The organism is Mycobacterium sp. SMC-17, assembly GCF_045310915.1.
In the GTDB taxonomy this organism is placed as follows: Bacteria; Actinomycetota; Actinomycetes; order Mycobacteriales; family Mycobacteriaceae; genus Mycobacterium.
The window spans coordinates 1-48,455 of sequence record NZ_JBJIAK010000047.1; the positions used below are offsets into that span (position 1 = coordinate 1).

The 48,455-nt window shown below is 67.3% G+C and carries 49 protein-coding genes and 1 pseudogene; 26 read left to right on the forward strand and 24 right to left on the reverse strand.

All coding sequences use genetic code 11. The annotated features are described in order from the left end of the window. Nucleotides 1-119 precede the first annotated feature (119 nt). The 4 genes from ACJH7A_RS23875 to sdhC are packed head-to-tail and all read right to left on the reverse strand — an operon-like array spanning nucleotide 120 to nucleotide 3,586. Nucleotides 120-905 carry a succinate dehydrogenase iron-sulfur subunit gene (locus tag ACJH7A_RS23875; RefSeq protein ID WP_020102797.1) on the reverse strand — a complete coding sequence of 262 codons (786 nt, stop codon included), beginning with the start codon at nucleotides 903-905 and terminating at the stop codon, nucleotides 120-122. A 1-nt stretch (nucleotide 906) separates the two neighbouring features. Further along, nucleotides 907-2,661: a succinate dehydrogenase flavoprotein subunit gene (gene sdhA / locus ACJH7A_RS23880; RefSeq protein ID WP_212806680.1), complete on the reverse strand. Its 1,755-nt coding sequence runs from the start codon at nucleotides 2,659-2,661 to the stop codon at nucleotides 907-909. A gap of 11 nt (nucleotides 2,662-2,672) precedes the next feature. After that, nucleotides 2,673-3,092, reverse strand: a complete 420-nt coding sequence (locus tag ACJH7A_RS23885) for a succinate dehydrogenase hydrophobic membrane anchor subunit (RefSeq protein WP_061002042.1) — start codon at nucleotides 3,090-3,092, stop codon at nucleotides 2,673-2,675. Nucleotides 3,093-3,151: 59 nt separating this feature from the next. After that, the gene (sdhC, locus tag ACJH7A_RS23890) at nucleotides 3,152-3,586 is read right to left on the reverse strand and encodes a succinate dehydrogenase, cytochrome b556 subunit (protein WP_212806679.1); all 435 of its coding nucleotides are present in this window, start codon (nucleotides 3,584-3,586) and stop codon (nucleotides 3,152-3,154) included. A gap of 225 nt (nucleotides 3,587-3,811) precedes the next feature. Between sdhC and ACJH7A_RS23895 the strand changes: the two genes are divergently transcribed. From ACJH7A_RS23895 to ACJH7A_RS23910, 4 genes are all read left to right on the forward strand, one after another. Next, nucleotides 3,812-4,207: a cytidine deaminase gene (locus ACJH7A_RS23895; RefSeq protein WP_212806677.1), complete on the forward strand. Its 396-nt coding sequence runs from the start codon at nucleotides 3,812-3,814 to the stop codon at nucleotides 4,205-4,207. A gap of 85 nt (nucleotides 4,208-4,292) precedes the next feature. Then, nucleotides 4,293-5,582: a thymidine phosphorylase gene (locus tag ACJH7A_RS23900; protein WP_212806675.1), complete on the forward strand. Its 1,290-nt coding sequence runs from the start codon at nucleotides 4,293-4,295 to the stop codon at nucleotides 5,580-5,582. Nucleotides 5,583-5,633: 51 nt separating this feature from the next. Continuing rightward, the gene (locus tag ACJH7A_RS23905; protein WP_212806673.1) at nucleotides 5,634-6,455 is read left to right on the forward strand and encodes a dienelactone hydrolase family protein; all 822 of its coding nucleotides are present in this window, start codon (nucleotides 5,634-5,636) and stop codon (nucleotides 6,453-6,455) included. 28 nt (nucleotides 6,456-6,483) lie between these two features. Continuing rightward, nucleotides 6,484-7,569, forward strand: a complete 1,086-nt coding sequence (locus ACJH7A_RS23910; protein WP_020102806.1) for an adenosine deaminase — start codon at nucleotides 6,484-6,486, stop codon at nucleotides 7,567-7,569. Here ACJH7A_RS23910 and ACJH7A_RS23915 read toward each other — a convergent pair. From ACJH7A_RS23915 to ACJH7A_RS23945, 7 genes are all read right to left on the reverse strand, one after another. Beyond that, entirely contained in the window at nucleotides 7,548-10,505 is a 2,958-nt protein-coding gene (locus ACJH7A_RS23915; RefSeq protein ID WP_406802823.1) for an RND family transporter, read from the reverse strand. The two genes, ACJH7A_RS23910 and ACJH7A_RS23915, sit on opposite strands and share 22 nt — an antisense overlap. After that, a complete protein-coding gene (locus ACJH7A_RS23920; RefSeq protein ID WP_064858270.1) occupies nucleotides 10,502-10,951 on the reverse strand; it encodes an MmpS family transport accessory protein in 450 nt (149 codons plus the stop codon). Before ACJH7A_RS23920 ends, ACJH7A_RS23915 begins: the two co-directional genes overlap by 4 nt. A gap of 196 nt (nucleotides 10,952-11,147) precedes the next feature. Continuing rightward, nucleotides 11,148-11,987 carry an alpha/beta fold hydrolase gene (locus tag ACJH7A_RS23925; RefSeq protein WP_212806669.1) on the reverse strand — a complete coding sequence of 280 codons (840 nt, stop codon included), beginning with the start codon at nucleotides 11,985-11,987 and terminating at the stop codon, nucleotides 11,148-11,150. Between the two features lie 53 nt (nucleotides 11,988-12,040). Beyond that, nucleotides 12,041-13,324, reverse strand: a complete 1,284-nt coding sequence (locus ACJH7A_RS23930) for a primosomal protein (RefSeq protein WP_406802824.1) — start codon at nucleotides 13,322-13,324, stop codon at nucleotides 12,041-12,043. Nucleotides 13,325-13,334: 10 nt separating this feature from the next. Next, on the reverse strand, nucleotides 13,335-13,514 hold the full coding sequence (locus ACJH7A_RS23935) for a hypothetical protein (protein WP_406802825.1): 180 nt from the start codon (nucleotides 13,512-13,514) through the stop codon (nucleotides 13,335-13,337). Beyond that, nucleotides 13,511-14,617 carry a C40 family peptidase gene (locus tag ACJH7A_RS23940; protein WP_406802826.1) on the reverse strand — a complete coding sequence of 369 codons (1,107 nt, stop codon included), beginning with the start codon at nucleotides 14,615-14,617 and terminating at the stop codon, nucleotides 13,511-13,513. Before ACJH7A_RS23940 ends, ACJH7A_RS23935 begins: the two co-directional genes overlap by 4 nt. Further along, nucleotides 14,614-14,919 carry a type VII secretion target gene (locus tag ACJH7A_RS23945; protein WP_318986379.1) on the reverse strand — a complete coding sequence of 102 codons (306 nt, stop codon included), beginning with the start codon at nucleotides 14,917-14,919 and terminating at the stop codon, nucleotides 14,614-14,616. Before ACJH7A_RS23945 ends, ACJH7A_RS23940 begins: the two co-directional genes overlap by 4 nt. 50 nt (nucleotides 14,920-14,969) lie before the next feature. On the opposite strand from ACJH7A_RS23945, the gene upp reads away from it, so the two are divergent. Further along, on the forward strand, nucleotides 14,970-15,593 hold the full coding sequence (upp, locus tag ACJH7A_RS23950) for a uracil phosphoribosyltransferase (protein ID WP_318986380.1): 624 nt from the start codon (nucleotides 14,970-14,972) through the stop codon (nucleotides 15,591-15,593). Here upp and ACJH7A_RS23955 read toward each other — a convergent pair. Next, entirely contained in the window at nucleotides 15,590-16,126 is a 537-nt protein-coding gene (locus ACJH7A_RS23955) for a hypothetical protein (RefSeq protein ID WP_318986381.1), read from the reverse strand. The two genes, upp and ACJH7A_RS23955, sit on opposite strands and share 4 nt — an antisense overlap. A gap of 83 nt (nucleotides 16,127-16,209) precedes the next feature. Next, the gene (locus ACJH7A_RS23960) at nucleotides 16,210-17,769 is read right to left on the reverse strand and encodes a phospho-sugar mutase (protein ID WP_406783852.1); all 1,560 of its coding nucleotides are present in this window, start codon (nucleotides 17,767-17,769) and stop codon (nucleotides 16,210-16,212) included. Between ACJH7A_RS23960 and ACJH7A_RS23965 the strand changes: the two genes are divergently transcribed. Both ACJH7A_RS23965 and ACJH7A_RS23970 read left to right on the forward strand, forming a co-directional pair. After that, the gene (locus ACJH7A_RS23965; protein ID WP_406783838.1) at nucleotides 17,749-17,913 is read left to right on the forward strand and encodes a colicin E3/pyocin S6 family cytotoxin; all 165 of its coding nucleotides are present in this window, start codon (nucleotides 17,749-17,751) and stop codon (nucleotides 17,911-17,913) included. The genes ACJH7A_RS23960 and ACJH7A_RS23965 overlap by 21 nt on opposite strands. Nucleotides 17,914-17,960: 47 nt before the next feature. Beyond that, complete coding sequence (locus ACJH7A_RS23970; RefSeq protein ID WP_318986382.1) at nucleotides 17,961-18,161, forward strand: hypothetical protein; 201 nt, start codon at nucleotides 17,961-17,963, stop codon at nucleotides 18,159-18,161. A 66-nt stretch (nucleotides 18,162-18,227) separates the two neighbouring features. On the opposite strand, the gene ACJH7A_RS23975 is transcribed toward ACJH7A_RS23970, so the two are convergent. Continuing rightward, on the reverse strand, nucleotides 18,228-19,088 hold the full coding sequence (locus tag ACJH7A_RS23975; RefSeq protein WP_318986383.1) for a purine-nucleoside phosphorylase: 861 nt from the start codon (nucleotides 19,086-19,088) through the stop codon (nucleotides 18,228-18,230). 1 nt (nucleotide 19,089) lies between these two features. On the opposite strand from ACJH7A_RS23975, the gene ACJH7A_RS23980 reads away from it, so the two are divergent. The 3 genes from ACJH7A_RS23980 to ACJH7A_RS23990 all read left to right on the forward strand — a co-directional run bounded on the left by ACJH7A_RS23980 (nucleotide 19,090) and on the right by ACJH7A_RS23990 (nucleotide 22,570). After that, complete coding sequence (locus ACJH7A_RS23980; RefSeq protein WP_318986447.1) at nucleotides 19,090-20,301, forward strand: M20 family metallopeptidase; 1,212 nt, start codon at nucleotides 19,090-19,092, stop codon at nucleotides 20,299-20,301. After that, the gene (locus tag ACJH7A_RS23985) at nucleotides 20,298-21,467 is read left to right on the forward strand and encodes a M20 family metallopeptidase (RefSeq protein ID WP_318986384.1); all 1,170 of its coding nucleotides are present in this window, start codon (nucleotides 20,298-20,300) and stop codon (nucleotides 21,465-21,467) included. Before ACJH7A_RS23980 ends, ACJH7A_RS23985 begins: the two co-directional genes overlap by 4 nt. Before the next feature lie 215 nt (nucleotides 21,468-21,682). Continuing rightward, a complete protein-coding gene (locus tag ACJH7A_RS23990; RefSeq protein ID WP_318986385.1) occupies nucleotides 21,683-22,570 on the forward strand; it encodes a hypothetical protein in 888 nt (295 codons plus the stop codon). A gap of 94 nt (nucleotides 22,571-22,664) precedes the next feature. On the opposite strand, the gene ACJH7A_RS23995 is transcribed toward ACJH7A_RS23990, so the two are convergent. Beyond that, nucleotides 22,665-23,132 carry a gamma-glutamylcyclotransferase gene (locus tag ACJH7A_RS23995; RefSeq protein WP_267318214.1) on the reverse strand — a complete coding sequence of 156 codons (468 nt, stop codon included), beginning with the start codon at nucleotides 23,130-23,132 and terminating at the stop codon, nucleotides 22,665-22,667. Between the two features lie 60 nt (nucleotides 23,133-23,192). Between ACJH7A_RS23995 and ACJH7A_RS24000 the strand changes: the two genes are divergently transcribed. The 4 genes from ACJH7A_RS24000 (at nucleotide 23,193) to ACJH7A_RS24015 (ending at nucleotide 28,083) form a co-directional block, all read left to right on the forward strand. After that, nucleotides 23,193-24,608 carry an NAD(P)H-quinone dehydrogenase gene (locus ACJH7A_RS24000; RefSeq protein ID WP_318986386.1) on the forward strand — a complete coding sequence of 472 codons (1,416 nt, stop codon included), beginning with the start codon at nucleotides 23,193-23,195 and terminating at the stop codon, nucleotides 24,606-24,608. A 73-nt stretch (nucleotides 24,609-24,681) separates the two neighbouring features. After that, nucleotides 24,682-26,427 (forward strand): glycerol-3-phosphate dehydrogenase/oxidase, encoded by a 1,746-nt coding sequence (locus tag ACJH7A_RS24005; RefSeq protein ID WP_318986387.1) that lies wholly within the window; start codon nucleotides 24,682-24,684, stop codon nucleotides 26,425-26,427. 2 nt (nucleotides 26,428-26,429) lie between these two features. After that, nucleotides 26,430-27,290 (forward strand): pseudouridine synthase, encoded by an 861-nt coding sequence (locus tag ACJH7A_RS24010; RefSeq protein ID WP_371824580.1) that lies wholly within the window; start codon nucleotides 26,430-26,432, stop codon nucleotides 27,288-27,290. A gap of 22 nt (nucleotides 27,291-27,312) precedes the next feature. After that, a complete protein-coding gene (locus tag ACJH7A_RS24015) occupies nucleotides 27,313-28,083 on the forward strand; it encodes an SDR family NAD(P)-dependent oxidoreductase (RefSeq protein ID WP_212814688.1) in 771 nt (256 codons plus the stop codon). Nucleotides 28,084-28,089: 6 nt separating this feature from the next. Here the strand turns inward: ACJH7A_RS24015 and ACJH7A_RS24020 are convergent. The 3 genes and pseudogenes from ACJH7A_RS24020 to ACJH7A_RS24030 all read right to left on the reverse strand — a co-directional run. Then, nucleotides 28,090-29,268 (reverse strand): annotated as a pseudogene (locus ACJH7A_RS24020) (geranylgeranyl reductase family protein); the annotation flags it as partial. 68 nt (nucleotides 29,269-29,336) lie between these two features. Then, complete coding sequence (locus ACJH7A_RS24025) at nucleotides 29,337-29,762, reverse strand: cupin domain-containing protein (RefSeq protein ID WP_406802827.1); 426 nt, start codon at nucleotides 29,760-29,762, stop codon at nucleotides 29,337-29,339. A 5-nt stretch (nucleotides 29,763-29,767) separates the two neighbouring features. Further along, nucleotides 29,768-30,694, reverse strand: a complete 927-nt coding sequence (locus tag ACJH7A_RS24030) for an NADP-dependent oxidoreductase (protein ID WP_406802828.1) — start codon at nucleotides 30,692-30,694, stop codon at nucleotides 29,768-29,770. 103 nt (nucleotides 30,695-30,797) lie between these two features. Between ACJH7A_RS24030 and ACJH7A_RS24035 the strand changes: the two genes are divergently transcribed. From ACJH7A_RS24035 to ACJH7A_RS24045, 3 genes are all read left to right on the forward strand, one after another. After that, nucleotides 30,798-31,697 carry a LysR family transcriptional regulator gene (locus ACJH7A_RS24035; protein ID WP_212806652.1) on the forward strand — a complete coding sequence of 300 codons (900 nt, stop codon included), beginning with the start codon at nucleotides 30,798-30,800 and terminating at the stop codon, nucleotides 31,695-31,697. A gap of 30 nt (nucleotides 31,698-31,727) precedes the next feature. Next, nucleotides 31,728-31,994 (forward strand): UBP-type zinc finger domain-containing protein, encoded by a 267-nt coding sequence (locus tag ACJH7A_RS24040; RefSeq protein ID WP_020102826.1) that lies wholly within the window; start codon nucleotides 31,728-31,730, stop codon nucleotides 31,992-31,994. Nucleotides 31,995-32,102: 108 nt separating this feature from the next. Further along, nucleotides 32,103-32,741 carry an HD domain-containing protein gene (locus ACJH7A_RS24045; protein WP_212806651.1) on the forward strand — a complete coding sequence of 213 codons (639 nt, stop codon included), beginning with the start codon at nucleotides 32,103-32,105 and terminating at the stop codon, nucleotides 32,739-32,741. A 69-nt stretch (nucleotides 32,742-32,810) separates the two neighbouring features. Here ACJH7A_RS24045 and ACJH7A_RS24050 read toward each other — a convergent pair whose 3' ends face one another. Next, entirely contained in the window at nucleotides 32,811-33,359 is a 549-nt protein-coding gene (locus ACJH7A_RS24050) for a YceI family protein (RefSeq protein WP_212806650.1), read from the reverse strand. 127 nt (nucleotides 33,360-33,486) lie between these two features. Here ACJH7A_RS24050 and ACJH7A_RS24055 point away from each other — a divergent pair, with 127 nt between their 5' ends. From ACJH7A_RS24055 to ACJH7A_RS24065, 3 genes are all read left to right on the forward strand, one after another. Then, complete coding sequence (locus tag ACJH7A_RS24055) at nucleotides 33,487-34,632, forward strand: GTP-binding protein (protein ID WP_406802829.1); 1,146 nt, start codon at nucleotides 33,487-33,489, stop codon at nucleotides 34,630-34,632. Between the two features lie 182 nt (nucleotides 34,633-34,814). Beyond that, entirely contained in the window at nucleotides 34,815-35,099 is a 285-nt protein-coding gene (locus tag ACJH7A_RS24060; RefSeq protein WP_029120166.1) for a DUF1490 family protein, read from the forward strand. Next, nucleotides 35,089-37,305 carry a cation-translocating P-type ATPase gene (locus ACJH7A_RS24065; protein ID WP_212806648.1) on the forward strand — a complete coding sequence of 739 codons (2,217 nt, stop codon included), beginning with the start codon at nucleotides 35,089-35,091 and terminating at the stop codon, nucleotides 37,303-37,305. The genes ACJH7A_RS24060 and ACJH7A_RS24065 overlap by 11 nt, the downstream gene beginning before the upstream one ends. On the opposite strand, the gene ACJH7A_RS24070 is transcribed toward ACJH7A_RS24065, so the two are convergent. Beyond that, nucleotides 37,263-37,880: a TetR family transcriptional regulator gene (locus ACJH7A_RS24070; RefSeq protein ID WP_346417022.1), complete on the reverse strand. Its 618-nt coding sequence runs from the start codon at nucleotides 37,878-37,880 to the stop codon at nucleotides 37,263-37,265. The genes ACJH7A_RS24065 and ACJH7A_RS24070 overlap by 43 nt on opposite strands. A gap of 144 nt (nucleotides 37,881-38,024) precedes the next feature. Here ACJH7A_RS24070 and ACJH7A_RS24075 point away from each other — a divergent pair, with 144 nt between their 5' ends. Genes ACJH7A_RS24075 through ACJH7A_RS24085 form a run of 3 tightly spaced genes read left to right on the forward strand, consistent with a single transcriptional unit; the run spans nucleotide 38,025 to nucleotide 41,799 of the window. Continuing rightward, complete coding sequence (locus ACJH7A_RS24075) at nucleotides 38,025-38,471, forward strand: MmpS family transport accessory protein (RefSeq protein WP_318986395.1); 447 nt, start codon at nucleotides 38,025-38,027, stop codon at nucleotides 38,469-38,471. Then, on the forward strand, nucleotides 38,468-41,377 hold the full coding sequence (locus ACJH7A_RS24080) for an RND family transporter (protein WP_406802830.1): 2,910 nt from the start codon (nucleotides 38,468-38,470) through the stop codon (nucleotides 41,375-41,377). Before ACJH7A_RS24075 ends, ACJH7A_RS24080 begins: the two co-directional genes overlap by 4 nt. Then, nucleotides 41,374-41,799, forward strand: coding sequence for a hypothetical protein (locus tag ACJH7A_RS24085; RefSeq protein ID WP_406802831.1), 426 nt, complete (start codon nucleotides 41,374-41,376; stop codon nucleotides 41,797-41,799). The genes ACJH7A_RS24080 and ACJH7A_RS24085 overlap by 4 nt, the downstream gene beginning before the upstream one ends. Here ACJH7A_RS24085 and ACJH7A_RS24090 read toward each other — a convergent pair whose 3' ends face one another. Both ACJH7A_RS24090 and ACJH7A_RS24095 read right to left on the reverse strand, forming a co-directional pair. Continuing rightward, complete coding sequence (locus ACJH7A_RS24090) at nucleotides 41,800-42,573, reverse strand: enoyl-CoA hydratase/isomerase family protein (protein WP_406802832.1); 774 nt, start codon at nucleotides 42,571-42,573, stop codon at nucleotides 41,800-41,802. Between the two features lie 10 nt (nucleotides 42,574-42,583). Further along, nucleotides 42,584-43,264, reverse strand: a complete 681-nt coding sequence (locus ACJH7A_RS24095; RefSeq protein ID WP_318986399.1) for a TetR family transcriptional regulator — start codon at nucleotides 43,262-43,264, stop codon at nucleotides 42,584-42,586. A 145-nt stretch (nucleotides 43,265-43,409) separates the two neighbouring features. Here ACJH7A_RS24095 and ACJH7A_RS24100 point away from each other — a divergent pair, with 145 nt between their 5' ends. Both ACJH7A_RS24100 and ACJH7A_RS24105 read left to right on the forward strand, forming a co-directional pair. Then, on the forward strand, nucleotides 43,410-44,462 hold the full coding sequence (locus tag ACJH7A_RS24100; RefSeq protein ID WP_318986400.1) for a ferredoxin reductase: 1,053 nt from the start codon (nucleotides 43,410-43,412) through the stop codon (nucleotides 44,460-44,462). A 38-nt stretch (nucleotides 44,463-44,500) separates the two neighbouring features. Further along, the gene (locus ACJH7A_RS24105; RefSeq protein ID WP_318986401.1) at nucleotides 44,501-45,646 is read left to right on the forward strand and encodes an acyl-CoA desaturase; all 1,146 of its coding nucleotides are present in this window, start codon (nucleotides 44,501-44,503) and stop codon (nucleotides 45,644-45,646) included. Here ACJH7A_RS24105 and nei2 read toward each other — a convergent pair. Beyond that, a complete protein-coding gene (gene nei2 / locus ACJH7A_RS24110) occupies nucleotides 45,548-46,348 on the reverse strand; it encodes an endonuclease VIII Nei2 (protein ID WP_318986402.1) in 801 nt (266 codons plus the stop codon). The two genes, ACJH7A_RS24105 and nei2, sit on opposite strands and share 99 nt — an antisense overlap. Continuing rightward, a complete protein-coding gene (locus tag ACJH7A_RS24115; protein ID WP_318986403.1) occupies nucleotides 46,348-47,319 on the reverse strand; it encodes a nitronate monooxygenase in 972 nt (323 codons plus the stop codon). Before ACJH7A_RS24115 ends, nei2 begins: the two co-directional genes overlap by 1 nt. Nucleotides 47,320-47,418: 99 nt before the next feature. On the opposite strand from ACJH7A_RS24115, the gene ACJH7A_RS24120 reads away from it, so the two are divergent. Next, nucleotides 47,419-48,357, forward strand: coding sequence for a MerR family transcriptional regulator (locus tag ACJH7A_RS24120; RefSeq protein ID WP_406775023.1), 939 nt, complete (start codon nucleotides 47,419-47,421; stop codon nucleotides 48,355-48,357). The last annotated feature ends 98 nt before the right edge of the window (nucleotides 48,358-48,455 follow it).

The window sequence follows — 48,455 nt, forward strand, 5'->3', positions numbered from 1 at the left end:
GACACCCCAGCCCAACGCCTAGCCGCGCTCTTGAACCAAGCCGCCTAGCCACGTTGCACTAATCGATTGACTTTGAGGGCGAATTCTCGCGATCTTCTTCACGTTCGACGCAAAACGCCCTAGCGGGCAAACATCAAGGCGCGCTTGACTTCCTGGATCGCCTTGGTCACCTGGATGCCACGGGGGCAGGCCTCGGTGCAGTTGAAGGTGGTGCGGCAGCGCCACACGCCGTCGACCTCGTTGAGGATGTCCAGACGCTCGGCGGCGGCCTCGTCACGCGAGTCGAAGATGAACCGGTGCGCGTTGACGATCGCGGCGGGGCCGAAGTACGAGCCCTCGCTCCAGTACACCGGGCACGACGTGGTGCAGCAGGCGCACAGGATGCACTTGGTGGTGTCGTCGAAGCGGGCGCGGTCGGTCTGCGACTGGATGCGCTCACGGGTCGGGGGGTTGCCCGACGTGATGAGGAACGGCTTCACGGCGCGGTAGGCGTCGAAGAACGGCTCCATGTCCACCACGAGGTCCTTCTCCACGGGCAGGCCGCGGATGGGCTCGATGGTGATGGTCAGGTCCTTGCCGGGCTTCTTCGGCAGCAGGTCGCGCATGAGGACCTTGCAGGCCAGCCGGTTCACACCGTTGATGCGCATGGCGTCCGAGCCACACACGCCGTGCGCGCAGGACCGGCGGAACGTCAGCGTGCCGTCGAGGTAGCCCTTCACGTACAGCAGCAGGTTCAGCAACCGGTCGCTGGGCAGGCAGGGCACGCGGAAGCTCTGGAAGCCGGCGGCGTCCGGGTTCTCCGGGTTGAACCGGGCGATCTTCAGCGTGACCATGACGGCGCCTTCGGGCACCGGGGGCAGCGGCGGGTCGCCGGCTTCGGGCTTGTCCAATACGGGTGCACTCATGTCAGTACTTCCGTTCCATCGGCTCGTACCGGGTCTGGACGACAGGCTTGTAGTCCAGCCGGATGTCGGACAGGAGGTCGGCGCCCTGCTTGTAGGCCATGGTGTGGCGCATGTAGTTGGTGTCGTCGCGGTCCGGGTAGTCCTCGCGGGCGTGGCCGCCACGCGATTCCTTGCGGTTCAGCGCACCGACGACGGTGACCTCGGCCAGTTCGAGCAGGAAGCCCAGCTCGATGGCCTCGAGCAGGTCGCTGTTGTAGCGCTTGCCCTTGTCGTGCACCGTGATTCGGCTGTATCGCTCCTTCAGCGCGTGGATGTCCGTCAGTGCCTGCTTGAGGGTCTCCTCGGTGCGGAACACGGCGGCGTTGTTGTCCATCGACTGCTGCAGCGCGGTGCGGATGTCGGCGACGCGCTCGTTGCCGTGGTCGGACAGGATGTCGCCGACCCAGCCCACGACCATGTCGGCCGGGTTGTCCGGCAGTTCGACGTAGTTGTGGTTCTGCGCGTACTCGGCGGCCGCGATGCCGGCGCGACGGCCGAACACGTTGATGTCGAGCAGCGAGTTGGTGCCGAGGCGGTTGGCGCCGTGCACCGAGACACAGGCGCACTCACCGGCGGCGTACAGGCCCGGCACGATGTTGACGTTGTCGCGCAGCACCTGGCCGTTGATCGTGGTCGGGATGCCGCCCATGACGTAGTGGCAGGTCGGGTACACCGGCACCAGTTCGGTGACGGGGTCGACGCCCAGGTAGGTGCGGGCGAATTCGGTGATGTCCGGAAGCTTGGCCTCCAGCACCTCTTCGCCGAGGTGACGCACGTCGATGTAGACGTAGTCCTTGTTGGGTCCGGCGCCGCGGCCCTCGAGGACCTCCAGCACCATCGAGCGGGCCACGATGTCACGCGGCGCGAGGTCGACGATGGTGGGGGCGTAGCGCTCCATGAAGCGCTCGCCTTCGGCGTTGAGCAGGCGCCCACCCTCACCACGCACGGCTTCCGAGATCAGGATGCCGAGGCCGGCCAGGCCTGTCGGGTGGAACTGGTGGAACTCCATGTCCTCCAAGGGAAGTCCCTTGCGGAAGATGATGCCCAGGCCGTCGCCGGTGAGGGTGTGGGCGTTGGAGGTGGTCTTGTACATCCGGCCCGAGCCGCCGGTGGCGAAGACGATCGCCTTGGCGTGGAAGATGTGGATGTCGCCGGTGGCCAGCTCGTAGGCGATGACGCCGGTGGCGACGGGGCCGCCGGGCGTCTCGGTGAGGACCACGTCGAGCGCGTAGAACTCGTTGAAGAACTGAACGTCGTGCTTGACGCAGTTTTGGTACAGCGTCTGCAGGATCATGTGGCCGGTGCGGTCGGCGGCGTAGCAGGCGCGGCGGACCGGGGCCTTGCCGTGGTCACGGGTGTGACCGCCGAAGCGACGCTGGTCGATGCGGCCCTCGGGCGTCCGGTTGAACGGCATGCCCATCTTCTCGAGGTCCAGCACGGCGTCGATGGCTTCCTTGCACATGACCTCGACGGCGTCCTGGTCAGCGAGGTAGTCGCCACCCTTGACGGTGTCGAAGGTGTGCCACTCCCAGTTGTCGTCCTCGACGTTGGCGAGTGCGGCACACATGCCGCCCTGCGCGGCACCGGTGTGCGAACGCGTCGGGTACAGCTTGGTCAGCACGGCGGTGCGCACGCGCGGGCCGGCTTCCACGGCCGCGCGCATACCCGCGCCACCGGCACCGACGATGACGACGTCGTAGCGATGTTCCTGAATCATCCTGCGAGCCCCTATTTGATGTTCGCGTCGAAGGTGACGAGCACGTAGCTGCCCAGCACCAGGGTGAATCCGGTGGCCAGCAGCAGAATCGAGTTCAGCCAGAACTTGGTGGTGTTCTTGCGGGCGTAGTCACCGATGATGGTGCGCATGCCGTTGGCGCCGTGCACCAGCGCCAGCCACAGCAGGGCCATGTCCCAGATCTGCCAGAACGGCGAGGCCCAGCGCTGCGCGACGTAGTTGAAGTCGATGCGGTAGACGCCGTTCTGCCAGATCAGCCCGATGAACAGGTGACCGAGGGCGAGCAGCACCAGCGCGGCGCCGGAGAAGCGCATGAACAGCCAGGCGTACTTCTCGAAGTACGGGATGCCACGGGCGCGCCGGGGAGCGCGCGGGTGATCGAGGGCGGCGGGGCGGTCGTGCTCGCGCTCCATGACCGGGGCCGGGCGGCCCCCGCGGCGCGCCTCGGCGGCGCCGGAATCAGTGTGCGTGGTCACTTGAGCCACCCGTAGTGCTCAACCATGTGCATGCCCTCTACCCCAACTGCGGCGATGACGACCGCGATCCAGATGGCCAGGATGGTCCACAGCATGACCCGCTGGTACTTGGGTCCCTGCTGCCAGAAGTCGATCAGAATGACTCGCACGCCGTTGAGGGCGTGGTAGAGCACCGCCGCGACCAGGCCCATCTCCATGAACCCGATGATCGGCGTCTTGTAGGTGTTGATCACCTCGTTGTAGGCCTCGGGGCTGACCCGGACCAGAGCCGTGTCCAGAACGTGGACCAGCAAGAAGAAGAAGATGGTGGCACCGGTGATGCGGTGTAGCACCCAGGACCACATGCCCGGGTCGCCGCGATACAGGCTCCGTCGTTTCTGTGCTGAACGCGGCGCGGGTATGGCGGATTCCGCGGCTGCCGCTGTACTCATTTCGACCTCCAACGCCGTCGGTGGACGCGTGACCCGGCAGCAACTTTTTCGCGTGCCGAGCCCAAACCTCGGGGCGACTCTAATCCCAATTTGCGCACAGTCAGAACTAGCGTGTGGGGGGAATGGGCAACCCGCGCCGGAAATTAGGTTTGCCTACATTAACTTACTTGGTGGTCGGGTCGGTCCTCGAGTCAATATCGGGGTGCCGGGAACGGGGTGTCGGCGATGCCGGAAATTGACTGGAAACTGTTGCGCGACAAGGCAATAGCTGTTTCTCGGGGTGCCTATGCGCCCTACTCGAACTTCCCGGTGGGGGCGGCAGCGCTGGTCGACGACGGCCGAATCGTGGTGGGCTGCAATGTGGAAAATGTCTCATATGGCCTCGGCCTCTGCGCGGAGTGTGCTGTGGTCTGCGCCCTACATTCCAGCGGTGGCGGACGGCTGCTCGCGCTGGCGTGTGTGGACGGTTCGGGGGCCGTGTTGATGCCGTGTGGACGCTGCCGGCAGGTGCTGCTCGAGCACGGTGGGCCGGCCATGTTGATCGATCACGCATCGGGTCCGCGGCCGCTGGCCGAACTATTGCCCGACGCCTTCGGGCCGGATGACCTGAACCGCCGGTAACGCCAAGCGGTGCAACACTTCTGATTACCCGCCGGTAACCAGTTTCGATGGGGTCGACCGAGGCCCCGGCAGGAGGATCCCAGCGATGCCGTTCGATGCGCCGACAGTCATTCGCACCAAACGCGACGGCGGTGTGCTGTCCGACGCCGCGATCGACTGGGTGATCGACGGCTATACCCATGGGCGCGTCGCCGACGCGCAGATGTCGGCCTTGTTGATGGCGATCTTCCTGCGCGGCATGACGCCGGCCGAGATCACCCGCTGGACGGCGGCCATGGTCGACTCGGGGGAGCGCTTCGATTTCACCGACCTGCGGCGCGACGGCCGGCCGCTCGCGCTGGTCGACAAGCACTCCACCGGCGGCGTCGGCGACAAGATCACCATCCCGCTGGTGCCCGTCGTCCTGGCCTGCGGTGGCGCCGTCCCACAGGCCGCCGGCCGTGGCCTCGGGCACACCGGCGGCACGTTGGACAAGCTGGAAGCGATCCCCGGGTTCACCGCCGAGCTGTCGAAAGACGCTATCCGCCAACAGCTTTCCGGTATCGGCGCGGCGATCTTCGCGGCCGGGGACCTGGCGCCTGCCGACCGCAAGATCTACGCCCTGCGCGACGTCACGGGCACGACGGAGTCGCTACCGCTCATCGCCAGCTCGATCATGAGCAAGAAACTGGCCGAGGGCGCCCGCTCGCTGGTGCTGGACGTCAAGGTCGGTCGCGGTGCGTTCCTCAAGACCGAGGCCGAGTCGCGTGAGCTGGCGCGCACCATGGTCGACCTCGGCACGGCCTACGGCGTCCCGACACGGGCCTTGCTCACCGACATGGACCGGCCGCTCGGTCGCGCGGTCGGGAACGCGATCGAGGTCGCCGAGTCGCTGGACGTCCTGGCCGGCGGCGGCCCGGACGACGTCGTCGCACTGACCATCGCCCTGGCGCGCGAGATGCTCGACGTGGCCGGCCTCGACGGCGTCGACCCCGCCCAGACCCTGGCCGACGGCACCGCGATGGACTGCTTCCGGCAACTGATCGCCGCACAGGGTGGCGATCCCGAGGCGCCCCTGCCGATGGGGACGCACACCGAGACGGTCGTGGCTTCGCGAAGCGGGGTGATGGGCGACGTCGACGCCATGGCGGTGGCGATGGCGGTGTGGCGGCTCGGCGCGGGACGGGCCCAGCCTGGAGACCCGGTGCAGGCCGGGGCGGGGCTGTACCTCCACCGGCGCAGCGGCGAGCCCGTCGCGGCCGGTGAGACCCTGTTCACGCTGTACACCGAGACTCCCGAGCGGTTGCCGTCAGCGCTTGCCGAGCTCGACGGCGGGTGGTCGGTGGACGACGCGGCACCGCCGCAGCGTCCCGTGGTGCTCGACCGCGTCGAATAGCCGCGAAACCAACGGTGGTCAGCGACTCCGCCCGCCACTAGGGTCGTCCGCATGGCTGACGATGACCTCCGCGACTTCGAGCGCACCGAGTTCACCCACGATGGCACGACCCGCACGGTCTTTCGGAAGGGCACCGGTCCGGCCGTCATCGTGATCGCCGAGATACCAGGCATCACGCCCAAGGTTCTCGACTTCGCCCGCAAGGTCGCCGACCTGGGTTGTACCGCCGTGCTGCCGCACCTGTTCGGCATCCCCGGCCTGGATCCGAACGCCAGCAACCTGGCGGCGCTCAAGGCCATGGGGTCGGCGCTGCCGTCGTGCATCAGCAAGGAGTTCACCATCCTCGCGACCGGAAAGACGTCGCCGGTGGTCGATTGGTTGCGCGCGTTGGCCCGTGCCGAACACAAGCGCTGCGGTGGCCCCGGCGTCGGCGCCATCGGCATGTGCTTCACCGGCGGCTACGCCCTGGCGATGGCCACCGACGACGTCATCCTGGCGCCGGTGCTGTCCCAGCCGTCGATGCCGTTGGGCCTGACCGCCAAGCAGCGCCGCAACATCGACATCTCGCCGGCCGACCTGGAGGTCGTCAAGGGCCGGTGCGCCGCGGGCCTCAACGTCATCGGCATGCGGTTCAAGAGCGACAAGCTGGTGCCGGCAGAGCGTTTCGACTTCCTGCGCGAGCAGCTGGGTGACGCCTTCATCGCCGTCGAACTCGAGGACGCCGACGCCAACCCGGATGCGCGCCTGGCGCCGCACTCGGTGGTCACCGAGCACCTGATCGACGAGCCGGGCCAGGCCACCCGGGCGGCGCTGGACCAGGTGCTGGATCTGTTCCGGACGCGGCTGCTGCTGGCGGACGAGCCGGCGGGCTAAAAGCGACGATCCGGCGCAAGATGGACAGATGACCACCCTGACGCTGGATCAGATCAAGCAGGCACCGAAAGCGCTGTTGCACGATCACCTCGACGGCGGGCTGCGTCCCGCCACGGTGGTGGAGCTGGCCGAACAGAGCGGCTACGGCGACCTGCCCACCATGGACGTCGACGAGCTCGCGAAGTGGTTCCGCACCCAGGCGCACAGCGGATCGCTCGTCCGGTATCTGGAGCCGTTCGCGCACACCGTCGGCGTCATGCAGACCACCGATGCGCTGTACCGCGTCGCGTACGAATGCGTCGAGGATCTGGCCGCCGACAACGTCGTCTACGCCGAGGTGCGGTTCGCGCCCGAACTGCACATCGACGGCGGTCTGGTGCTGGACGAGGTCGTGGACGCGGTGCTGGCCGGGTTCGCGGACGGCGAGAAGGCGGCGGCCGCGGCCGGGCAGGTGACGACGGTCCGCTGTCTGGTCACCGCCATGCGGCACGCGGCCCGGTCTCGCGAGATCGCTGAGTTGGCCATCCGGTTCCGCGACCGGGGCGTCGTCGGCTTCGACATCGCCGGTGCCGAGGCCGGCTACCCTCCGACCCGCCACCTCGATGCCTTCGAGTACATGCGGGGCAACAACGCGCGGTTCACGATTCACGCCGGCGAGGCCTTCGGCCTGCCGTCCATCCACGAGGCCATCGCGTTCTGTGGCGCCGACCGGCTGGGCCACGGCGTCCGCATCGTCGACGACATCGAGGAGGGGCCGGACGGCACCTTCCACTTGGGTCGGGTGGCGAACATCGTGCGGGACAAGCGAATTCCGCTGGAGATGTGCCCGAGCAGCAACGTGCAGACCGGCGCCGCGGCCAGCATCGCCGAGCATCCGTTCGACCAACTGGCGCGGCTCCGCTTCCGCGTCACCGTGAACACCGACAACCGCCTGATGAGCGACACCACCATGACGCAGGAGATGGCGCTCCTCGTGAACGAGTTCGGCTACGGCTGGACCGACCTGCAGCGGTTCACCATCAACGCCATGAAGTCGGCCTTCATCCCGTTCGACGAGCGACTGGCGATCATCGACGACGTCATCAAACCGCGCTACGCCGTGCTGGTCGGGTAACTGTCGGTCGGGGTGTCGTCGACGAAGCCGGAGCGCCCGGCCGCGCCCGCCGACACCGTCTCCTGCTGAGCGGGCTGCTGGAACGCCTTCGGCACGAACTTCTCGGTGTTGTACTTACCGCGCGGGTGCACCACCTGCGGCCACCAGAACCAGCGGCCGAGCAGCACCGCGATCGACGGCATCAGCAGCGACCGCACGATGAAGGTGTCGATCAGCAGACCGATCGCGATGGTCGAACCCATCTGCGCCAGCACGATCAGCTTGCTGGCCATCATGCCGGCCATGGTGGCCGCGAACACCAGTCCGGCCGAGGTGACGACACCGCCGGTGCCGGCCATGGACCGGATGATGCCGGTCTTGAGGCCGGCGTGGATCTCGTCCTGGAACCGCGAGACGAGCAGCAGGTTGTAGTCCGAGCCGACCGCCAGCAGGATGATGACCGACATCAGCATGACCAGCCACTGCACCTGAATCCCGAACAGGTCCTGCCACAGCAGTACCGAGATGCCGAACGACGCGGCGATGGAGCTGCCCGCGGTGGCGACGATTGTCAGTGCCGCGACGGCGCTGCGGGTCAGGATCAGCATGATCATGAAGATGAGTGTCAGCGAGGACGCGACGGCGATCATCAGGTCGTAGCGGGCACCGTCGGCCATGTCCTTGTAGGTCGCCGCGACGCCGCCGAGGTAGATCTTGGCGTCCGACAGCGACGACATCTTCAAGGCGTCCTGCGCGGCCTCGCGTTCGGACGCCACCCGGGCGATGCCGTCGACGGTCGCCGGGTCGGACTGGTGGGTGATGAACATGCGCGCGGACTTGCCGTCCGGTGACATGAACATCTTCACCCCGCGCTGGAAGTCCGGGTTCTGGAAGGCCTCCGGCGGCAGGTAGAACAGGTCGTCGTTCTTGGCGCCGTCGAAGGCGGCACCCATCGACAGCGCGGTGTCGTTCATGGCCTGCATCTGGTCGATGAGGGCCTTCTGCGAGTTGTACGACGCCAGCGACAGGTCCCGGCTGGTCTTCATCGACGCGATGGTCTGGGGAAGCAGCGCCGTCAGCTTCGGTGCCAGTTCGGCCAGCTTGTCGGTGTTGATCTGGACGTCGCCGGTCCGGTCGGTGAGTTCATCGATGCCGTCGAGGGAGTCGAACACCGACCTGATGGCCGCACACATCGGGATGTCGAAGCAGTGCGGTTCCCAATAGAAGTAGTTGCGCATCGGCCGGAACTGGTCATCGAAGTTCGCAATGTTGTCGCGCATCTCCTCGGTCACCTTGAGCAGTTCCTGTGACTTCCGGTCCGACTCCTGGGTCAGCCTGGTCTGCTCGAGGGACAGCGCGTACTGCTTCTCGAGGATGCTGATCGAGACGTTGGTCGCATCGATCGTTCTGAGCTGGTCTTCCAGCTGCTTGCGCTGGAACGGCAGGTTCATGTTGCTGGTCTGGCCCGAGATGCTCGTCTGGAACGGGATCGAACTGTGCTGGATGGGAATGCCCAGCGGCCGCGTGATGCTCTGCACCATCGCGATGCCGTCGGTGTGCATCACGTTGCTGGCAATCTTGTTCAGCACCAACATGTCAGCGGGATTGCGCATGTCGTGGGTCGACTCGACCATCAGGATGTCGGGGTTCATCCGGGCCTGCGTGAAATGCCGGTCCGCGGCCGCGAAGCCGACGTTCACCGGGGCGTTCTCGGGCAAGTAGTAGCGGTCGTTGTAGGCCGGCTTGTAGCCGGGGATGGCGACGATGCCGACCAGCACCACGAACAGGCTGGCCACCAGAATCGGTGCGGGCCAGCGCACCACGGCCGTCCCGATGCGCCGCCAGAACCGGCTTTGCGGCGGCCGCTTGGATTCGTACATCCCGACGCGGCTACCGAGGTACAGGACGGCCGGGCCCAGCGTCACCGAGATCGCCACCACCACGAGCATGCCGATCGCGACCGGTGCGCCCATCGTCGTGAAGTAGGGCAGACGGCAGAAGCTGAGGCAGTACGTGGCGCCGGCGATGGTCAGGCCCGAGCCCACGATGACGGGGGCGACGGACTTGAACGTCGCGTAGTACGAGTCGTCCCGGTCCAGGCCGATGCCGCGGTCTTCGCGATACCGCCCGAAGATGAAGATCCCGTAGTCGGTGGCCGCCGCGATGGCCAGCATCGTGAGGATGTTGCCCGCGAACGTCGTCAGCCCGAAGACGTCATGGGTGGCGAGCACCGACACCACGCCGCGGGCGGTCAGCAGCGCCAGGAAGGTCAGGAACAACTGGACCAGGGTGGTCCTGATCGAGCGGTAGACCACCAGCAACATGCCGGCGATGGCGACCAGGGTGATCAGCGTGATCATGGCCAGGCTCGCGTTGCCGATGACGTGCAGGTCGTCGGTCAGGGCGGCGGGGCCCGCGACATAGGCCTGCACGCCCGGCGGTGCCGTCGTCTCCTCGATGGCCTTGCGGACGGCCTCCACGCCTTCGTTGGCGAGCGTCATGCCCTGCTCGCCGGCGAGGTTGATCATCACGTACGACGCCTTGCCGTCGGCGCTCTGTGCGCCGGCCGCGGTCAGCGTGTCGCCCCAGAAGTCCTGGATGTGCTGGATGTGCTCGGGATCGCGCTGCAGCTTGCGGATGATCTCGTCGTAGTACTTGTGGGCGTCCGGGCCGAGCGCTTCCTTGCCTTCGACGACGACCATGATCGTGCTGTTGGAGTTGAACTCCTTGAAGTTGGCGCCCATCAACTTCATGGCCTTCATCGAAGGCGCGTCCTCGGGGGCCATCGGTGCGGCGTGCAGCTCGCCGACGACCTCGAGCTGCGGTGCCGCGACGTTCACCAGGACCGCGATTGCGACCCAGAACAGGATGATCGGCACCGACAGGATGCGCAGCGCATGGGCGAACTTCGGCCGCTTGTCTGCCGTCTTGTGTTGTGTCTCAAGTGTTTCGGTCATGCGGACTTCACCAGGCAGTAGGTCTGGGCGTTGACGCCATTGGCGGATTGCTCCTCGCGGACGGTGCCGTTCACCGTGACACGGCAGCCGATGTGGTCGCTGCTCTGCTCACTGTCGCTGCGCGCCATCAGGTTCGCGCTGACGGTCGGCAGCGTGGTCGACAACGTGACGGACCAGGGCAGCGTGGCGTTCACCGAGTGCACATTGGCGTCCGGATCGAAATAGCTGATCTCGGCCGAGGTCCCGGGCGGCCCGTAGACCTCGTACACCAGGACCTTGGGGTTGAACTGGACGATCTCGACGCCCGCGCCGGCATGCGCGTTGAGGTTCTCCGACCCGAACTTCGCGTGCAGGCGGGACACCACGAGGCCCGACACCGCCAACACGACCGCCAGCAGAAGCGGTATCCAGACCTTTTTCAGTAGGCCCTTCGGCAACAACCGCACCCGACCACCTTCCCGCTCAACGCGCGCTGATCGAATCCCCGACGATCAAGCTTGCTGCCCTCGCCTGCCCCGGGCAGACGGCTCCGCTCACTCAGCGGATTCTTGGGAAATTCTTACGCCTTGCTAACTAATTTTGCAACGCGGCGTAATTGTGTGTCGGCTGTGAGCGCCCGCGACGGCCGGGTGACGTGGGGTTTCAGTCGGACAGAACGGCCCGCAGCGCGTCGGCGAATTCGCCGGGCGCGCTCATGAACCCGCCGTGATCGCCCGGGAAGATGACGGGCTCGACGCCCAGCAGGCGGCACAGCGCCATCGAGGTGCCGTGAGTGATGAGATGCTCCGACTCGGCGCCGACGCCCACCACGACCCGGCCGGCCCTCAACGCCTGATGATCAGGCACATACGTTGTGGTGCAGAGCAATTCATGATTGAAGAACCGGGACAGGTCGGCGAGTTGCCTGGCCATCTCGTCGGGCGCGGGCGCCGGTCCGGGCGGTACCGACGCCCCGTCGCCGGACTCGTCGAAGCCCGCCGTCGCCATGAACTTCGCCATGGCGGCGCCGGGACCATCACTGTGGAACGTCGCGATGATCTCCTGAGTCGCCGTGCGCTGCCTGGCGGCTTCCGATGCGGGCAGCAACTCGAGTAGGGGCGGCTCATGCGCGATCAGCGTCCGCACCCAGCCGGGGTGCCTGGCGGCCAGCGCCAGGCCGGTGACGGCGCCGCCGCTGGAGCCGAACACGTCAGCCGGGCCGGCGCCCAGGTCCTCGAGGATCGCGGCGACGTCGTCGGCCCGCAGTTCGGGCGTGGAGTCCTGCGCGGGATCGTCGATGGGGCTGGCGCCGAGCCCGCGCGGGTCGTACGTCACGACGGTGTGGTCGACAGCCAGGGCGTCGGCCACGGCGGCGAACTCTGATGCCGTCATGGGTGAACCGATGATGGCCAACACCGGCCCGCTGCCTCGCACCTCGTAATGCAGGGTGGCGCCGGGGACGGCGAGGTTGCGGACGAGGGGCTGGGCGCTGGTCTGGGTCATGTCAGTGCAGACCGGGTACGCGCCCGGAACTCATCGTTCGTTTCCCGGGCGGGTTACTCCTGACGCAGGCGCGACTCGACGAAACGCTCCAGCGTCTCCCACTGGGCGACGGCCTCGGCATACGGCTTCGACGGGGCGCCGACGGTCTCGGGCTCCAGCACATGACCGACGAACTTGCCCAGCGGCTGGCTGGTGGTCAGGTACTTGTCGGCGGTGCCGTCCTCGGCGTAGTCGCAGACGTCGCGCACGAACTCGACTGCCAAGTCCAGCTGCTCGCGGTCGACGGCCTCGGGGCCGTCGGCGATGTCGTCGGACAGACCGCTGAGCACGTAGACGTTGTCCTCGGTGACGCGGATCTGCAGCGAGCCGTCGGTGGCCGCGGTGCGGATGTCGCTGTACGCCTCGAAGCTCGACAGGTCGCTCTCGTGCTCGTCGGCCAGATAGCGGGCCAGGGTGCGCTCCGAGCCGAACACGCTGATGCGGCCGTTGCGCCCGAGGAACCGCGGCTGGTCGTTGTAGTAGCAGCGCAGCGTGTAGAGGGTGCCGCCCTTGGTCATGATGCGGATCGGGTCGATGCCGACGCGCTCCCAGAAGTCCTCGTCGCTGCCGAGCAGCTGCCGCTCGGCCTGCGCGGTGAGCGCCGCCTCCTCGGAGTCGGTGTCGACCTCGTCCTCGATGACCACGTCGTCGGCGTCGGTCTCGTCGACCTCATCGAGTTCTTCTTCTTCAGGCTCGGGTGCGGGCTCGTCGAGCTCGGCCTGGGCCTTCTCGGCGGCCTTGGCGTCGACCTCGGGGGTGGTCACCAGGGCGTCGATGGCATCGAGGACGTGGTCCCAGCTGCGGCCGACTGCGGCCTCGATATCGGCCCAGCGCTTACGACCGGCGCGGCCCGAGAAGGCCTCGGCGCCGCCGCCGAGCGTCGACAGCACGGGGTTGCCGTTGAAGAACTTGGCGACGGCGATCAGGTCGCAGACCGAGCCGAGGGCACCGACCACCTGGAGCGTCCGCCGCAGCGCGGTGACCGACTCTTCGGTGGGCTTCTCCGCGACCAGCTCGGGCACGCCGACGAGGTCATGCAGGTGGCTCTCGTCAGGGTTCAGGCGGTGCGCGTTGGCCTCGCCGAGCGCCTTCCACTTCGGGTGGTCGGCGAGGTCGTTGTCGGTGTTGGTCCGCACGAAAGCGGCCAGGTCCGCGACGGATTCGAAGGCGTAGAGGTCGTCCCCGTGGCCGAGGAACGCTTCCCACTCGTCGTCGGAGTCGCGCCACAGCGGCGCCCACAGGGTGTACAGATCGCCATTGGTCAACCCGAGCCGAACCGGCACGATGTCAGCAGCCATGCGGCACAGCCTATCGACGTGTGCGTTGGGCCACGCTGGGGGCATCTTGTCGGTGCAGATCGTCGCGCAGGTGGTGCAGGACGACGCCGGGGTCGGCGTCGTTCGCCGTCAGCTCGGCTGCCGCGCGCTTCAGCGCCGCGAGCGCCGCGCGGGCGCGGGCCATCGCGTCGTCGTAGTCGCCAGCGGTCATGCCGTCGGGCGGAAGAAGCCGTGGAAACCCTGATTCAGGTTGGTCGTTCGGATCGGGGACAGCTGAACCGGATCGCCCGCCTCCACCATGAGGCCGTTCCCGACGATCATCGCGACGTGGCCATCCCAGACCGCCAGGTCGCCCGGGCACAGCGAGCCGCGGTCGATGGCGGCGCCGACGTCCTGCTCCTGCGCCAGCCGCGGCAGGTTGAGTCCGGCCTCGCGATACGCCCACTGCGTCAGGCCGCTGCAGTCCAGCCCCACGCCGGGCGTCGTGCCACCCCACACGTAGGGGACGCCGAGTTGGGTGAGGGCGTGCCGGACCGCGTCGGCCGCGACATTGTTTGGCGCGGTGGCGGTGCTGCCGTCGGGCAGCGTGATGGCTTCACCGGCGCCGAATTTCTCGGGGTCGGGTGGGCGGCGGTGGTTTCGTGCGCCGAGCGCGGCCTGGGCGGCATGCGCCGCCGGTGCGGCGAGCGTCCCGAGCCCGCTGCCCCAATTGGCGCCCTGTCCGGAGGCCGTGCCGAGGCTCGGCAGGTTCATGCCCGGCCCGGCCCCTGATCCGCTTGCCCCCCAAGGTGATCCGTGGCTCTGGGGTGCGGAGGCGCTCGTCGTCGTGGTGATCTGCTCGGCCTGTGCGGCGAGCTCGGTGTGCAGCTCGTCGACGACGGTGATGGCCTCATCGAGGGCGCGGCTGGCTTCGTCGATGAGCGCGGCGGCGTCGGCCGGGGATTCGAGGGTGGCTTCCAGCTCGGCGGCCCTGGCCTCGAAGTTCCGCAGGATGGTGTCGAGTCGTTCGCGGGCCCGGGCCACGGCGGCTGCGGCCAGCTCCGTGTGCGTGCTCAGCTGACCGGCCGACATCGCCATCGCCACGATGGCGATGACCGCCGCGCTCGCGAACTGGCCCGCGCTGCCTGCTGCCGCGCCGGTCCACTGGTCCTGGGTCCGCTGCCACCCGTCGTCGGCAGCGGCGGCCACGCCGTCGAGCCCGGTTTGCACCGCACGCAGGGCACCGGCCGGATCCGCGCCCGAGAAGCCGGGGCCCACCAGTGCCTGCACGTCTCGGATCGGCGCGGCCAGCGCGGCTGTCAGGGAGCCCGTCACCACCAGGTTCCGATCCGGCCGCCGACGTTGTGGTCGGCGTCGACGAAGGTGTTCGCGGTGGCGACGGCGGTCGTGGCGCCGGCGTCGAGATGCGCGCTGAGGCGGTACGCCAACTGGGCCTGGTGGTGCGTCGCCTGCGCCAGGGCCGCGGCGAAGGCCTCGCCCACGGGGCCGAACACGTCGAACTGTCGGGCGATGGCGGTCAGGTCCGCGGCGTGCGCGGCCAGTTCGGTGCTGTGACCGCGGTAGTCCGCGGACAGGTTGTGCAGGGCTGACGGGTCCACGGTCAGGTTTCGGATCATGTGGATAAGACGGGCGCCGCGCCCGTTCGGTTCCATTAATGTTGGCGCCCATGGACGTCCGGGTCGTCGATCACCCTCTGGCCGCGGCGCGGCTGACCACTCTGCGCGACGAGCGCACCGACAACGCCGGGTTCCGGGCGGCGCTGCGCGATCTGACGCTGATGCTGGTCTACGAGGCCACGCGCTCGCTGGCCAGCGAGGAGTTGCCGGTGCAGACCCCGGTCGCCGCGTGCACCGGCTCGCGTCTGTCGAACCCGCCACTGCTGGTTCCGGTGCTGCGGGCGGGCCTGGGCATGGTCGACCAGGCACACGCGCTGATTCCGGAGGCCCAGGTCGGCTTCGTCGGCATGGCGCGCGACGAGACGACTCACCAACCGACGCCGTATCTGGAGTCCCTACCGGCCGACCTGAGTGGCCGGCCGGTGATGGTGCTCGACCCGATGCTGGCCACCGGTGGGTCGTTGGCGTACACCCTGCAACTCCTGGTCGACCGCGGGGCCGACGACATCACCGCGGTGTGCGTGGTGTGTGCGCCGGAGGGAATTGTGTTGGTGGAGAAGGCGGTTCCGTCACTGCGACTGTTCACGGCCACCATCGATGCCGCGCTGAACGACGATGCCTACATCTTGCCGGGCCTGGGCGATGCGGGGGATCGGCAGTTCGGTCCGCGCTAGTGGACGATCGGCCCGGTCGGGGTCGGTAGCGGGGTTTGGCTCGGCCGGGGAACCGCATCGGGCAGATTCGGCTTGCCGGTGGAGTCGACGGACACCGTGCCGCCCCAGGCCATGAGAGCGCCGGTGTTGCAACCGCCTTCGATTCCGGTGGCGAAGACGCTCACCTGCATCGCACCTGCCGACATGTGGGCGTGCGGGCCCACGGCGGTCTGGCCAGGGCTGAGCCGGTAGCTGCTGCTGAGGGTGCCCGGAGTTCCTGCGGGGCTGACCGAGAAGCGCACCGAGATATCGGAACAGCCGTCGGCGGCATTGGTGAAGGACGGCTGCACCCAGTCGTCGGTCGGAAGGTCGAAGCGGAGCACCGCCGGCTGCCGGCAGTCCTGCACGGTGGCAGGCCGACAGTACGTCGAGATGTACTGCTCGGCGTGGACCGCGGCCGCCGGTGGGGCGAGAGCGATGCCCGCAGTACCGATTCCGCCGATCAGGACCGTCGCGGCGCCACCACAGCGCCGAGCGAGTGTGTTGTCCGACATGCCGACACCTCTTTCCTCCGATGAATCGAGGCTAAGTCGCACAGGAGCCCGCCGGATATAAGGGATCTCCCTACGGTTCGGCGTCAGGCCGGGGCCAGCAGGCCGGTGACCACGGCCTCGACGTCGCGTAGTTCGGCTGCGGCCGACGTCCGACCGGTCGCCAGATCGGCGGTCGGCGGCTTGCTGACCTCGATGTAGCACTTGATCTTTGGCTCGGTTCCCGACGGGCGCACCGCCACCCGCAGGCCACCGCCGGTGAAGACCAGGGCGTCGGTGCGCCGTTTTCCCCGCAGCTCGGCCAGGTCCTCGATCCGCACCGGGACACCGGCGATCTGGGCCGGCGGCTCGGCGCGCAGGCGGGCCATCACCGCGTCGGCGTCGGTGTGCACCGAGACCGCGCCGGTGACGTGGACGCCGAATTTCGTGGCCAGGGCGTCCAGCCGATCCTGCACCGACTGGCCCTGATGGCGAAGTGCCACAACCAGATCGCAGAACACCACGGCCGCGCTGATGCCGTCCTTGTCGCGCACGGCATCGGGGTCGACGCAGTGCCCGATGGCCTCTTCGTACGCGTACCGCAGCGTGGCACCAGGGATGTCCTGGTCGGCGCGCGCCAGCCATTTGAAGCCCGTCAGCGTTTCGACGTGGTGGGCCCCGTGGTCGGCGGCGATCTTCGCGAGCAGCTGCGACGAGACCAGTGAACTGGCGACGACGGTGGTCGCGGCTTCCTCGGGAGTCAGGTTCGACAGCAGATAATCGCCCAGCAGCCAACCGGTTTCGTTACCGGACAACAGGCGCCAGCCACTCGTGGTCGGGATGCCCACGGCGCAGCGGTCCGCGTCGGGGTCCAGGGCGATGGCGACTTCGGCGCCGGCCTCGGCGGCGAGGGCGAGCAGCAGGTCGGTGGCGCCGGGTTCCTCGGGGTTGGGGAACGCGACGGTGGGGAAGTCGGGATCGGGCTCGAATTGTGTTGCCACCGTCCGGATATCACTGATACCGGCGCGGTTCAGGACGTCGATCGCCAGCGCGCCACCGACACCGTGCATCGCGGTCAGCGCCACCCGGACCTCGCCTTGTGTCCGGCGTAGTGACCCGGCCCGGCGCGCGTACTGCTCGATGAGGGTTTCGTCGACGGGCGTGACGGGCTGCCGGGCGATGCCGGTCGGTGCCTGCCGCATGGCCGTTTCGATGTCCCGGTCGGTGGGTGGGACGATCTGGATGCCGCCGTCGAAGTACACCTTGTAGCCGTTATCGGCAGGGGGATTGTGCGAAGCGGTGATCTGTACGCCGGCAACGGCGTCGAGCTGCCGCACCGCGTAGGCCACGACCGGGGTCGGCGCGGGGTGGGGGAGAAGGATGACGGAAAACCCTTCGGCGGCAAAGATTTCCGCGGTCGCGGTGGCGAATTCGTCGGAGTGGTGCCGGGCGTCCCGGCCGACCACGACCGTCGACCCGCCCAGGCAACGGTCCTTGAGCACCTGCGCCACGGCCCACGTCGCGCGGCTGACGGTGGTGACGTTCATGGCGTCGAGGCCCTCACGCATGGGGCCACGCAGGCCCGCGGTGCCGAAGGTCAGGGGTGTGTGGTTCACGGGGCCATTGTGCTCGCAGTGGGCGGACGTATGCGGCGACGTTGGAAAGATGACGACGGGACTATCTACGAGTGGGACAGCCAGCACGGCAAGGTTGAGGTCTACAACAAGCGTGGCGTTCATCAAGGCGAGTTCGACCCGGGCACGGGTGCGCAGACAAAGCCAGCAGATCCCGGAAGGAAGGTGGAGCCGTAGTGCTTACGTGGTGGCTTCAGGGTTTTGACCGCACGACGGAGCGACTAGTGCAGGAGACGCATCTGACCCGTCTGACGGTGGCTGCGATTCGCGAGATCCTGCGGGTCGACGATGACATTCCTGTGGAGCCCTTTGACTTCGATATTCCGAACCTCGATGCGGTTCGATCACTGGCGGAGTATGCGGATCAGCCGATTGCAATCGATGAAGCGCTCATCTATCAGTTGGGTTGCTACGAGGGCTCATAGAAGTTTCGAAACGCCTGAATCGGCTTTCGTTGGGCGTTGCCTCCATCAAAGCTTGGTGTCGCTGTCTCACAACCGCGCCAACACCTCGCCCAGCAGCGTCCCCATCCGGGTCGCTGACTGGCGTCCGGCCTCCAGGACCTCGGCGTGGCTCAGCGGCTCACCGGTCATACCGGCCGCCAGGTTGGTCACCATCGAGATGCCCAGCACCTCGGCGCCGCCGGCGCGGGCCGCGATGGTCTCGTGCACGGTCGACATGCCGACCAGGTCGGCGCCCAGGGTGCGCAGCATCCGGATCTCGGCGGGTGTCTCGTAGTGCGGGCCGGGCAGCCCGGCATACACGCCTTCGGTCAGCGACGGGTCGACCGCGCGGGCCAGTGCCCGCAGCCGCGGCGAATAGGCGTCGACGAGATCGACGAACTGGGCGCCGACCAGAGGCGACCGCGCCGTCAGGTTCAGGTGGTCGCTGATCAGCACCGGCTGGCCCACCGAGTACTCCGCACGCAGGCCGCCGGCGGCATTGGTCAGCACCACGGTGCCCACACCGGCCGCGATGGCGGTGCGCACCGGGTGCACGACATGGCGCAGGTCGTGGCCCTCATAGGCATGGATGCGGCCCAGCAGGACCAGCACGTTGCGGCCGCCGACCTGCAGCGCGAGTGCCTGACCGCCATGACCCGACGCGGTCGGTGGGGTGAATCCGGGCAGGTCACCCATGGCGATGGTGGCTGACGGCTCGCCCAGCACGGCGGCGGCCGGGGCCCAGCCGGAACCGAGGACGACGGCCACGTCGAAGCCGGCGATTCCGGTGCGGTCACGGATGGCGGCGGCGGCCGCAGCGGCGGCGGAGTCAGGGGTGGCCTGCGGATCGGTCACGGCGTCCACCTTAGTTGCCAGCTGCGGCCGAACAGGCCGGTGCGATACTTCCATGATGCTGACGGGAGACGCCCTGCAGACGGTCACCGATGCCGTCGCGCGTCACCGTGCCGATTTGATCGAGCTGTCCCACTCGATCCACGCCGAACCGGAACTGGCTTTCGCGGAGCACCGCAGCTGCGCCAAGACCCAGGCGCTCGTGGCCGAGCGCGGCTTCCACGTCACCCCGGCCGCCGGCGGCCTGGATACCGCGTTCCGTGCCGACTACGGCAGCGGCGAGCTGGTGATCGGCGTCTGCGCCGAGTACGACGCGCTGCCCGGTATCGGACATGCGTGCGGGCACAACATCATTGCCGCGTCGGCGGTCGGCACGGCGCTGGCGCTGGCCGAGGTCGCCGACGAGATCGGCATCACCGTGGCATTGATCGGTACGCCCGCCGAAGAGGCCGGCGGCGGAAAAGCGTTGCTGCTGAAAGCCGGCGTATTCGACGACGTCGCGGCATCGGTGATGCTGCACCCCGGTCCGGTCGACATCGCGGGGGCGCGGTCCCTGGCGCTGTCCGAGGTGTCTGTGGCCTACCGCGGGCGCGAGTCGCACGCCGCCGTCGCGCCCTACCTGGGCATCAACGCCGCCGATGCGGTGACGGTCGCCCAGGTCGCGATCGGGCTTCTGCGTCAGCAGTTGACGCCCGGTCAGATGGTGCACGGCATCGTCACCGACGGCGGTCAGGCGCCGAATGTGATTCCGGCGCATACGGAATTGCTGTACACGATGCGGGCCACGGACTCCGCGTCACTCGACGAACTGGAAGTACGCATGTTCTCGTGCTTCGCGGCCGGCGCCTTGGCGGCGGGCTGCACGCACGAGGTGACGGAGGTGTCGCCGCGGTATGACGCGCTGACGCCCGATCCGTGGTTGACGACGGTGTTCCGCGCCGAGATGGAGCGTCTCGGCCGGACGCCGCTGCCGGTGGACCTGGAAGTGTCTGTGCCCCTTGGCAGTACCGACATGGGCAACGTCACGCAGGTGATGCCGGGAATCCACCCGGTCGTCGGGATCGAGGCCAATGGCGCGTCGATCCATCAGCCGGAGTTCACCGCGGCGGCGGCGGGGCCGAGTGCGGACAAGGCCGTCACCGAAGGCGCGATCATGTTGGCGCGCACGGTGGTTGCGCTGGCGCAGGCGCCTGACGAGCGGGCTCGGGTTTTGCAGAAGATGGCGGACCGGGCGGCGGTTCAGCGACAAGTGAAGGCAGGGCGCGGATGACCCTCTCGGACCACGCCGAGCGCTGGCTGGCCACGAACTACGACGACCTGGTCGGCTGGCGGCGGCATCTGCACGCCAACCCCGAGTTGGGCCGGCAGGAGTTCGAGACCACCAAGTTCGTTGCGACGCGGCTGGCCGAGGCCGGGTTGAACCCGAAGATTCTGCCCGGCGGTACCGGCCTGACGTGCGATTTCGGTCCCGAGGACCGGCCGCGGATCGCCCTGCGCGCCGACATGGATGCGCTGCCGATGGACGAGCGCACCGGCCTGCCGTTCGCCTCGACCGTGCCCAATGTGGCGCACGCCTGCGGACACGACGCGCACACCGCGGTGCTGCTCGGCACCGGGTTGGCTCTGGCGTCGGCGCCGACGCTGCCGGTCGGTGTGCGCCTGGTGTTCCAGGCCGCCGAGGAGCTGATGCCCGGCGGCGCGCTGGACGCCATCTCCGCGGGTGCACTGGCTGGTGTGTCGAGAATCTTTGCGCTGCACTGTGATCCGCGGCTCGAGGTCGGCAAGGTCGCCACCATTCCGGGTCCCATCACCTCGGCCGCCGATCAGATGGAGATCACCCTGCACTCGCCGGGCGGCCACACGTCGCGCCCGCACCTGACCGGTGATCTGGTCTACGCGCTCGGCTCGCTGATCACCGGGGTGCCCGGCATCTTGTCCCGCCGCGTCGATCCGCGGCACAGCACCGTCATGGTGTGGGGCGCGGTCAACGCCGGATTCGCGTCGAACGCCATCCCGCAGACGGGCACCCTGGCCGGGACCATCCGCACCGCCAGCCGTGATGCCTGGGTCGAGATGGAATCGATTGTCCGCGAGATCGTTTCGTCCCTGCTGGCGCCGCTCAACGTGGATCACACGGTGCTGTACCGCCGCGGCGTCCCGCCGGTGGTCAACGAGGAACTCTCGACGCGCATCATGACCCACGCCATCGAGGCGCTGGGCCCCGATGCCCTGGCCGACACCAAGCAATCCGGTGGCGGCGAAGACTTCTCGTGGTATCTCGAGGAGGTGCCGGGGGCCATGGCGCGCCTCGGCGTGTGGCCCGGCGTCGGCCCGCAGTTGGACCTGCACCAGCCGACCTTCGACCTCGACGAACGCGCCCTCGCCGTCGGCGTCCGGGTCCTCGTCAACATCATCGAACAGGCCGCCGCTTTTTAACCCGCGGGCGCGCGTGTCTGCTCCTAACCGCGAGCGGCCGTGTTTGTACGCCGACACGCCGTGTTTCGCGTGCATCTTGGGGCCGCTCACGCTCGCCGAGGGGCCGTGAACTGCGCACCTGATCCACGTGCCGCGAAATTCCACAGTTCGTGATTGATCCACAGATCGTCTGATGCGCCTTTCGGCCACAGCCGTGGAAGCAGAGCATCAACGACGTGGACGCCGACCTTCAAGCACTACTCGACCTCCAGCATGGAGTAGCTACCAGCGCTCAGATCCTGTCGAAGCTGTCCCGCAGGACATTTGACTCGTATCTGAAAACTGGTGCCCTCGAACGTATCTGGCAAGGGATCTACTCGCGGGGTGAACCCGACGACTGGACGCGGCTGCGCGGCCTGGACCTCTCGGCCGGCAAGCCGGTCCCGGTGTGTCTGGGGACGGCGGCGGCCCTCTACGGATTCGACACCGAGAATCCCAAGGACCTGCATGTGCTCAATCCCGCAGGTTCACATCTGCGGCACGCCGATGGACTGGTGATCCATCGCCGCGACGGCGCACCGATGGTTGTGGAGCAGGGCCGGCCCGCGACCGCGCCGGCGTGGACTGCGATCGAAGTGGCACGCTCGCTGCGAAGGCCACGTGTACTGGCGACGCTCGATGCTGCTCTGCGTTCCGGCACCTGCGACCGGGTGGAGCTGTCGCGAGCGGTGACCAGGCAGGCCGGACGTCGTGGAATCGTCATCGTGAGGGAGATGTTGCCGATCGCAGATCCGCGCGCGGAGTCGCCGATGGAGAGCGAGGCGCGCCTCGTGATGATCGACGGCGGCCTACCGATGCCCGAACTGCAATACGAGGTCATCGACGGCCGGGGAAAGCTGCGTCGGCTGGATTTCGCGTGGCCGCAGTACATGGTCGCCGCAGAGTACGACGGATTGGATTGGCACAGCGGACCGGACGCGATGTTGGCCGACCGCGAGCGCAGTTCGGCACTGATGGACGTCGGATGGACGGCGATCTCGATGGTGTTCGAGGACGTCCGCTACCGCCCGGACGACCTCGTCGCGCGCATCAACGCGAACTTCGGGCGCGCTCGCGCCGCCTGAGCGACCCCAAATTGCACGCGAAACACGGTGTGTCGCTGTACAAACACGGCCGCTCGCGGAAAGGAGGTTGCCGCTCGCGGGAAAGAAAAAGGGACTAGGGCCCGATGTTGCGGGAGGGGCGGGTGCGGAGGTGGTGGACGTAGTCCGCGGGGGCGCCGGCGATCTCGGCGGCCTCGGCCATGACGCCGAGGTACCGCGCCGAGGGCAGCCCGCCTTCCCAGGCGTCGACGACGTACATCCAGGCCAGCACGGGGTCGGTGGAGGTGTCCGACGACACCCGGTGCACCCGGCAGCGGATCTTCTTGTGGATCCCCAGCTCGGAGCCTTCCCACCGGTCCAGGCGTTCCTCGTCCTCGCGCGTCATGTCGTAGAGCACGACGAAGACCTTCGAGAGCGGATCCTCGACCAGCGTCGCCAGCGCGCCCTCCCAGCCGATGTCGGCGCCGGCGAACGTCAGTCGCCAGCCGTGCAGCCACCCCGTGGCCGCCATCGGAGAATGAGGCGCCCGCTGAAGCATCTGCTCCGGATGCATGTTCGATCCGTAAGCGGCGTAGAGCGGCACTCGGCAAGCCTACGGCTTGTTGTCCGGCGACCAACACCCAACTCGGGGTTAGATGTAGCCGTGGCTACCCGCATCGTGATCATCGGCGGCGGTCCCGCCGGATATGAGGCCGCCCTGGTCGCCGCCGGTTACGGCCGTGAGGCAACCGAGGTGACCGTCGTCGACCGCGACGGCATCGGCGGTGCCTGCGTGCTCTGGGACTGCGTGCCGTCCAAGACCTTCATCGCGTCGACGGGCGTGCGCACCGAGCTGCGCCGCGCCGACGGGCTGGGCTTCGACATCAAGATCGAGGACGCCAAGATCTCGTTGCCGCAGATCAACAACCGGGTCAAGACGCTGGCTCGCAGCCAGTCCGTCGACATCGGCGGGCAACTGCTGCGCGCCGGCGTCAACGTCGTGGCCGGCCGCGGCGAGCTCGTCGACAGCATCCCGGGAATGGCGCACCACCGGGTCAAGGTCACGACGCCCGACGGGCGGTCCGGCGTGCTGAAGGCCGACGTGGTGCTGATCGCCACCGGCGCCAGCCCCCGGGTCCTGCCCAACGCGGTGCCCGACGGCGAACGCATCCTGAACTGGCGGCAGCTGTACGACCTCACCGACCTGCCGGAGCACCTGGTCATCGTGGGCTCGGGCGTCACCGGCGCCGAGTTCTGCAACGCCTACACCGAACTGGGCGTCAAGGTCACGGTGGTGGCCAGCCGCGACCAGATCCTGCCGCACGAGGACTCCGACGCCGCCGCGGTGCTGGAGGAGGTGTTCTCCGAGCGCGGTGTGACGTTGGTCAAGAACGCGCGCGCCGATTCGGTGGTCCGGACCGAGACCGGCGTCAAGGTCAGCCTCGCCGACGGCCGCGTCGTGGAGGGCAGCCACGCGTTGATGAGTATCGGGTCGGTGCCCAACACCTCGGGCCTGGGGCTGGAGAAGGCCGGCATCGAACTCGGGCCGGGCAATTACCTGACGGTCGACCGGGTGTCGCGCACCAAGGCGCCGGGCATCTACGCCGCGGGCGACTGCACCGGCCTGCTGCCACTGGCCTCGGTGGCCGCCATGCAGGGCCGCATCGCGATGTATCACGCACTGGGTGAAGGGGTTTCGCCGATCAGGCTGCGGACGGTCGCCGCCGCGGTGTTCACGCGCCCGGAGATCGCCGCGGTCGGCGTGCCGCAGTCCGCGATCGACGCCGGCACGGTGCCGGCCCGCACCCTGATGCTGCCGCTGAACACCAACGCGCGAGCCAAGATGTCGCTGCTCGAGCACGGTTTCGTGAAGATCTTCTGCCGCCCGGCCACCGGTGTGGTGATCGGCGGCGTCGTCGTCGCGCCGATCGCCTCCGAGCTGATCCTGCCGATCGCGCTGGCGGTGCAGAACCGCATCTCGGTGACCGATCTGGCGCAGACGCTGTCGGTCTACCCGTCGCTGTCGGGCTCGATCATCGAGACGGCCCGCCGGCTCATGGCTCACGACGATCTGGACTGACACGCGAACCGCACCGACCACGTAGGCTCGGTCACGCAAGGCCTACCGACGAGTAACCACGAGGAGTTCCGCCGTGAGTGACCCGATTCCCGGTCCGGGCAATGGTCAGACCCTGCTGAGTCCCGCGCAGCGCGACACCGCATGGAACCGGTTGGGCTCCGAGCAGTTCGACGTCATCGTGATCGGCGGCGGTGTCGTCGGCGCCGGTGCGGCGCTCGACGCGGCGACGCGCGGCCTGAAGGTCGCCCTGGTCGAGGCTCGCGACTTCGCGTCCGGCACTTCCAGCCGCAGCAGCAAGATGTTCCACGGCGGCCTGCGCTACCTGGAGCAGCTCGAGTTCGGCCTGGTTCGTGAGGCGCTGCACGAACGCGAACTGTCCCTGACGACGCTGGCGCCGCATCTGGTGAAGCCGTTGCCGTTCCTGTTCCCGCTGACCAAACGGATCTGGGAACGTCCCTACATCGCCGCCGGCATCTTCCTGTACGACCAGCTCGGCGGAGCCAAGTCGGTGCCGGCGCAGAAGCACCTGCTCAAGGCCGGGGCGCTGCGGCTGGCACCCGGGCTCAAGCGCAGTTCGCTGATCGGCGCGATCCGCTACTACGACACCGTCGTCGACGACGCCCGGCACACCATGACCGTCGCCCGCACCGCGGCGCACTACGGCGCCGTTGTCCGCACCTCGACGCAGGTGGTGGCGCTGCTGCGCGAGGGCGACCGGGTCACGGGCGTGCGGGTCCGCGACTCGGAAACCGGTGCGGTGACCGAGGTGTGCGGCCACGTGGTGGTCAACGCCACCGGCGTGTGGACCGACGAGATTCAGGCCCTTTCGAAGCAGCGCGGCCGGTTCCGGGTCCGCGCCTCCAAGGGCGTGCACATCGTCGTCCCGCGGGACCGCATCGTCAGTGAGGTGGCGATCATCCTGCGTACCGAGAAGTCGGTGCTGTTCGTCATCCCGTGGGGGACGCACTGGATCATCGGCACGACCGACACCGACTGGAACCTGGACCTGGCGCACCCGGCGGCGACCAAGGCCGACATCGACTACATCCTCGGACACGTCAACAAGGTGCTGGCGACACCGCTCAACCACGACGACATCGACGGCGTCTACGCGGGTCTGCGCCCGCTGCTGGCCGGTGAGAGCGAGGAGACCTCGAAGCTGTCCCGCGAGCACGCGGTCGCGGTGCCGGCCCCGGGCCTGGTGGCCATCGCCGGCGGCAAGTACACCACCTACCGGGTGATGGGCGAGGACGCCATCGACGCGGCCAGTGAGTTCGTGCCGACGCGGGTGGCGCCGTCGATCACCGAGAAGGTGCCGCTGCTGGGTGCCGACGGCTACTTCGCGCTGATCAACCAGACCGAACACGTGGGCCAGCACTATGGTCTGCACCCCTACCGGGTGCGGCACCTGCTGGACCGTTACGGCTCGTTGATCGGTGAGGTGCTGGACATGGCGGCCGACCGGCCTGACCTCTTAGAACCCATCACCGAGGCGCCGGTGTACCTGAAGGTCGAGGCCTGGTACGCGGCCGCGGCCGAGGGCGCACTGCACCTCGAGGACATCCTGGCGCGCCGCATGCGGATCTCCATCGAGTACCAGCACCGCGGCGTCGACTGCGCCCGTGAGGTCGCGGAAGTTGTTGCGCCCGTGCTGGGTTGGAGTGCCGAGGACGTCGACCGCGAGGTCGCCACCTACCTGGCGCGTGTCGAGGCCGAGGTGCTGTCGCAGACGCAGCCCGACGACGAATCGGCCGACGCGCTGCGCGCGGCGGCTCCCGAGGCCCGGTCCGAGATCCTCGAGCCGGTGCCGCTCGATTGAGCCTGCCCGTCCGTCCCGGATACGAGGGGATCGGGCCCGCCCGGCTACGGGTGCACGGTGGGCCGGTGCTGGCTGAGCTGCGGTCCCGGTTCGGCGACGAGGCGGCCGCCAAAGTGCTTGCCGGCGAGGTGCTTTGCGCCGACGGGTCGGTCGTCTCCGACACCACGGAGCTACCGGCCGGCGCGTTCATCTACTGGTACCGGGACCTGCCCGACGAGGTCGTCGTCCCGTTCGACGTGCCGGTGCTGTACCGCGACGACAACATCGTCGTGGTCGACAAGCCGCACTTCCTGGCGACCATGCCGCGCGGTGGGCACGTGGTGCAGACGGCGCTGGTGCGGCTGCGCCGGGCCTTGGGACTATGGGAACTCTCACCGGCACATCGGCTGGACCGGCTGACGGCCGGTGTCCTGGTGTTCACCGCACGGCGCGAGGTCCGCGGGGCGTATCAGACGATGTTCGCCTCGGGCGAGGTGTCCAAGACGTATCTGGCCCGATCGTCGGCTGGGACACTCGCCGGGCCCGTCGAGCTGCGGAACCGAATTGTGAAGCGGCGCGGGTCTTTACAGGCCGTCATCGAGCCCGGTGAGGTGAACGCGGTGACTTTCGTCGAGTCGCTGGGGGACGGGCTGTTCCGGCTGACGCCGGCCACCGGCCGCACCCACCAGTTGCGCGTGCACATGAACTCGCTCGGGCTGCCCATCGACGGTGATCCGTTGTACCCCACGGTGCTCGAGGTTCCTGTCGGCGACTTCTCCACGCCGCTGCAGTTGTTGGCCCACCGGCTCGCATTTGTCGATCCGGTGACCGGAGAGCAGCGGGAGTTCGTCAGTGAGCGGACGTTGGCGAACCGGCCCGAATAACCCCTGTGTTCTACTGCTAGCCATGGACCGCACCACATTTGACCGCCTGTTCGACATGACCGACCGCACCGTCATCGTGACCGGCGGGACGCGCGGTATCGGCCTCGCGATGGCCGAGGGGTTCGCGCTGGCCGGTGCCAATCTCGTGGTCGCCAGCCGTAAGCCCGACGCGTGCGAGGCTGCGGCCGAGCACCTGCGCGGTCTGGGTGGCAAGGCGATCGGCGTGCCCGTGAACATGGGCAACCTCGACGATCTCGACCGGCTGGTCGAGGCCACCGTCGCGGAGTTCGGCGGCATCGACGTGCTCGTGAACAACGCGGCCAACGCGCTCGCCCAGCCGCTGGGGGAGATGACGCCCGAGGCGTGGGCCAAGTCGTACGACTCCAACCTGCGTGGGCCGGTGTTTCTGGTGCAGAAAGCGTTGCCGCACTTGAAGACGAGCCCGGCTGCCGCGGTCCTGAACATGTCGTCGGTCGGCGCCTTCCAGTTCGCGCCGTTCGTGTCGATGTACGCCGCGGGCAAGGCGGCGCTGCTGTCGTTCACCCGCTCGATGGCGGCCGCCTACGCGGCCGACGGCATCCGGGTCAACGCCATCGCGCCCGGCCCCGTCGACACCGACATGGTGCGCAACAACCCGCAGGAGGCCATCGACGCGATGGCGTCGAACACGCTGCTGAAGCGGCTGGCCAGCCCCGACGAAATGGTGGGCACGGCGCTCCTGTTGTGTTCGGGCGCAGGCAGTTACATCACCGGACAGGTCGTCATCGTCGACGGTGGCGGGACGCCGCGGTAGCTGTCGGTACGTGTGCAGGGGGCCGTATGACTTCCCGTACATCACCCGCAGCGCGCCGTCGCGGACGAATCCCTTGTCGAGAAGCTTGATACCCGTGTTCGGAATGGCAGGGATGCCGGCGAGCTTGTGGCCGAAGCGGCCCATCCGGTACTCGCGGCCCCAGGCCGCTTCCAGGCGCCGGGTGTAGTTGGTGAAGTCGTCGGGGCCACCGTTCTGCAGCGCCGCGATGACGCATTCGCCGGCGACCAGGCCGGCCTCGAGCGCCTTCGAAATGCCCGCGCCGGAAACCGGTTTGGCGGCGCCGAGTGCGTCGCCGGTGAAAACCACACCCGGACGCCACGGCGGCCACGCGGTGAAACCCATCGGCAGCCGCCACGCTCGCACGCTCTTGCTCTTCTTCAATTCCGCGATCGACGGCAGCTCCCAGTCACGCGGCAGGGATGCCAGGAATTCACCGAGCAATTGCGTGGCGTTGATGGCCTGCCAGTTCCGGTAGCAGTTCACATAGCCCACGCCGATGTTGAGGACGCCGTCGCCCATGGGGAACACCCAGCCGTAGCCGGGCAACTGATCGCCCTGGAACTGCAGTTTGAGGTAGATGTCGAGCGAATCGGTGTCCGGCCGGTTGGCGTGCATCTCCGCGCGGATCGCGATGGCCGAGTAGCCGTTGTACTCCGAATCGATGTGCAGGGCGCGCTTTACGGGCGAGTACGCGCCGTCGGCGGCGACGACGGCGTCTGCGGAGATCTTCTCCCCGCTCTTGAGGACCACGCCGACCACCCGGCCGTCGGCATCGAGTTCAGGTCCCGCCACTTCGGCGCCTTCGCGTACCTCTGCGCCGGCCTTCTCGGCGTGCCTGAGCAACACCGTGTCCAACTGCGTACGGCTGACGGTGTGGCCATGATCGGGCATGCCGGGGCGGCGTGGGAAGGACATCTCCCACCGACTCGGGCTGAACACCGTGACGCGGTTGACCCGATGGAAGGTGGCGACTTCGTCGGCCAGGCCCATCTTCTGCAGGTAACTGACGGCGCGCGCCGTCAGTCCGTCGCCGCAGGGTTTGTCGCGGGGAAACTCGGCCTTGTCCACGACCAGCACTTTGGCGCCCACCCGCGCCGCCTGCCAGGCGGCGGCAGAGCCCGACGGACCACCACCGGCGACGACGACGTCGTACCGCTGTGCCATCGTGCCCCCGCCCGTCCCGAAGTGGCTCCAGTTCATCAGCTTTCGTGCGGAGCCGCCAGGTGACCAACTTACCGATGCGGGTCGTCGACTTTCAGGCTGTCCCCGGTGTTCGAGACGAAGACGACGAGGAGCTTGGCGGGTTCCGTCTGACTGGTGTTCTCGGTGAGCACGTGGTGCGCACCGGGCTGCTCCACCCAGTTCTGGCCCCGGCGATACTCGGTGACGGGGGAGTCGTCGACCTGGCTGCGCACCGCGCCGTCGAGGACGTAGGCGTAGATGAATGCGTCGCCGTGCCGGTGCGGCGCGGCCCGGGCACCGGGCGGGAATTCGACGACCGCCGAGGTGAATGTCTTGCCCGGCACGTTGGGCAGCGCCTGCGCGATCAGTGGCGTCAGTGTCTCGACTGCTGGTGGCGGTGACGCCATGCCGGTCGACGTGCACCCGGCGGTTCCGATGACCAGGGCAGCGGTGAACAGGCCTGGTGCGCAGCGCATCCCGATCATCGAGTGCCGTCGTTCACTTGGATGATCGCCTTCCCGCGCGTCCGCCTGTCGGGTGCGAACGCCGCCACCGCTTCGGCAAGGGGCCGGACGGCACCGACGATCGGCGTGAGGCGTCCGTCGCGCACCCGGTTGGCGAGTTCGATCAGCTGCGAGCGGTCGGGTTCGACGACGAAGAACAGCCCGCGACCGTTGCGGGGAAGCACCTCGGGCGGCTCCGCGATGGTGACGAGCGTGCCGCCGTCCCGCACGAGCGCGGCCGAGCGGGCGAGGATGTCGCCGCCGATGACGTCCAGCAGGACGTCGACTTCACCGGCATCTTCCAGCTTCTCGGTGTCGAGATCGACGAAGGCGTCGGCGCCGAGCGCCAGTGTCCGGTCGCGGTCGGCGGTGCGGCCGGTCCCGATGACGAAGGCGCCCACTTCGTGAGCCAGCTGTACCGCGAGCGAGCCGACGCCGCCTGCCGCGCCGTGAATCAGGACCGTCTGGCCGGTGGCGAGACGACCGTGCGTGAACAGGCCCTGCCAGGCCGTCAGTCCCGATATGGGCAGTGCGGCGGCGACGACGTGGTCGATGTCGGCGGGTAGCGGCGCGAGGTTGCGGGCCTCGACGGCGGTGTATTCGGCGAGCGACCCGTCACGCGTCCAGTCGGCCAGCCCGAATACCCGCTGTCCCACGGTCAATCCGGTTGTGCCGTAACCCAACTCGACGACAACCCCGGAAAGTTCATGGCCGGGCACGCTCGGAGTCCGGTCGCGTCCCGCCCGGTCGGTCCAGGTGGCGGGCCAGTCCAGCTCGCCGGGCGTGAACCCGGCCGCATGCACCCGGACGACGACGTCGTTCTCGGCGGCGTGCGGGTAGGGCAGTTCCATCAGGGTCATGCCCTTGATGCCGGCATCACGATCGTTCACGACCATGGCTTGCATGACGTTTCCTCCTTCGGTCCACCTCCATGAGAACAATCGAGACCAATCAAGTCCAATGACCAGAGTTGATCTTTCCGATCAGCATCATTGATAGGTTGTCGCTATGGAACTGCGTCAGCTCGAACACTTCCTCGCGGTGGCCGGCGCGATGAACTTCTCGCGTGCGGCGCAGCAGGTGCATGTCGTGCAATCCGCACTGTCGATGTCGATCGCGAAGTTGGAGAGGGAGCTCGGCGTCGAGCTGTTCGATCGGACCAAGCAGCAGATCAAGATCACGCCGGCGGGTGAGTTGTTTCGCGAACACGCCCGGCGCGTCATCCAGACCGCGCGGCTGGCAAAGGATTCGGTCGGCGACTTCCGTGGCGAGCTGTCCGGAACGGTCGATCTGGGTTCGCTGATCTCGTTCGGCACCTTGGATGTGCCGAAGGTGCTCGGGGAGTTCCACCGCACCTACCCCTTCGTCCAGATCAGGCTGCGGCAGAGTCAAACCGGTTCGGCTGCTTACCTTTCGGCGATCGCGGAGGGTTCACTCGACCTGGCGCTGGTGTCGGCGCCCGACCGGTTCCCGCCACGGGTCCAGATGCAATTGATGTGTGAAGAGCCGATGGTCTTCGTCTGCCGTGCCGACCACCGCCTGGCGCAGCGTCGTCACGTGGACCTCACGGAGTTGTGCGACGAAGACCTGATCGGCTTCCCTCCCGAGTTCGGGCTCAGAAGGCTGGTGGAATCGGCGTTTTCGGCGGCCGGCGTCTCGGCGCGTACCCCGCACGAAGTCGCGCTCGAATATTCGATCGCAGCCAGGCTGGTTCAGCATGGGTTGGGCACCATCATCATGCCGGGCAGTGAAGCCGCGAACTTTCCGGACTTGCGCGCCATAGAGATTCGGCCCGCGATCGTGTGGCAGATCTACCTGGCTTCGGCGGAACAATCACAGATCGGCCCGGCCAGCGCGAAGTTGGCCGAGATGCTGCTGGCCGAAGTCGGGCCGCGCGCGTCCCGGTAATCCGGGCGTACCGGGGCTACCGTGGATGGCGTGGCATCCATCTTCGGCGACTCGCATCTGAAGAACGTCCGCCTGGTCACCCCGCAGACCACGAAGGGCTGCCAGGACTGCATCGCGGCCGGCACCCGCTGGGTGCACCTCAGGCTGTGCCTGACGTGCGGGCACGTCGGCTGTTGTGATTCCTCGCCGATGAAACATGCCAGCGCCCATGCGAAGACCCCGGGGCATGAGATCGTGCAGTCCTTCGAGCCCGGCGAGAACTGGCGGTGGTGCTACGTGCACGAGAAGTACGTCTGACCATGTCCTGATTTGTGGGATGCGTGGCATTGCGCGCTCTGTCAGGTAGGGCCGATCCGCGGACAAAATGGACTGTGTCCAATCAAGTCCGACGGAGAGTTGACGATCATGACCGAAGTCATTGCAGGAGTGACGATTCCGGATACCGAGCTGGTCCGGGAGGCCACCTCGATCGTCCGGAAGGCGACCGACGACACCTTGTTCAACCACTCCCGCCGGGTGTTCCTGTGGGGATCGTTGAAGGCCGCTGCGCGGGGCCTCGACGTCGATCCGGAACTCGCCTACGTGGGCGGTATGTTCCACGATCTGGGCCTGACGACGGAGTACGGCACCAAGCATCAACGGTTCGAGATCGACGGGGCCGACCTGGCTCGAAAACTGTTGCTGGACTTCGGCCGGAGTGAGCAGGAAGCGACGAATGTGTGGCTCGCGATCGCGCTGCACACCACACCAGAGGTCCCGCATCACCTGGCGCCCGAGGTTGCGGTGGTGATTCTGGGTGTCGAAACCGACGTCATCGGGCTGGGCCTCGACGAGATCAGTGCAGAGCAGCGCGCCGAAGTGGTTGCCGCCCATCCGCGTCCCGACTTCAAGAACCGCATCCTGCGGGCGTTCAACGACGGCATGGCCCATCGGCCGGCTACCACGTTCGGAACGATGAACGACGATGTGCTCGCACACTTCGATCCGTCGTTCGAACGGACGAACGTGGTTGACCTCATTCAGAACAACGCCTGGCCGGAGTAGCGAAGGCGATGGGCAATGCCGGGCCGGGCGACAGGACGCGGGGGAACCCGGCCCGGCATTGCCTTCGGATCAGGCCTGCTTGACGGCTTCGATGTCGAGGGTGATGGTGACCTTGTCGCCGACGACGGCGCCACCGGTCTCCATCGGCAGGTCGAGGTCGACGCCGAAGTCCTTGCGGTTGATGACAACTGACGCCTCGTAGCCCGAGACCTCGCCGTTGCCCATGCCGGGGCTCACGCCGTTGAACTCCAGGTTCAGGGTGACCGGGCGGGTGTTGCCCTTGATGGTCAGGTTGCCGTCGAGGAGGTACGCATCGCCGTTGGGGCGCACCGCGGTCGAGACGAAGGTCGCGACGGGGTGGTTCTCGGCGTCGAAGAAGTCGGCCGACTTCACATGGCCGTCGCGCTGCTCGTTGCCCGTGTTCAGCGACGTCACGTCGATCTCAGCGGTGACCGACGGGGTGCCGTCGGCGGCGACGGTGATGGCGCCACTGAAGTTCTCGAACTTCCCGCGGACCTTGCTGACCATCAGGTGGCGTACCGAGAACTCGACGGTGGAGTGGGCGGTGTCGATCGCCCAGGTGCCGACGCTGAGGGGAGCGGTTGCGGTGGAGGTCATGTGCCTGTCCTTTGCTTGGTTCGAGGGCCGGACTGTCCGGCCTCTGCCGATCACCAACCGGACTACGGTCCGGATTATTTCCGGCCGCCGACTCGCATTCCTTAATGAAAATGATTATCGTTAAGCCATGCCCTCGACTTCAGCTGACCTGATCCCTGTGACCGTACTTTCGGGCTTCCTGGGAGCGGGCAAAACGACGCTGCTCAACCACATCCTCGCCAACCGGGAGGGTCGCCGGGTTGCGGTGATCGTGAACGACATGAGCGAGGTGAACATCGACGCGGCCCTGATCGCCGGTCAGGGGCATCTCGACCGGACCGAAGAGAAGCTCGTCGAGCTCACCAACGGATGCATCTGCTGCACCCTGCGTGAGGACCTCATCACCGCGGTCGCGGATCTGGCCCGGCAGAACCGATTCGACCAGATCGTGATCGAGTCGACGGGCATCTCCGAGCCGATGCCGGTGGCGGCGACCTTCAGCTGGGAGTTCGAGGACGGCTTCATCCTGTCCGAGCTCGCCCGCCTCGACACGATGGTTACCGTCATCGATGCGTGCACCTTCCTGCCGGAACTGGCGCGCGGGGAAGCGCTCACCGACCGGAACCTCGCGGTGGCCGACGGCGACGGCCGCAACATCGCCGATCTGCTGGTCGACCAGGTCGAGTTCGCCGACGTCATTCTCATCAACAAGACCGACCTCGTGAGCGCCAAGACGACCGCGACCGTCGAGGCCGTCGTGCGGCGTCTCAACCCCAATGCGCGGATCGAGCGCACCGAGCACGGGATCGTGCCGCTGGCAACCGTTTTGGACACCGGCTTGTTCGATCCGGAACTTGCCGCGGAGGCTCCTGGGTGGGATGAAGAGATCGCCAACGGGCACACCCCGGAAACCGAGGAGTACGGGATCAGCAGCATGACGTTCCGTGCCGATCGCCCGTTCCATCCGCAGCGACTCGCCGATGCCCTCGACCAGGTGCGAGGTCTGTTGCGCAGCAAGGGTTTCTGCTGGATCGCCACCCGGCCGAACATCGCTGCCATCTGGTCGCAGGCCGGCCCCAACCTCACCATCGAACCCGCCCAGTACTGGACGAGCACCGAAATCGAGCCCGGTCAGGAGATCGTCTTCATCGGTATCCGCCTCGAAGCGGGCAAGGTGCGAGCGCTTCTCGACGCGGCGCTCCTCACCGACGACGAAGTGGCGGCCGGCACGGGTGCCTGGCTGCGTTACGCGGATCCGCTACCGGCGTGGACTGCGGCGCACAGTCACGTCTGAGGCGTGTCATTTGAAGCAAGCCCGCCGCGCAGGGGCATCACGCACTACCTTGGGCTGTATGACACGCGTCCGCGGTGCCGGCCCGGTCCGCCATGATCACGGCCGCCACTCGTGCCTCATCGCCGGGGAACGCGTGAAAATGACAACCGCACAACACATCACATGACGAGAGGGACCGCCTGATGTCGATTCACCCAGCACTGATCAAAGCCACCAGGACGGTGGCCACTGGCGTCATCGGCGTGGCGGCGTACGACGTGCTGCGCAAAGCGTTGCGTGCGGCGCCCATCCACGAAGCGAGTGTCACCACCGCATCGTGGGCGCTGCGCGGTACCCGCAAAGCCGAGGAGGCGGCAGAGAACGCCCGGCTGAAGGTCGCCGATGTGATGGCCGAAGCGCGAGAGCGAATCGGCGAGGAGGTGCCGCCGCCGTCGGTGGCCGACGCCGAACATTCCCATGACCACTGATGTGCTGACCGACGTGGCAGATGCGTCCCGCATCGCCGCCGACGCCGACCTGACGGTGATATCCGTTGCAGCGGGCCGGATTCGGGTTCAGGTTCCGTGGCTGCGGGGCGATGCCGTCGGGGCTGTGGCGATCGAAGATGCCGTCGACAAGGTCGGTGGCGTCAGAACTGTCCACGCCTACCCGCGTACCGCGTCAGTGGTGGTCTGGTACTCGCCGCAGCGCTGCGACACTTCGGAGCTGCTGGCTGCAATCCGTGCCGCGCAGGCCACACCGCGGCAGCTGGTCCCGGCTCGCTCGCCGCGTTCGGCTGACATTCACAACGCGGATGTACTGCGCATGGCGCTCGGTGCTCTGGCTCTCGCGCTCTTGGGAGTCCGTCGTTACGGCCTGGCCCGCCCGCGGTTGCTCGGGCCGGCCAGCCGCACGTTCGCCACCGGAGCGACCATCGTCACCGGATACCCGTTCCTGCGCGGTGCGCTGCGCGCACTGCGCGGGGGCAAGTCGCCCGGCACCGATCTGCTGGTGTCCGCGGCGACCATCGCGAGTCTGATCCTGCGCGAGAACGTGGTGGCACTCACGGTGCTGTGGCTGCTGAACATCGGTGAGTACCTTCAGGATCTGACCCTGCGTCGTACGCGCCGCGCCATCGCCGACCTGCTGCGGGGCGTTCAGGACACCGCCTGGGTGCAGCTTCACGACGGCACCGAGGTGCAGGTCAACGCCGAAACCCTGCGGATCGGCGATCTGGTCGTCGTTCATGAGCAGGTCGCGATCCCGGTCGACGGCGAGGTCGTCGCAGGGGAGGCGATCGTCGACCAGTCCGCCATCACCGGTGAGACGCTGCCGGTGACCATGGCACCGGGTGCGACGGTCCACGCAGGATCTGTGGTCGTCCGCGGCCGGGTCGTCGTGCGGGCCCGCGCGGTGGGCAGTCACACGGTACTGGGCCGCATCGTGGCGAGAGTCGAAGAAGCGCAACGTGATCGGGCGCCGATCCAGACGGTGGGAGAGAACTTCTCCCGTCGGTTCGTGCCCGCGTCGTTCGTCTTGGCAACGGCAACGTTCGTGGCCACCGGCGACGTACGCCGGGCAATGACCATGCTGCTGGTGGCGTGCCCGTGCGCGGTGGGGCTCGCCACCCCGACCGCGATCAGCGCGGCCATCGGCAACGGAGCACGGCGTGGCATCCTCATCAAAGGCGGTTCACATCTGGAGGCGGCCGGCCGGGCCGATGCCGTGGTCTTCGACAAGACCGGCACCCTCACTCTCGGTCGGCACATCGTCACGAACATCGTTTCTTTCCAGGAGAGTTGGACTCCCGAGGAAATTCTCGCCTACGCCGCGAGCTCAGAGATTCACTCACGGCATCCGTTGGCCGAAGCGGTCATCCGCTCGACCGAAGACAAACACATCGTGATTCCGCCGCACGAGGAGTGCGAGGTACTCGTGGGTCTGGGGATGCGGACCCGCGCCGACGGTCGCACGCTGCTGCTCGGCAGCCCGTCTCTGCTGGAGCGCGAGGACGTCGCGGTGTGCGGCGAGGCCGATGCGTGGGTGCAGCGATTGCGCCGTCAGGCCGAGACGCCACTGCTGCTTGCCGTCGACGGTGAACTGGTGGGTTTGATCAGCCTTCGCGACGAGGTGCGCCCCGAAGCGGCAGAAGTGCTTGCGCGCCTGCGGGCCTCGGGTGTGCAGCGGATCGTCATGCTCACCGGGGACCACGCGGACACCGCGCAGGCCGTCGCTGCCGAGCTCGGCATCACCGAATGGAAGGCAAACGCGCTACCCGAGGACAAACTCGCCCTGGTGCGCACGCTGCATGACGAGGGCTACACCGTTGCGGTGGTGGGCGACGGGGTCAACGACGCACCCGCGCTGGCCGCGGCAGACATCGGTATCGCCATGGGATTGGCCGGCACCGACGTCGCCGTCGAGACTGCCGACGTGGCATTGTCGACAGACGACCTGCGGCGGCTGCTCGACGTGCGCGGTCTCAGTGACCACGCAGTCGGCGTGATTCGGCAGAACTACGCCATGTCGATCGCGGTGAACGCGGTCGGGCTGCTACTCGGAGCGGTCGGCGGATTGTCGCCCGTCCTCGCCGCGATCCTGCACAACGCGTCGTCGGTCGCCGTTGTCACCAACAGCTCGCGCCTCATCCGTCACGAGCTGGCACAGTCCGGCGCGAGGTCACCGAGCAGGTAGCGCTGCAGCGTCACGCCGAGGTCGGCGGCGAGCTGTTCGTTCGAGCGGTTGGCCAGTGGTTCCAGGCCGATGACGTAGCGCGCCATCGCGAAACCGTTGACCTGCGACATGACGAGCGCGGCGCGGTAGTCGGCATCGGCGGAGCCAAGTCCTTCGGCGATGGGCGCAATGATCTTGCGCGCCAGGAAGTCCCGGACCAGCTTCGCGGCTTCGGGTTCGGCCGTGGCCGCGCGCACCATGCCGATCATGGGTTGTCGCCGCACTTCATCGTCGAGAACCTCGAGGATGAACGTCGCCAGCCGGAGCCCCGCTGAGTCCTTGTCGCCGTCGAGCACCCGGCCGATGACCGTGGCGGGCTCGACCGGCAGTTCGACCACGGCGAGGAACAGGTCGCGCTTCTTGCCGTAGAAGTGGCTGACCAGCGCCGGGTCGACGCCGGCCTGCAGCGCGATCTGCCGCAGGGAGGTCCGTTCGTATCCCAATTCCGCGAACAGCTTTCGCGCGGTTTCCTCGATTGCCTCGCGGGTGCCGCTGGGGCCCGGGCGGCGTCCACCGCGGGTGGGTCGCTGGCTCATTCGACTTCCTGATTCACAGAATTCTTTACGTGTTGAATTATAGCCCCGGCGGGTCTACTGTCATACCGTCAACCTTCTTGATTAGCCACGCTAGAAGGCGTTCCGCGCAGTCCGTGCCTCGCGTACGGATTGAAAGGGGCACGGATGCAGCAGCTTTCGATCAGGCGCCGACTCGGCCGGCACTGGATGTATGTGGTGGCCGTGGTGGTGGTCGTGGTCGCCGGGTTCGCGGTGTACCGACTGCAGGGCATCTTCGCCTCGCATGACGTCACCTCGACCCCGAGTGGTGCGGTGAACGACATCGTGCCGTTCAACCCCAAGCATGTGGTGATGGAGGTCTACGGACCGCCGGGCACCGTCGCCACCGTCACCTACCTGGACGTCAATGCCCAACCGCAGCGTGCCGACTCCGTCACGCTGCCGTGGACGTACGACACGACCACCACGCAGCCCGCGGTGTTCGTCAACCTTCAGGCCCAAGGCGACAGCGACTCGATCGGCTGCCGCATCACCATCGATGACGCCGTCAAGGACGAGAGAACGGTGAACACCGTGCACGCCTTCACCTACTGTCTGGACAAATCCGGATGAGCGCCAACCGCGTTCCCGACTTCATCCGCCGGTACTCGGTGCTGATCGCGTTCTTCTGGCTGGGCCTGGCCGTCGTCACGAACGTCTTTGTGCCGCAACTGGAGACTGTCGCCGAGTCGCACAACGTGTCGCTGAGTCCGACGGACGCCCCGTCGCTGCAGGCGGCGAAGCGGATCGGCAAGGTCTTCCAGGAGTTCGACTCCGACAGTTCGGCCATGATCGTCCTGGAGGGTGACAAGCCGCTGGGGGCGGACGCACACCACTACTACGACGGTCTGATCGACAAGCTCACCGCCGACACCAAGCACGTCCAGCATGTGCAGAACTTCTGGGGTGACCCGCTGACGGCGGCCGGATCGCAGAGCGCCGACGGCAAGGCCGCGCTGGTGCAGGTGTATCTCGCCGGCAATCAGGGTGAATCGCTGGCCAACGAGTCCGTCGACTCCGTTCGCAAGATCATCGAGAACACCCCGCCGCCAGCAGGTTTGAAGGTCTATCTCACCGGTGCCGCGCCGCTGATCACCGACCAGTTCGAGGTGGGCCGCCACGGGACGCTGAAGACCACCCTGATCACCATCGGCGTGATCATGGTGATGCTGTTCTCGCTGTACCGCCGGATCACGACGGTGATCATGGTGATCTTCACGGTGATGATGGAGCTGACGGCCTCTCGCGGCGTCGTCGCGTCGCTGGCCAACGCCGGCATCATCGAGCTGTCGACGTACTCGACAAACCTGTTGACACTGTTGGTCATTGCCGCGGGCACCGACTACGCGATCTTCCTGCTGGGCCGGTTCCACGAAGCCAGATACGCCGGGCAGGACCGCGTCGAGGCGTACCACACCATGTATCACGGCACGTCACACATCATCCTGGGATCGGGCCTGACCATCGCGGGTGCGGTGTTCTGCCTGACGTTCACCCGGCTGCCGTACTTCGAGAGCCTCGGAATCCCGGCCGGCACAGGCGTTCTCGTCGCCGTGGTCGCCGCGCTGACGCTCGCGCCCGCGCTCCTGTGCATCGGCCGGCACTTCGGCCTCTTCGAACCCGTGCGCCAGTTGCAGACCCAGGGCTGGCGGCGCATCGGTACCGCCATCGTGCGCTGGCCCGGCCCCATCCTGGTGGTGACCATCGCGGTGGCCCTCATCGGCCTGATCGCCCTGCCCGGCTACAAGACGAGTTACGACACCCGTCCGTACATGCCGGCCGACGCGCCCGCCAACATCGGCTACGCCGCTGCCGAACGGCACTTCTCCCAGGCCCGGCTCAATCCCGAATTGCTGATGATCGAAGCCGACCACGATCTGCGGAACTCCACCGACATGATCCTGCTCGAGCGCGTCGCGAAGGCGGTCTTCCACACCGACGGCATCGCGCAGGTGCAGTCGATCACCCGGCCGCTGGGGACGCCGCTGGACCATTCGTCGATACCGTTCCTGATCAGCGCCGGAAACGCCGGCCAGATCAACAACCTGCCGTTCCAGCAGGCGCGTAGCGGTGACCTGCTGAAGCAGGTCGAGGTGATCAACAAGTCGATCGAGATTCTGCGGCAACAGTATGCGCTGCAACAGCAGTCGAGCGGTATCACCCACGAGCAGGCCACGGCATTCCAGCAGACGGTCGCGACCGCCCAGGATCTACGAGACAAGATCGCGAACTTCGACGATTTCTTCCGTCCGTTGCGCAACTACTTCTACTGGGAGCCGCACTGCTACGACATCCCGGTGTGCGCTGCCCTGCGGTCCATCTTCGACGCGCTCGACGGCATCGACGAGCTGACCGATCAGCTGAACGACGTCGCGGGGAGCATCGCCAAACTCGATGCGCTGCAACCGAAGTTGCTCGCGCTGATCCCGCCGCAGATCGCCAGTCAGGAGACCAACCGCGAGCTGACGATGACGAATTACGCCACGAACAAGGGTCTCAACGACCAGGCTGCCGCATCGCTGCAGAACGCCACCGCGCTGGGCCAGGCGTACGACGCGTCGAAGACCGACGACTCCTTCTATCTACCGCCCGAGGCGTTCACCAATCCCGAGTTCCAGCGCGGTATGAAGCTGTTCATGTCCCCGGACGGCAAGGCCGCCCGGATGATCATCACGCACGACGGTGATCCCGCGACGCCGGAGGGTATTTCGCACATCGCCGCCATCCGGCACGCCGCGCAACAAGCGGTCAAGGGCACACCGTTGGGCGGGTCGAAGATCTATCTCGCCGGAACCGCGGCCACCTACAAGGACATTCAGGACGGCGCCAAATATGACCTCATGATCGCCGGCATCGCGGCCCTGAGTCTGATCCTGCTGGTGATGATGTTCATCACCCGAAGCATCGTCGCGGCCGTCATCATCGTCGGTACCGTGGCGCTGTCGTTGGGCGCCTCGTTCGGGCTCTCTGTGCTGATCTGGCAGGACATCTTCGGTATCGAGCTGTACTGGATCGTGTTGGCGCTGGCCGTCATTCTGCTGTTGGCTGTGGGATCGGACTACAACCTGCTGCTGGTCTCGCGGTTCAAGGAGGAGATTCACGCCGGCATCAACACCGGCATCATCCGCGCGATGGCCGGCTCGGGCGCGGTGGTGACCTCGGCCGGGTTGGTGTTCGCCGCGACCATGGCGTCCTTCGTGTTCGCCGACCTGCGGGTCCTCGGTCAGATCGGGACGACCATTGCCCTCGGTCTGCTGTTCGACACCTTGATCGTGCGGTCGTTCATGACACCGGCCATCGCGGCGCTGCTCGGACGGTGGTTCTGGTGGCCGCTCAAGGTACGACCACGCCCGGCCAGCCAGATGTTGCAGCCCTACGGATCTCGCCAGTCCGTGCGTCAACTGCTGCTATGGGAGGACGGCGATCCCGCGGTCGCGGGATCGGGTGCAGGTGCGCGGCGGCACGGAGGAGACGCATGACGGGCATCGAGCTGTGGGGCGGTCTGACCATCCTTGCCGGGTTGATGGCACTGATCCTGCTGGTGTGTGTCTTCGTGTACATCCGCGGCTTGGAGCGGCGGCCACCCGCCGCCCTGGGTGAACAGGTGGGCGCCCACAAAGCCGTATTGGCCAAAGTGCGCCAAGGCCAACCGATGTCGCAGGACGAGATCGACTACGCGAAGGAACTGGTGTCCGACGCCGGCTCGCCGCTCGCCTACGCGATACCCGCGCTGCTGTTCACCATGGGCTTCTTCTACGTGGTCGGCTGCATGTACGAACTCCAGGTCCACGGCGGCCACCCCTCGTTCCGCACCTTCGTCGGCGGCATCCCGATGCTGACCTCGCTCAACATCTTCGGTCAATTGCACCGGGTGGCACGACTGAAGAAGCGCGTGCCCTAGTTACCGGTTACCGAACGCTTTTGCCGCCAGATCGATGTGGGCCGAGGCCGCGAGAATCTGGCTGCGGTTCTCGACATGCAGTGCGGCCTGCAAGCTGGGGGCCTCGAGGTTGGCCCACAGCACCTGCTTGGTCGACTCGACACCGAATTTTCCGTAGCCGCACAGGGTTTCGGCGATGGCCAGGGCATCGGCGACGACGTCGTCCGCGGACAGTCGTGAGACCAGCCCAAGGCGCAGCGCCTCGTCGGCCTCGACCGTCCGGGCCGTGAGGATCAGATCGAACGCCTGACCGGCGCCGACGATCCGGGGGAGGGTGTAGCTCACCCCGATGTCGCAGCCGCCGATGCCCAGCTTGATGAACTGGGTGCAGAACCGTGCGCCGGGTCCCGCGATCCGGATGTCGGCGGCCAGCGCGATGGCGAAACCGCCGCCGTATGCCGGCCCGTTGACCGCGGCGATCACCGGCTGGCGCAGACTCTGGATCCGCGTGGTCAGCTCGGCGATACGTTCCTGCCAGCGCATGCCCGAGCGTGGAAATTCCAGTCCGCCACCGGCTTCCGGCGGGTTGGGGTCGGAAAGGTCCAGGCCGGAACAGAATCCGCGGCCGGCGCCGGTGAGTACGACGACACGGCACTCGTTGTTCCGGTGGATCTCCTCGAGGGTGCTGTGCAGGGCCTCGACGAGTTCGAGGTTCAGCGCATTGAGTTTGTCCGGCCGGTCCAGCGTGAGGACGGCGATATCGGGGCGAGGATAGGCGAGCGACAGCGTTGTCATGCGCCTGACGTTAGCCGCTGTGCCACCCGGCCACGCCGACGGCGATCATGCGCAGCTGCTTGCGTGCGGTCCGTTTGACGTCGTCCAGGGCCTTGGCGTCGTTGGCGTCGTCGATGGATTCGGCGGTGGTCATCATCGTGTTGACGAAGAGTCCGGCCACGATGTTCAGGTCCTCGGCGCTCCAGGTGGTGAGCCCCGGCAGCCGGCCGAGGTCGATCGCGAGCTCCGAGGTGATCAACCGGATTTCCGTGCGAATCGCGTAGCGCAGCGCGGTGACGCCGCTGTTGCGTTCGCGGCTGATGAAGCGCCAGTGCTCGGGGCGTTCGGCGACGCTGTTGAACAGGATGTCGACCGAGGACTCGATGATGCGCTTGGGATCGAGTTGGCCGGCGCGGGCGCCACGAAGCATCTCCCGCAGGGCGCGGAACGACTCGTCGATCAGGACCAGGCCGAGGGCGTCCATGGTTTCGAAGTGCCGATAGAAGGCTGCCGGCACGATGCCGGCCTCGCGGGTGACCTCACGCAGGCTGAGCGCGCTGAAACTGTCCTCGTCGAGCAGCTTGAGGGCGGCCGCGATGATGGCGCGGCGGGTGGCTTCCTTGCGCTCTTCGCGAGAGAGGTTGTCCTGGACGCGGGAGCTTGATGAGCGGCTGGACCTCCGGTCGCGTGAACCAGGGGTACGACTGTTCACCGAACAAAGTTTACACAGCGCACCGAAACCGCAGATCGATACAGATGTGTATGAGTTATCGATACGGATGTTCACCCTGTGATCCGGGCAACAACCTGCACTTTAAGTCTTGACGCGAACGGTTGGAGTCGGCCACTGTGTACACATGTTCACCGAAACTTTGAGCCGCCGGGTACGGCGCTCCGCCCTGGTTGGCATCCTCACCGGCCCGCATGGCGTGGACCGGTACACCGAGGTTTTCGACCGCACCTGGACTGTCAACGATGCCCGCGCCAAGGTCGTCGCGGTCCGTCGGCAGACGCCGCGCAGCGTCACCCTGACCCTGCAGCCCAACGACGCCTGGCAGGGCTTCAAAGCCGGCCAGCACATCAACCTGACCGTCGAGATCGACGGCCGTCGCCGCACCCGGTGCTACTCGCCGGCCAACTCCGAGGGCAGCCCGGTAATCGAGTTGACCGTCGGCCTGCACGACGGCGGCCTGGTCTCCACCCACCTGTTCGAGCATGCCGAGCCCGGCATGGTCGTCCACCTCGACTCCGTCGGTGGTGACTTCGTCCTGCCCGAGCAGCGCCCCCGGCGCATCCTGCTAGTCTCCGGCGGCAGCGGCATCACCCCGGTGCTGTCCATGCTGCGCACGCTGCGTGAGGAGAACTTCGACGGCGAGGTGGCCTTCATCCACTACGCCCGCAACCCCGAAGAGGCCGCGTACGCCACCGAGCTGGCCGCAACGCCCGGCGTGAAGGTGCTGCACAGCTACACTCGGTCCAACCGCGGCGACCTCAGCGGCCACTTCGGCCCGGACCACCTGGCCGCCGCGATGCCCAACCCCGATGCGGTGTTCGTCTGCGGCCCGCCGGCGCTCGTCGACGCGGTCAAGGACCTGCTGCCGGGCGCGCAGTCCGAGAGCTTCGTGCCCCCGGTCATCGCGGTCCCGACCGAGGCCTCCGGCGGCAGCGTCGCCTTCACCGAGAGCAAGGTCGACGTCGTCGACGACGGTCGCTCGATCCTCGAGCAGGCCGAGGCCGCCGGCCTCAACCCGACCAACGGCTGCCGCATGGGCATCTGCCACACCTGCACGCGCAAGAAGATCAGCGGCCCGGTGAAGAACCTGATCACCGGCGCCGTCTCGACCACCCCCGATGAAAACATCGAAATCTGTGTGACCGCCCCGTGCGGCGACGTCCAGATCGACCTCTAGACCACCCACCCAGCCCACACACTCAAAGGAGACGAACCATGGCTCAACGTCCCGCCCCCATGACCGCCGAGCAGTTCGACGAATTCGGCCGCGCGCTCGACGCCATCCGCGAACGCCACCTCGCCGACCTCGGTGACCGCGACTCCGACTACATCCGCAACATCATCGCCATGCAGCGCAAGCTGGAGGTCGGTGGCCGCGCCCTGCTGTTCCTGCCGCCGGCCTGGCCCATCGGCACCGTGATGCTCGGGCTGTCGAAAATCCTGGACAACATGGAGATCGGCCACAACGTCATGCACGGCCAGTACGACTGGATGGGCGACCCGGCGCTGCGCGGCCAGAACTTCGAATGGGATTCGGCCTGCCCGTCCAACCAGTGGCGGCACTCGCACAACTACATGCACCACACCTACACCAACATCGTCGACATGGACCGCGACATCGGCTACGGCATCCTGCGCATGAGCGAGGACCAGAAGTGGAGCCCGTACTTCCTGGGCAACCCGGTGTACGCCTTCCTGCTGATGGTGTTCTTCCAGTACGGCGTCGCGCTGCACGAGCTGGAGGCCGAGCGCATCCGCACCGGTGAAATCCGCCTGCGCGACAAGAAGGACATGCTGCGCGAGATGTGGGCGAAAGTCCGTAAGCAGACCATCAAGGACTACGTGGCGTTCCCGCTGCTGGCCGGGCCGTTCCTGCCGTTCGTGTTCGCCGGCAACATGACCGCGAACCTGATGCGCAACGTGTGGTCGTACGTGATCATCTTCTGCGGCCACTTCCCCGAGGGCACGCACGAGTTCACCATCGAGGAGACCAAGAGCGAGACCCGCGGCCAGTGGTACTACCGCCAGCTGCTGGGTTCGGCGAACCTGTCCGGCGGCAAGTGGTTCCACATCTTCAGCGGCAACCTGTCGTTCCAGATCGAGCACCACCTGTTCCCCGACATCCCGGCGCACCGCTACGCGGAAATCTCGCCCGAGGTCAAGGCACTGTGCGAGAAGTACGACCTGCCCTACAACACCGGCCCGATCCACAAGCAGTTCTTCTCGGTGGTCAAGAAGATCTGCCGCCTGGCCCTGCCGGACTCATGGCTGACAAAGCGGGCACCAGAAGGTGATCCGGTCACGGAGGTTGTTGAGGTCGCCGACGACGTCGAGGTTCTGGTGCCGGTTCCGGTCGCCTGATTCGATCAGCGTCCCGCACCTGCGACACGCCTGCCCGGCCCGGCCGTAAACCCAGAGTTGACGGCCGGGCCGGGTATCGCCCGTTGTAGTCCTGCTCCATCGGTTTCTGTTCAGCCACAACATGTCCCGGGCCCGCTGCGCCAGCCGCAGCGGGTCTTTCACTGTGCTGACCGGGGCGGTCGGGCGGCGGCCGACGATGAAACACAGCTCATTGGCGTAGACGTTGCCGACGCCGGCGAGGTTGCGTTGGTCGAGTAGTGCTTCATGCAGTGGCCGGTCGGGGTCCTGGGTGAGGTTCTGGGCAGCCCGGTGTGGATCCCAGTCCGGGCCGAGCAGATCCGGGCCGAGGTGCTTGACGGGCTCCTCGTCGTGGTCCCGCTTGAGGACTTCCAGGATGCCGAGTTCTGAACCCACCGCTTGAATGTCCTTGGTTTCCAGGATGATTCTCGTCTTGTGGTCGGGCCGGCGGGGCCTGGTGTTGACCTGCCACTTGCCCTCCATCTTGAGATGCGAGTGGATGCTGGCTTCGGCCGTGCGGATGAACAAATGCTTGCCGCGGCTGATGACGTCCTCGACCGTCTGGCCCGTGAGGTCGACGGTGGCGAACTTCGGGACGCGAATGTCGCAGCGCGTCAGCGTCTTTCCCTGCAGCGCCTCACGGAGGATCGCTGCGGTGTGAAAAACGGTGTCGCCTTCGGGCATCAGCGGATGTAGGCGTGGGCTCGGGTCAGCGCGCGTTCGGCGTCGTGCGCGATTTTCTGGACCAGGGGAGCGGCCAGTTCCAGCTCGTCGATCAGGTCGAGGGCCTCACCGGCCCAGATCGGCACGTAGTCCATGTCCAGCTCGGCGACCTTGGTGCGGAACTCGTTTTGTGCCTTGGGATCCGCGTCGAGCTCGGCGTCGCGGTCCTGCCACGTGTCGGTGAAGACGCTGCGCAACGTGCGCGCCGGATACTCGGCGGGCCAACGCGTTTCGACGGGCCGGGCGGCGATGTCGATGGCGCGTCCGCTCGTGGTGTCCGCCGCCTTCGCCTTGAGCATGACCTTCGACTCGGCGGCGCTGAGCAGGGACTCGTGGGTGGCCTCGAATCGGGTGCCGATCATGGCGCCCGCGGCGCCGAGCGTCAGTGCAGCGGCCAGGCCGCGGCCGTCTGCAATCCCACCGGCGGCAAGAACCGGGATGCCGTGCGCGATGTCGACGACCGCGGGGACGAACGGCAACGTCGACCGGCCGCCGTGGTGGCCCCCGGCTTCCCGGCCCTGCGCGACCAGCACCTGGACTCCGGCGTCGAGGGCCTGCTTGGCCTCATCGAGGCTGTGGACCTGGGACAGCAGCGGAATGCCGGCGTCGTGGATCGCTTTGGCGAACGGGGCCGGGTCGCCGAACGACAAGATGATGGCGGCGGGCTGCTGCGCGATCACCCAGTCGATGATCTCCTGATTGACCGCCCAGGTGAGTAGGCCGACGCCCCAGGGTTTTTCGGTGCCCTGCTTGGCCAACTGGCATTCGGTGGCGAGCATCGTGAGGTCGCCGCGGCCGCCGCCGATCAGGCCCAGCCCGCCACCCTCCGACACCGCGGCTGCCAGCCGGCCACCGGATACGTCGCCCATCGGGGCCAGGACGATCGGGTGCTCGATGCCGAACAGTTCCGTCAACGGGGTGTGCAGGGCCATGGCTTCACTCTAGGACTCGGTGTGAGCGGGTCCCGCGGCCGCGGAAGTTGACCTTGCCCCCGGCGGCAATGTTTACCCTCTCGATTGAGGACATTGACCATGCAGATTTCCGAGCTGGCCCGGCGGACGGGCGCGTCGACCAAGGCCGTGCGGTACTACGAGGACCTCGGCCTGCTGGCGCCGTCGCGCCTGCCCAACGGCTACCGGGACTACTCCGAAGAGGATGTGCAGATCGTCAGCGAGGTGCGTGCTCTCGCCGCCGTCGGCATCGCCCCGTCGAAGGCCGGACCGTTCATCGACTGCCTTCGTCATGGCCACGAACACAGCGACGAGTGTCCCGAGTCGCTCGTGGCGTATCGGGACAGCATCGCCGTCCTCGACGAGACCATCGCGTCGCTGACGCGGCGCCGACACGACCTCGCGGCGCGGCTCGACGCCGCCGCATGCCGAGCATTCGACAAGAAGGACGAACCGTTGACAGATTTCACGACGCTCCCCGCCGGCCTGCCTGTCCCCGAAAACGACGGCGCCGCTGATCATCTCGTCGGCCTGGAGGTCCCCGACATCACGCTGAGGTCGAGCGGCGGTGGGGAAGTCCAGCTGCGGCAGCTGCCGGCGGGGCGGACGATCGTGTATCTGTATCCACTGACCGGCCGTCCCGGTGCTGACCTCCCCGCGGGCTGGGATGCGATTCCCGGGGCCCGAGGGTGTTCCACCGAGGCATGCGACTTCCGTGACCACTTCGCCGAGCTGAAAGCCGCTGGGGCGAGCCAGGTCTGGGGACTGTCCAGCCAGGACGTCGACTATCAGGCAGAAGTGGTGCGTCGGCTGCGACTGCCCTTCCACATGCTGTCCGACGAGACGTTCGTTCTGGCCGACGCGCTGCGGCTCCCGACGTTCGCTGCCGACGGGCACCCGCGCCTCTACACCCGACTCACCATGGTGATCTGCGACGGCCGCATCGAGCACGTCTTCTACCCGATCTTCCCGCCGAACACGCACGCACAGCAGGTGCTGGACTGGTTGCGCCGAGCGTGAACTCCATCGTCGACTTTCCCGGGCAGATTCATACGGTCAAGACAACATCCATTGATTTGGGAGGTTGTCGTGCCCAGTGGGTATCCGCATTCGAAGCA

Coding starts and splice junctions, on each gene's coding strand:
- ACJH7A_RS23875 (WP_020102797.1), bottom strand. CDS start 905: ATGAGTGCACCCGTATTGGACAAGCCCGAAGCCGGCGACCCGCCGCTG.
- sdhA (WP_212806680.1), bottom strand. CDS start 2,661: ATGATTCAGGAACATCGCTACGACGTCGTCATCGTCGGTGCCGGTGGC.
- ACJH7A_RS23885 (WP_061002042.1), bottom strand. CDS start 3,092: ATGGAGCGCGAGCACGACCGCCCCGCCGCCCTCGATCACCCGCGCGCT.
- sdhC (WP_212806679.1), bottom strand. CDS start 3,586: ATGAGTACAGCGGCAGCCGCGGAATCCGCCATACCCGCGCCGCGTTCA.
- ACJH7A_RS23895 (WP_212806677.1), top strand. CDS start 3,812: ATGCCGGAAATTGACTGGAAACTGTTGCGCGACAAGGCAATAGCTGTT.
- ACJH7A_RS23900 (WP_212806675.1), top strand. CDS start 4,293: ATGCCGTTCGATGCGCCGACAGTCATTCGCACCAAACGCGACGGCGGT.
- ACJH7A_RS23905 (WP_212806673.1), top strand. CDS start 5,634: ATGGCTGACGATGACCTCCGCGACTTCGAGCGCACCGAGTTCACCCAC.
- ACJH7A_RS23910 (WP_020102806.1), top strand. CDS start 6,484: ATGACCACCCTGACGCTGGATCAGATCAAGCAGGCACCGAAAGCGCTG.
- ACJH7A_RS23915 (WP_406802823.1), bottom strand. CDS start 10,505: ATGACCGAAACACTTGAGACACAACACAAGACGGCAGACAAGCGGCCG.
- ACJH7A_RS23925 (WP_212806669.1), bottom strand. CDS start 11,987: ATGACCCAGACCAGCGCCCAGCCCCTCGTCCGCAACCTCGCCGTCCCC.
- ACJH7A_RS23930 (WP_406802824.1), bottom strand. CDS start 13,324: ATGGCTGCTGACATCGTGCCGGTTCGGCTCGGGTTGACCAATGGCGAT.
- ACJH7A_RS23935 (WP_406802825.1), bottom strand. CDS start 13,514: ATGACCGCTGGCGACTACGACGACGCGATGGCCCGCGCCCGCGCGGCG.
- ACJH7A_RS23945 (WP_318986379.1), bottom strand. CDS start 14,919: ATGATCCGAAACCTGACCGTGGACCCGTCAGCCCTGCACAACCTGTCC.
- upp (WP_318986380.1), top strand. CDS start 14,970: ATGGACGTCCGGGTCGTCGATCACCCTCTGGCCGCGGCGCGGCTGACC.
- ACJH7A_RS23955 (WP_318986381.1), bottom strand. CDS start 16,126: ATGTCGGACAACACACTCGCTCGGCGCTGTGGTGGCGCCGCGACGGTC.
- ACJH7A_RS23965 (WP_406783838.1), top strand. CDS start 17,749: ATGCGGCGACGTTGGAAAGATGACGACGGGACTATCTACGAGTGGGAC.
- ACJH7A_RS23975 (WP_318986383.1), bottom strand. CDS start 19,088: ATGGAAGTATCGCACCGGCCTGTTCGGCCGCAGCTGGCAACTAAGGTG.
- ACJH7A_RS23980 (WP_318986447.1), top strand. CDS start 19,090: ATGCTGACGGGAGACGCCCTGCAGACGGTCACCGATGCCGTCGCGCGT.
- ACJH7A_RS23985 (WP_318986384.1), top strand. CDS start 20,298: ATGACCCTCTCGGACCACGCCGAGCGCTGGCTGGCCACGAACTACGAC.
- ACJH7A_RS24015 (WP_212814688.1), top strand. CDS start 27,313: ATGGACCGCACCACATTTGACCGCCTGTTCGACATGACCGACCGCACC.
- ACJH7A_RS24025 (WP_406802827.1), bottom strand. CDS start 29,762: ATGCGCTGCGCACCAGGCCTGTTCACCGCTGCCCTGGTCATCGGAACC.
- ACJH7A_RS24030 (WP_406802828.1), bottom strand. CDS start 30,694: ATGCAAGCCATGGTCGTGAACGATCGTGATGCCGGCATCAAGGGCATG.
- ACJH7A_RS24035 (WP_212806652.1), top strand. CDS start 30,798: ATGGAACTGCGTCAGCTCGAACACTTCCTCGCGGTGGCCGGCGCGATG.
- ACJH7A_RS24045 (WP_212806651.1), top strand. CDS start 32,103: ATGACCGAAGTCATTGCAGGAGTGACGATTCCGGATACCGAGCTGGTC.
- ACJH7A_RS24050 (WP_212806650.1), bottom strand. CDS start 33,359: ATGACCTCCACCGCAACCGCTCCCCTCAGCGTCGGCACCTGGGCGATC.
- ACJH7A_RS24055 (WP_406802829.1), top strand. CDS start 33,487: ATGCCCTCGACTTCAGCTGACCTGATCCCTGTGACCGTACTTTCGGGC.
- ACJH7A_RS24060 (WP_029120166.1), top strand. CDS start 34,815: ATGTCGATTCACCCAGCACTGATCAAAGCCACCAGGACGGTGGCCACT.
- ACJH7A_RS24065 (WP_212806648.1), top strand. CDS start 35,089: ATGACCACTGATGTGCTGACCGACGTGGCAGATGCGTCCCGCATCGCC.
- ACJH7A_RS24070 (WP_346417022.1), bottom strand. CDS start 37,880: ATGAGCCAGCGACCCACCCGCGGTGGACGCCGCCCGGGCCCCAGCGGC.
- ACJH7A_RS24075 (WP_318986395.1), top strand. CDS start 38,025: ATGCAGCAGCTTTCGATCAGGCGCCGACTCGGCCGGCACTGGATGTAT.
- ACJH7A_RS24080 (WP_406802830.1), top strand. CDS start 38,468: ATGAGCGCCAACCGCGTTCCCGACTTCATCCGCCGGTACTCGGTGCTG.
- ACJH7A_RS24085 (WP_406802831.1), top strand. CDS start 41,374: ATGACGGGCATCGAGCTGTGGGGCGGTCTGACCATCCTTGCCGGGTTG.
- ACJH7A_RS24090 (WP_406802832.1), bottom strand. CDS start 42,573: ATGACAACGCTGTCGCTCGCCTATCCTCGCCCCGATATCGCCGTCCTC.
- ACJH7A_RS24100 (WP_318986400.1), top strand. CDS start 43,410: ATGTTCACCGAAACTTTGAGCCGCCGGGTACGGCGCTCCGCCCTGGTT.
- ACJH7A_RS24105 (WP_318986401.1), top strand. CDS start 44,501: ATGGCTCAACGTCCCGCCCCCATGACCGCCGAGCAGTTCGACGAATTC.
- nei2 (WP_318986402.1), bottom strand. CDS start 46,348: ATGCCCGAAGGCGACACCGTTTTTCACACCGCAGCGATCCTCCGTGAG.
- ACJH7A_RS24115 (WP_318986403.1), bottom strand. CDS start 47,319: ATGGCCCTGCACACCCCGTTGACGGAACTGTTCGGCATCGAGCACCCG.
- ACJH7A_RS24120 (WP_406775023.1), top strand. CDS start 47,419: ATGCAGATTTCCGAGCTGGCCCGGCGGACGGGCGCGTCGACCAAGGCC.